This is a genomic window from Pseudomonas sp. MPR-R2A5, assembly GCF_058793055.1.
Genome location: NZ_JBXAFK010000002.1, coordinates 228,814 through 279,476 on the forward strand (window position 1 = coordinate 228,814; position 50,663 = coordinate 279,476).

Sequence of the window (50,663 nt, forward strand, 5' to 3'; positions counted from 1 at the left end):
ATTGCTGTGCCTGAGTTTGAGCCTGCCCGCGCTGGCGGACCTGGACTACGCCCTCAAGCCACGGTTGATCGCCGATGACACCTGGCTGCTCGAAGGCAGTACCGACAACTTCGCCAAGGCCAATGGCGGCAATATCGTCAACACCGCTTTTATCGTCACCGAGGCGGGCGTGGTGGTGATCGACACCGGCCCGTCGCGGCGCTACGGCGAAGCCATGCGCGAGGCCATCGCCCGCGTCACCCCCAAGCCGGTGATCCAGGTGCTGATTACCCACCATCACCCCGACCATGCGCTGGGCAACCAGGCGTTCAAGGACGTGCCCATCGGCGCCCTGGCCGACACCACGCGCCTGCTGCATGAGCAAGGCGACGGCATGGCGGAAAACCTCTACCGCATGGTCGGCGACTGGATGCGCGGCACCGAGGTGGTGTTGCCCACCCAGGTGTTGGAACCCGGTGTGCTGAGCGTTGGCCGCCACGACTTGCGTCTGCTCGCATTGACCGGCCACACCGGCGCCGACCTGGCCATTCTCGACCAGAACACTGGCGTACTGTTTACCGGCGACCTGGTGTTCTACCAACGCGCGCTTACCACGCCCAACAGCCCTGGGTTGACGGCGTGGCTGGCCGACCTCGACACCCTGCAAGCTTTGCCCTGGACGTTGATCGTGCCCGGCCACGGCCCGGTCGCCAGTGACGCGCAGCCCTTCGCCCAGATGCGCGACTACCTCACCTGGCTCGACCAGCTGCTGCGCGACGGTGCCGCCCAGGGCAGCGACATGGCCGAGATGATCCGCAGCCCCATTCCCGAGCGTTTCGCCGCCATCAGCCTGAGCCGCTACGAACTGATCCGCAGCGTCAGCCACTTGTATCCGCGTTATGAGCGCGAGCAGATGCAACGCGTCGACTCGGCGCACTGAGCGGCCATACCCGCTACTAAGGAACTAGCAATCTCGATACTGCGGTCAATTGTGACAACTGCCCCTGCGCCCAAGAATCGCTACCAGACCGGGAAAATTTCCCGGGTATAACAAAAAACCGCAGAGGTAGCCGTCATGACCCAACCCGCACGCCGCCAACCCTTCGCCTTGAGTGTGTTGCTCGGTGCCATTCTGTTATCCGGCCAAGCCATGGCCGCCGTGACCGACCAGGACATCCTCCAGGACCCGAAAAACCCTGGGCAGATCGTCACCAACGGCCTGGGCGTGCAGGGCCAGCGCTACAGCCCGCTCGACACCCTCAATGTGGACAACGTCAAGGACCTGCGCCCGGTCTGGGCCTTCTCCTTTGGCGGCGAGAAACAGCGCGGCCAGCAGGCGCAGCCGATGATCAAGGACGGGGTGATGTACCTCACCGGTTCCTACTCCCGGGTGTTCGCGGTGGATGCGCGCACCGGCAAGAAGCTCTGGCAGTACGATGCGCGCCTGCCCGATGACATCCGCCCCTGCTGCGACGTGATCAACCGTGGTGTGGCGCTGTACGGCGACCTGGTGTTCTTCGGCACCCTCGATGCCAAGCTGGTAGCGCTGAATAAAGACACCGGCAAAGTGGTGTGGAGCAAGCAGGTTGCCGACCACAAGGAAGGTTACTCGATCAGCGCCGCGCCCCTGGTGGTCAACGGCAAGCTGATTACCGGCGTGGCCGGTGGCGAATTCGGCGTGGTGGGCAAGATCCAGGCCTACGATCCGAAAAACGGCGACCTGCTGTGGATGCGTCCAACCGTCGAAGGCCATATGGGCTATGTCTACAAGGACGGCAAGGCCGTGGAGAACGGCATTTCCGGCGGCGAGGCGGGCAAGACCTGGCCTGGCGACCTGTGGAAGACCGGCGGCGCGGCGCCATGGCTGGGCGGCTACTACGACCCGGAAACCAACCTGCTGCTGTTCGGCACCGGCAACCCGGCGCCGTGGAACTCGCACCTGCGCCCCGGCGACAACCTCTATTCATCCTCGCGCCTGGCGCTGAACCCGGATGACGGCACCATCAAGTGGCACTTCCAGAGCACGCCCCACGACGGTTGGGACTATGACGGCGTGAACGAGCTGGTCTCCTTCAACTACACCGAAGGCGGCAAGGAAATCAAAGCGGCGGCCACCGCCGACCGTAACGGCTTCTTCTACGTGCTCGATCGCACCAACGGCAAGTTCATCCGTGGCTTCCCGTTTGTCGACAAGATCACCTGGGCCAGCGGCCTGGATAAGGACGGCCGGCCGATCTACAACGAAGCCAGTCGCCCAGGCGCACCGGGCGGTGAAACCAAAGGCACCTCGGTGTTCGTCGCGCCGGCGTTCCTCGGCGCGAAAAACTGGATGCCGATGGCCTACAACCGTGACACCGGGCTGTTCTATGTGCCGTCCAACGAATGGGGCATGGACATCTGGAACGAAGACATCGCCTACAAAAAAGGCGCGGCGTTCCTCGGGGCGGGCTTCACCATCAAGCCGTTGAACGAAGACTACATCGGCGTGCTGCGCGCCATCGACCCGAAGAGCGGCAAGGAAGTCTGGCGCCACAAGAACTTCGCGCCGCTGTGGGGCGGGGTGCTGACCACCAAGGGCAACCTGGTGTTCACCGGCACGCCGGAAGGTTTCCTGCAGGCGTTCAACGCCAAGACCGGCGAGAAGGTCTGGGAATTCCAGACCGGTTCCGGCGTACTCGGTTCGCCTGTGACCTGGGAAATGGACGGCGAACAGTACGTCTCGGTGCTCTCCGGCTGGGGCGGCGCGGTGCCGTTGTGGGGCGGTGAAGTGGCCAAGCGCATCAAGGACTTCAACCAGGGCGGCATGCTCTGGACCTTCAAGCTGCCCAAAGAACTGGTCGCCAAACACTGAATCTACGACCAAATGACAAGAGCCCCCCTGCCAACGGCGCATTCGCCCGGCAACGGGGGCTCTTTACTATCGGGTCATCGCCTGTTGACCGACAGGCCCGGACCCAGACAGAGGCCTTAACATGATCTACGCACAACCTGGCACCCCTGGCGCCATCGTCAGCTTCAAGTCGCGCTACGGTAACTACATCGGCGGCGAATTCGTCGCGCCGCAGAGCGGCCAGTACTTCACCAACACCTCGCCGGTGACCGGTGAGCAGATCGCCGAATTCCCGCGCTCCAACGCCGCCGACATCGACAAGGCCCTCGACGCCGCCCACGCCGCCGCTGACGCCTGGGGCAAGACCTCGGCCCAGGATCGCGCCTTGGTGCTGCTGAAAATCGCCGACCGCATCGAACAGAACCTCGAAGTGCTGGCCGTGACCGAAAGCTGGGACAACGGCAAGGCCGTGCGCGAGACGCTCAACGCCGACGTGCCCCTGGCCGCTGACCACTTCCGCTATTTCGCCGGGTGCATCCGTGCCCAGGAAGGCGGCGCCGCCGAGATCAACGAACACACCGCTGCCTATCACTTCCACGAGCCATTGGGTGTGGTCGGGCAGATCATTCCGTGGAACTTCCCGCTGCTGATGGCGGCCTGGAAACTCGCCCCGGCCCTGGCCGCCGGTAACTGCATCGTGCTCAAGCCGGCAGAGCAGACGCCGCTGTCGATCATGGTGTTTGCCGAGTTGATCAATGACCTGCTGCCACCGGGCGTGCTGAATATCGTCCAGGGCTTTGGCCGCGAAGCCGGCGAAGCGCTGGCCACCAGCAAGCGCATCGCCAAGATCGCCTTTACCGGCTCGACGCCCATCGGCGCGCACATCATGCATGCGGCCGCCGAGAACATCATCCCGTCGACCGTGGAACTGGGCGGCAAGTCGCCGAACATCTTCTTCGAAGACATCATGAACGCCGAGCCACAGTTCATCGAAAAGGCCGCCGAAGGCCTGGTGCTGGCGTTCTTCAACCAAGGTGAAGTGTGCACCTGCCCGTCGCGGGCGCTGGTGCAGGAGTCGATCTACGACGACTTCATGAAAGTGGTGATGAAGAAGATCGTCAAGATCAAGCGCGGCAACCCGCTGGACACCGAAACCATGGTCGGCGCCCAGGCGTCCGAGCAGCAATACGACAAGATCCTGTCCTACCTGAAAATCGCCCAGGAAGAGGGCGCCGAGTTGCTCACCGGCGGCGCGGCCGAGCGCCTGGAGGGGGACCTGTCCAGCGGTTACTACATCCAGCCGACCCTGCTCAAGGGCCACAACAAGATGCGCGTGTTCCAGGAAGAAATCTTCGGCCCGGTGGTGGGCATCACCACCTTCAAGGACGAAGCCGAAGCGCTGGCGATCGCCAACGACAGCGAATTCGGCCTGGGTGCCGGGCTGTGGACCCGTGATATCAACCGTGCCTACCGCATGGGCCGGGCGATCAAGGCCGGTCGCGTGTGGACCAACTGCTACCACCTGTACCCGGCGCATGCCGCGTTTGGCGGCTACAAGAAGTCCGGCGTGGGGCGTGAGAACCACAAGATGATGTTGGATCACTACCAGCAGACCAAGAACCTGCTGGTGAGCTACGACATCAATCCGTTGGGGTTCTTCTAACCCTCCGATGCAACGCGGTCCCCTGTGGGAGGGGGCTTGCCCCCGATAGCGGTGTGTCAGTCACAGCTGTTTCAGCTGACACGCCCTCATCGGGGGCAAGTCGAATCGTCGCACCGCCCCTCCCACATGTTGCTCCCTGTACGTTCGCGACTAATGCAGTGCCCTCACTCGTTCGAAAGTAGCATTCGCACCCCCATCCCTCCATGCATTAATGCCTTCACCGGAATCTTCCGGCACAACAAGAGGATCGCCCCATGTGGACTAAACCCGCGTTTACCGACCTGCGTATCGGCTTTGAAGTGACCATGTACTTCGCCAGCCGCTGATCCACCCCCGGCCAGCCACGCGCTGGCCGGGCTCGTTTTGGGAATGACCCTTTGGTCTGATTGCATTCGTCCGCGAATGGGTTAGTGTGAAGTGCATCTCCCAAAAATAATAACAACAGGCTTTCCAATGAGCCCAAATCTGAGCCTCCTGCGTAAATTCGTCTCGCCTGAAATCATCTTTGGTGCCGGCTGCCGGCACAACGTCGGTAATTACGCCAAGACCTTTGGTGCGCGCAAGGTCCTGGTGGTCAGCGACCCTGGTGTGATCGCCGCGGGTTGGGTGGCCGATGTGGAAGCCAGCCTGCAAGCCATCGGCATCGACTATTGCCTGTACAGCGACGTGTCACCCAACCCGCGCGTCGAAGAAGTGATGCTGGGCGCCGAGGTGTACCGCGACAACCATTGCGACGTGATCGTCGCCATCGGTGGCGGCAGCCCCATGGACTGCGGCAAGGCCATCGGCATTGTGGTCGCCCATGGGCGTAACATCCTCGAATTCGAAGGGGTGGACACCCTTCGCGTGCCCAGCCCGCCGTTGATCCTGATCCCCACCACCGCCGGCACGTCGGCGGATGTCTCGCAGTTCGTGATCATTTCCAACCAACAGGAACGCATGAAGTTCTCCATCGTCAGCAAGGCGGTGGTGCCGGATGTGTCGCTGATCGACCCGGAAACCACGGCCAGCATGGACCCGTTCCTGTCCGCCTGTACCGGTATCGACGCGCTGGTGCATGCCATCGAAGCGTTCGTGTCCACCGGTCACGGCCCGCTCACCGATCCCCATGCGCTGGAAGCCATGCGCTTGATCAACGGCAACCTGGTGCAGATGATCGCCAACCCTGGTGACATTGCCCTGCGCGAGAAGATCATGCTCGGCAGCATGCAGGCCGGCTTGGCGTTCTCCAATGCGATCCTCGGCGCGGTGCATGCCATGTCCCACAGCCTCGGCGGGTTTCTCGACCTGCCCCATGGCTTGTGCAACGCGGTGCTGGTGGAACACGTGGTGGCGTTCAACTACAACTCGGCGCCGGAGCGTTTCAAGGTGATTGCCGAGACGTTCGGCATCGACTGCCGGGGCCTCAACCATCGGCAGATTCGTGGGCGGCTGGTGGAGCATCTGATTGCCCTGAAACACGCGATCGGCTTTCACGAAACCCTCGGTTTGCACGGGGTGCGCGTGGCGGATATTCCGTTCCTGTCCCAGCATGCCATGCACGACCCGTGCATCCTCACCAACCCCCGTGAGTCGAGCCAGCGTGACGTCGAGGTCGTCTATGGCGAAGCTCTCTGACGACCAGCAGCGCGCCCTGGCCGGGTTGCTGGGGCTGGGCGACCAGTCGGCGCGCAAGAGCCATTACCCGGAACTGACCGCGCGGCTCGATGAGCTGGAGGCCGAACGCAAGCGCTACATCCGCCTTAACGATGAGCTGGAGCAACGGGTGGCGGCGCGCACCGATGAGTTGCTGGAAGCCAACCGCAACCTGCAACAGCAGATCGCCCAGCGCGAACAGGTCGAACAGGAACTGCGCGATGCCCGCGATGCCGCCGAGGCCGCCAACCGCAGCAAGGACAAATACCTCGCCGCCGCCAGCCATGACCTGTTGCAACCGCTCAACGCCGCGCGCCTGTTGATCGCCACCCTGCGCGAACGCAACTTGCCCAGCGTCGAGCAGGTGCTGGTCGAGCGCACCCACCAGGCCCTGGAAGGCGCCGAGGATTTGCTCACAGACCTGCTGGATATCTCGCGGCTCGACCAGGCCGCGGTCAAGCCGGATGTGGCGGTGTATCGCCTGGATGAACTGTTTGCGCCGCTGGTCTCGGAATTCCAGTCAGTGGCCTTGGCCGCCGGGCTCAATCTGCGCGCGCATACCGGCCACTACGCGATTTGCACCGACTTGCGCCTGGTCACGCGCATCCTGCGCAATTTCCTCAGCAACGCCTGCCGTTACACCGACGACGGCTGCATCCTGCTCGGCGCGCGCCGCCGTGGCGACCGCCTGCGCCTGGAAGTGTGGGACACCGGGCGCGGCATCCCGGCCGATCGGCTCGACGCGATCTTCCTCGAATTCAACCAGCTGGACGTCGGCCGTGCCTCGGACCGCAAGGGCGTGGGCCTGGGCTTGGCGATTGTCGAGCGCATCGCCGAGATCCTCGGCTACCCGGTGGCGGTGCGCTCGTGGCCGGGGCGCGGGTCGATGTTCAGCATCGAAGTGCCCATCAGCGAGGACATGCCGTTGGCCATCAGCCAGCTGCCGGTGCAAGCGACGACGGGCAACCCCTTGCCGGGGCGGCGTTTGCTGGTGCTGGATAACGAACTCAGCATCCTGGAAAGCATGAGCGCGCTGCTCGGCCAGTGGGGCTGCGAGGTGGTTACCGCCACCGACCAGGCCGGCGCCTTGCTGGCGTTGCAGGGCAGGGCGCCGGAGTTGATCCTGGCGGACTACCACCTCGACCACGGCGTGGTGGGTTGCGAGGTGGTCAAGTACCTGCGCGAGCACTTCGACCAGCCGATTCCCGCGGTGATCATCACGGCTGACCGCACCGACCAATGCCGGCGCATGCTGCGGCGGCTGGACGCGCCATTGTTGAACAAACCGGTCAAGCCCGGGAAGTTGCGGGCGGTATTGAGCCAGTTATTGGCCTAGGGTCTTGATACCTGTCAACACCGCCTGCGGCATTTTGCGCCATGCTCCCTGCCTGATTTGACGGCCGACGGAGAACCCCATGAGCGCCCCCGCAACAACCGCTGCATCCTTCAAGTTGCCCCTGGGCCTGGTCGTCGCCGTGCTGGTGATGGTCGGGGTGCTGCTGTTGCCGATGCCCGCCGACTTGCCGGTGGCGGGGCATCGCATGCTGGCGATCCTCGCGTTTGCCGTGGTGGTGTGGATCACCGAGGCGGTGTCGTATGAAGCCAGCGCGATCATGATCACTTCGCTGATGGCGTTCCTGCTCGGCACCGCGCCGTCGCTGCAGGACCCCACGCACCTGATCGGTTCCAGCCCGGCCATCAGCATGGCGCTCACCGGCTTTTCCAACCCCGCGCTCGCGCTGGTGGCGGGCGCGTTGTTCATCGCCGCCGCCATGACTCACACCGGCCTCGACCGGCGTATCGCCCTGGTCACCCTGACGCGGGTGGGCACCAGCACGCGCGGCATTCTGCTGGGGGCGATCGCGGTGACTATCCTGCTCAGCCTTGTTGTTCCCAGCGCTACCGCGCGCAGTGCCTGTGTGGTGCCGATCATGATGGGCGTGGTCGCTGCGTTTGGCGTCGACAAACGCTCCAACATCGCTGCGGGCTTGATGATCGTGGTGGCCCAGGGCACCAGCGTCTGGAACGTCGGCATCCAGACCGCCGCCGCACAAAACCTGCTGACCGTGGGCTTTATGGACAAGATGCTCGGCCAGCGCGTGTCGTGGATCGACTGGCTGATCGCGGGGGCGCCATGGGCGCTGATCATGTCGGCGGTGCTGTTGTTCCTGGTGATCAAGCTGCTGCCGCCGGAAAGCGACAGCATCCCTGGCGGCAAAGAGGCGGTGGCGCAGTCGCTGGTGGATATCGGCCCGATGACCGGGCCGCAGAAGCGCCTGCTGGCTGTGTCGGTGCTGCTTCTGCTGGCCTGGGCCACGGAAGGGCGCCTGCACAACTTCGACACCACCTCGACGACCTATGCCGGCCTGGTATTCCTGTTGTTGCCGGGCATCGGCGTGATGACCTGGAAGGACGTGCAATCGCGTATCCCGTGGGGCACGGTGATCGTGTTTGGCGTGGGCATCAGCCTGGGCACGGCGCTGCTGACCACCCAGGCCGGGCAGTGGCTGGGTTCCCAGGTGGTGGCGCACACCGGCTTGGACCACGTGGGGCCGCTGGGGGTGTTTGCGATTCTTGGGGCATTCTTGATCGTGATCCACTTGGGGTTTGCCAGCGCCACGGCATTGACCTCGGCGTTGCTGCCGATCCTGATTGCGGTGTTGCAGACCCTGCCGGGGGAATTCAACCGGTTGGGGGTGACGATGCTGTTGGGGTTTGTCGTCAGCTACGGGTTTATCCTGCCGATCAACGCGCCGCAGAACATGGTGTGTTTGGGGACTGGGACGTTTACGGCACGGCAGTTTGCCAAGGTGGGGATTTTGGTCACGTTGATCGGCTACCTGCTGATGCTGGTGTTTGCGGCGACTTACTGGAGCTGGCTCGGCTGGATCTGATAGGGCGTGTGGTCTCCAATACAAAGGAGATCCAATGTGGGAGGGGGCAAGCCCCTCCCACATTTTGATCTCCATGGACCAGATAGACCTTGCTCTGTACCCAACCCAGAAAGCTGGTCAGCCCAGACGCCGCCATCACCGCCAACCCCCATACTTGACCTTGCCCACGCCAGGCATCAATTGCCCCTTCAACATGGCAAGATGAACTCCTCTCAGGTTTACTACTCCCTGAGTAATGGAGTCACCGACCTTGCGTGTCGGCTCATCAAGGTCACCGAATGGACAAATACACCCCCCGCACCTGGCAGCCTCACGAGCGCCCGAGCCTGCCGGGCTCGCCGTCGACGCCGTTGCACCCCACCCACAAGCGCTGGCTGTATGCCTTGGTCGGCGTACTCGTAGCCATCACCGGCGGCCTGGGCAACTCGCTGGTGATCGCCAACCTGCAATACCTGCAAGGCGCCTTGGGCGCGACCACCGCGGAAATGGCCTGGTTGCCCGCCGCCTATGTGATGACCAACGTGTGCATGAACCTGCTGCTGGTGAAGTTTCGCCAGCAATTCGGCCTGCGTGCGTTTACCGAGGTGTTCCTGGTGCTCTATGCACTGGTGACCTTCGGCCACTTGTTCGTCAACGACCTCAACTCGGCCATCGCCGTGCGGGCAGCCCACGGGATGGTGGGGGCGGCGCTCAGTTCCCTGGGTTTGTACTACATGATCCAGGCGTTCCCCGCCAAATGGCGCTTGAAGGCGCTGGTGCTGGGGTTGGGGACCGCGCAGCTGGCCTTGCCCCTGGCGCGGTTGTTCTCCGAAGACCTGCTGCAAATCGCCGAATGGCGCGGCTTGTACCTGTTCGAACTGGGCATGGCACTGATCTGCCTGGGCTGCGTGTTCCTGCTCAAGTTGCCGCCCGGCGACCGTTTCAAGACCTTTGAAAAACTCGACTTCCTCACCTTCGCCATTCTCGCCAGCGGTGTGGCGCTGCTCTGCGCGGTGCTGTCGCTGGGGCGTATCGATTGGTGGCTGGAAGCGCCGTGGATCGGCGTGGCCTCGGCCTGTTCCCTGGTGTTGATCATGACTGGCCTGGCCATTGAGCATAATCGCGCCAACCCGCTGCTGATGACCCGTTGGCTGGGCAGCGGCACCATGATTCGCCTGGCGCTGGCGGTGATCCTGATTCGCATGGTGTTGTCCGAGCAGTCCACCGGCGCGGTGGGGTTCATGCAGATGTTGAACATGAGCTACGAGCAGATGCACACGCTGTACGTGGTGATGCTGGCTGGGGCGATCAGCGGGCTGGTGGTCAGTGCGCTGACGATCAACCCGGCGCACTTGCTGATGCCGCTGGTGATTGCCCTGGCGCTGATGGCCACCGGCTCGGTGATGGACAGTTTCTCCAGTAACCTGACCCGCCCGCAGAACCTGTATATCAGCCAGTTCCTGCTAGGCTTTGGCGGCACCTTCTTTTTGGGGCCGACCATGGTGCTGGGGACTAAAAACGTGCTGACCAACCCACGCAACCTGGTGAGTTTCTCGGTGATGTTCGGGATCTGCCAGAACCTCGGCGGCCTGATCGGCGCGGCGTTGCTCGGCACGTTCCAGGTGGTGCGCGAGAAGTTTCACTCCAGCATGATCGTCGAGCACCTGACCTTGCTCGACCCTCGCGTGGCCGCCCGCGTGCAGGGCGGCGGCTCGGCCTATGGCGGCATCGTCGCTGACCCGGAGTTGCGCAACCTCATGGGGATTCGCAGCCTGGCCACCGCGGCAACCCGTGAGGCCAATGTCATGGCCTACAACGATGTGTTCATGCTGATCGCGATCATCGCGATCCTGACCATGATCTGGATCTTTATCCGCAGTCTGTGGCTGATGAGCACCACTAAAGCAGCCACTCCCGTTCAACCCAGCGGCGCCTCTTCATGACCGAACCGACCACGACCACCACCAATGCCATCGCCGCCACCCCGGAAGGCACCACGCCACCGGGGGCCACCGTCACCGAACCGCGCTCCCTGTGGGTACGCATCCTTTCGTCCCTGGGCTTTGCCGCGATTGCCCTGGTGGGCGTGCTGGTCGTGCTGTACGCCTGGCAGCTGCCGCCGTTCAGCAGCGCGGTGGAAACCACCGAGAACGCCCTGGTGCGCGGCCAGGTGACCATTATCGGCCCGCAGCTCAGCGGCTATGTGTTCGAGGTGCCGGTGCAGGACTTCCAGTACGTCAAGGCCGGCGACTTGCTGGTGCGCCTGGATGACCGCATCTACCAGCAGCGCCTCGACCAGGCCCTGGCCCAACTGGCGGTGCAGAAGGCTTCACTGGCCAATGTGGTGCAGCAACGCAACAGTGCCGAAGCAACCATCAAACTGCGCCAGGCCGCATTGGTGGACAGCCAGGCGCAGGCGCGCAAAAGCACCGCCGACTTGCGGCGCAATGAAGCGTTGATCAGCGACGGTTCGGTGTCCAAGCGCGAGCTGGACGTGACCCGCGCCGCCCATGCACAGACTATTGCGGCGGTCGCGCAAGCCCAGGCCAGCCTGGAAATCGCGCGGCAGGATTTGCAGACGGTCATCGTCAATCGCGGTTCCCTGGAAGCGGCGGTGGCCAGTGCCGAGGCGGCGTTGGAATTGGCGCGTATCGACCTGTCCAACACCCGCATTACTGCACCCCGTGACGGTCAATTGGGGCAGATTGGCGTGAGGCTGGGTGCCTACGTCAACTCTGGCGCGCAGTTGATGGCGCTGGTGCCGAAGCACCTGTGGGTGATCGCGAATATGAAGGAAACCCAGATGAACAACGTGCAGGTGGGCCAACCGGTGACCTTCACCGTGGATGCGCTGAACCACCGCAAGTTTCGCGGCACAGTGCAGCATATATCCCCAGCCACCGGCTCGGAGTTCAGCCTGTTGCAGGCGGATAACGCCACGGGCAACTTTGTGAAGATTGCCCAGCGCGTGCCGGTAAGGATTACCGTGGACCCGGATCAGGCTGAGAGTGAACGGCTGCGGCCGGGGTTGTCGGTGGTCGTGAGTATCGATACCGCCGGCCGCCTCAAAAACTCCCCACCTTGAGCATGGCGCTGATCCCTGTAGGAGCGAGCTTGCTCGCGAAGATCGTCAACGATAACGCGGGGGGCCTGATGACCCGCGTTGCCCTGAGGTTTTTCGCGAGCAAGCTCGCTCCTACAGGGGGGTGTATTTCAGGTTGAAATTGAGTTGGACCGACTGGTTGTGTTCCAGCAGTGTCAGGCCCGGCCGCCCTGGCAGGTGATGAGCATTCACCGGATGGCTCACCGGCTCGATGCAAAAGAACCCCAACCCCGGCGGGCAGTACAGCAGGAAGTAATCGGCCCCGCTGGCCTGGCATTCCAGCGCATAGCCCAGTTCCGGCTGTTCGATCCGGCAGTCCCCGTCCCACTGGCAAAAGCCATTGTCCACCGCGCCTTCGGGCAGGTTTTTCAATGCCTGGAAATCCCACTCTCCCGGCACCGCCGCCAACCCGGTCGGCAGCTTGGACGCATCACTCATCCACACCTGTGCGGCCTTGGCCTGCAACCGGGTGCCCGGTCGGCGTGGAAAGTACGGATGCAAGCCCACGCCATGCCACGCCGCTGTTGCAGCCAGGTGCGTCACCCGCAGTTCGATACCTAGAACCCCGTCGCTCAAGCGAACACGCTGCTCGGCGCGGTAGGCAAACGGCGTGGCGCATTCGAGCGCCAGCACCACCTCATCCGCCGCCTGGCTGACCACTTGCCACTCGTGCTGCCAGGCAGAGCCATGAATCGGCAGCGGATCGGTCAGGCTGTTGGGCGTGAGTGCCAGCCAACCGTCGGGGTTGTCGAAACCGCCATGGGCAATGCGGTTGGACCAGGGCACCAACGGATAGCACCCCAGCTTGCCCGGCAAACCGGTATGGATCGCCTGCTCATCGTTGTGTCGCAGCAACGGCTGCCCGGTGGCACGCACTGTCCAGTTGACGATGCTGCCGCCCACGGCCGGGTTCAAGGTCAGGTGGGTGAGGTTATCTTCAAGTTCAATCATCATCACAGCACCACACTGGGCAGCCACAACGACAGCGCCGGAACGTAGGTCACCGCCATCAACACCAGGAACAGCACCGCATAGAACGGCAGCAACGCCTTCACGGTCCGCTCGATACTGACCTTGCCCACGGCCGCCCCCACAAACAGCACCGCGCCCACCGGCGGCGTAATCAAACCGATGCCCAGATTCACCAGCATGATCATGCCGAAGTGCACCGGGTCGACACCGATGCCGAGCACCACGGGCAGCAAAATCGGGGTAAGGATCAGGATCAGCGGCGCCATGTCCATCACCGTGCCGAGCAACAGCAGCATGGCGTTGATGCACATCAGGATCACGTAGCGGTTGTCCGACAGGGTCAGGAACAGCGTGGTGATCTTCGCCGGGATCTGCATCAGGGTCATGATGTAGCCGAAGCTGGCGGCGAAGGCGATGAGGATCATCACGATGGAAATGGTGCGTACCGTGCGGTGCATCAGCTTGGGCAGTTCGCTCCATTTGTAGTCGCGGTAGATGAACATGGTCACGAAGAACGCCCACAGCACCGCGATCGCGGCGGATTCGGTGGCGGTAAAGATGCCGGAGAGGATGCCGCCGAGGATGATCACCATGGCCATCAGGCCCCACAGCGCGTCGGCGCAGATTTTCAGCGCTTGCCTCAAGGGAATGACTTCGCCCTTGGGGTAATTGCGCTTTTTGGCGAAGATCAGGCACAGCACCATCAGGCACGCGCTCATCAACAGGCCGGGGACCACACCGGCCATGAACAACGAGGCGATCGACACCGTGCCGCCCGCTGCCAGGGAGTAGAGCACCGAGTTATGGCTGGGTGGCGTCAACAGTGCCTGCACCGAACCGCTGATGGTCACCGCGGTGGCGAATTCTCGGGGATAGCCACGGCGTTCCATCTCCGGGATCAGCACCGAGCCGACCGATGCCGTGTCGGCCACCGACGAACCGGAGATCGCGCCGAAAAACGTCGAGGCCATGATGTTGACCAAGGACAGGCCGCCGCGCACAAAGCCCACCAGCACGCCGGCAAACGCCACCAGGCGGCGCGACATGCCGCCCTCGGCCATGATCGCCCCGGCCAGCACGAAGAACGGAATCGCCATCAGCGAAAATTTATTTACCCCGCCGGCCACCTGGATCATCAGGGCCTGGAACGGGATGTCGATCCACCACGCGCCAATCAATGCCGACAAACCCAGGGCGTAGGCCACCGGCATGCCGATCAGGATCAAGGCAATAAAGCTGCCCAACAGAATCAATGCGTCCATATCAGGCGGCCCCTTCGCTTTCTTCCACTAGGTCGAGGCGCACCACGCGCCGGTTGCTCTGGTCACCGAGCAGGAGTTTTTCCACCACAAAGATCAGGGTCAGCAGCCCGCCAATCGGGATCGGCATATAGGTGATGCCCACGCGCAGGGTCGGGATGGCGCTCATGAACTGGTTCCAGGTGGACAGGCACAGCTTGGTGCCCCAAATGGCCATGAACAGGCAGATGGTGCCCATCAGCAGCTGCGAGACGATGCCGATGACCTGGCGTTGGCGGGGGGGCAGGCGGTCGGTGATCATCGCCACCGACATGTGTGCGCCAGCGCGATAGCTGGCGGCGGCGCCGATAAAGGTGAACACCAGCATCAGCAGGATGGCGGTAGGCTCCGGCCAGCTGGAGCCGGTGCCGAGGATGTAGCGGGCGAAGATGCCCCAGGGAATGATCAGTGCCACCCCGAGAACCGAGAGGCCGGCGACCCAGACGCAGGTCATGTAGAGGCGGTCGTTGATGCGCAGCAGTAGATTCTTCATGGCGTTCACCGTAACCGGGCGCGTCGATGCCGACCGCGCCGGGCCTTTTGCGAGAGGCAGGGAAGGTTATTGAACGGCGTCGATGCGCGCGATGATGTCGGCGTAGGGCGCGCCGTACTTGGCGCGAACCGCTGCGGTGGCGTCGTAGAAGGGTTTTTTGTCGACGCTGATGAACTCGACACCGGCGGCCTTGAGCTTGGTTTCGCTGCTGGCGGACTTGGCATCCCACAGCGCGCGCTCATCGGCCTGGGCGGCCTTGGCGGCGTTTTTCACCATGACTTGCTGCGCCGGGGTGAGCTTGTTCCAGGTGATCTTCGACATCACGATGGGCTCGGGCAGGATCAAGTGTTCGGTGAGGGTGTAGTACTTGGCGTTCTGGAAGTGGTTGTGTTCCAGCAGGGTGGGCGGGTTGTTTTCCGCGCCGTCGATCACTCCGGTCTGCAGGGCACTGAAGATCTCGCCGGTGTCCATGGCGATGCCGTTGGCGCCCATGGCATTAAAGGCGTCGATGAACAGCGGGTTGCCTTGCACGCGGATCTTCATGCCCTTGAGGTCTTCGATCTTGCGCACCGGTTTCTTGGTGTAGAGGTTGCGCGTGCCGCCGTCCATCCAGGCCAGGGCCACCAGGCCGAACTCGGAGTCGGTGATCTTGGCCAGGATCTCATCGCCGATCTCGCCGTCGATGACCTTGCGCATATGCGCCTGGTCACGAAACACGAACGGCAGGTTGAATACGTTCACGTCCGGCACCACGGGCCCGACGATGCCAAGGCTGACGCGGGTCATCTGCACCGCGCCGACCTGGGCCTGCTCGACCACTTCTTTCTCGGAGCCCAGGACCCCGCCGGGGAAGTACTTGAAGGTCAGTTCGCCGTTGCTTTGTTTGGTCAGGGCCTTGCCCATGTTCTCTTCGGCTACGACAGTGGGATAGCCGGCGGGGTGAACGTCGGCGAATTTTATTTCCAGCGCGTGGGCGGCGCCGGTGAACAGGACACTCAGGGGAAGTGCAGCGGCCAGCAAGGTGCGTTTGAAGTCCATGGGAGGTCACTCCTGTGTTGTTATTGTTGTATTCAAGGCACAGCGATGCAGCTAGAGGGTAAACGTTGGCTCAGGCAGTCCTTGGACGCCGGGGTTGAGGGCGAACACGCCGCCGGACAGTGACTGCTCGCTCTGGTCGTCTCGTATCGAGGTGACGAACAGCGTGTCCAGGCGACTGCCGCCAAAGGCGCACATCGTGGGTTTTTTCACCGGTACGCTCAGGGAGCGGTCCAGGCGGCCATCGGGGGTAAAACGGTGGATCAGGCCGGCGTCGTTGGCGCAGATCCAGTAGCCACCGTCGGCGTCCACGGCGGCGCCGTCGGGACGACCTGGGTGCTGGTGCATGTCGACGAACACGCGGCGGTTGGACGGCGTGCCGGTCTCGGTGTCGTAGTCGAAGGCCCAGATCTGCTGGACCAGCGGGTGTGAATCCGAGGCGTACATCGTGCGGCCATCGGGGCTGAAGGCCAGGCCGTTGAGGGTGATAAAACCGCCCAGCTGGGCATGGGGCGCTGAACCCGATGCATAGCGATAGAGGATGCCTTCGGCCGCATTCGCGCCCATGTTCAGCACCATGCTGCCGGACCAGAAACGGCCCTGGCGATCACAGCGGCCGTCGTTCAGACGCATGTCCGGGCGAGGGTGCTCGACGCTGGCCAATGGCGTGGTGTCGAGGCTGCCGTCGTTATGCGGCGTGAGTTGGAAGAAGCCGCTTTGCATCCCCGCAACCCAGTTGCCGGCGTCGGTGCGAGCGATGCAGGCCAGCATCTGCGGGGCTTTCCACGCAGCGAGATGGCCGGTGGCGGCGCTCCAGCGTTGCAGGCCACCGTTGGGTATGTCCACCCAGTACAGGGCGTTTTCCTCGGGCACCCATACCGGGCACTCGCCCACGGCATTGCGGGCGTCGACAATCAATTCTGCAGTCATGGCCACTCATTCCCTTGGGTTGGTCTGGCGTCAGTCACCGAACGGTCCAGCGGCGCAGAATGCCCCGCCTTGATACAGCTTGGCCGGGTCATCGGCCGCTACGGGGGGCTGGGTTTCGACCTGGGCGCGGAAGACTTCGGAGGTGTCTTTCGGGGCATAGCCCAGGTGCGCGGCGTAGCGGTTGTCCCACCAGGTGTCGAGGTTAGCCGACATGCCGTAGACCACGGTGTGGCCGACGTTCGGCGTATACAGCGCGCGTTCGAGCAGTTGGGTCAGGTCGTCGAAGCTCAGCCAGGTGTGCATCATCCGGCGGTTCTGCGGTTCCGGGAACGAAGAGCCGATACGGATACTGACGGTCTCGATGCCGTAGCGGTCGAAGTAGAAACTGGCCATGTCTTCGCCATAGGACTTGGACAAGCCGTAGTAGCTGTCTGGGCGGCGCGGGGAGTGGGCGTCGAGCTTCTCGCCCTGCTTGTAGAAGCCGATCACATGATTGGAGCTGGCGAAGACCACGCGCTTGACGCCATGGCGGCGCGCGGCTTCGTAGATGTGGAAGATGCCGCTGATATTGGCGCCTAGCACTTCTTCGAAGGAGCGTTCGACCGAGACACCGCCAAAATGCAGGATGGCGTCGACGCCTTCCACCAGGTGATGCACCGCTTGTTTGTCGGCGAGGTCGCAGGGTTGCACTTCTTCGCTGGCGTCGGCCGCCGGGGCCATGTTGGCAATGTCCGACAGGCGCAGTACTTGGGCGTAAGGGCGCAGGCGTTCGCGCAGGACTTTACCGAGGCCGCCGGCGGCACCGGTGAGCAGCAGGCGGTTGAAGGGAGTGGGGGTAGTCGTGGTCATGGATATTCCAAATTTTTGTTGTAGGTTGTCGTATGACTATGCCGAAGTATTGTTAGGGATCCCCTGGGTTGTCAACGCGCCATTGGACAAAAGGTGTAACGAGGCTGTGGCGAGCGGGCTTGCCCTAATGTCGTTCAGTTAAGCGTACATCGCCTTCTGTAGGAGCGAGGGGGACGCCTAGTTCTTGCTCGCGAAAAACGTCAACGATAACGCGTGTTTCCTGAATGAACGCGGCGCCTGTAAGTTCTTCGCGAGCAAGCTCGCTCCTACAAAAAAGCCTTAACTGAACGGCATTAGGGCAAGCCCGCTTGCCACAGGGGTTACAGCAACGAGATCGGATAGCTGATAAAGATCCGGTTCTCATCGAACTCGTTATTGCTGAAATCCCGACGCAGGGTCGAGTTGCGCCACTTGACGTTCAAATCCTTCAGCGCACCGCTCTGCACGGTGTAGGCCAGTTCCGATTCACGCCCCCATTCCTTGCCGTCGGTGATCGCCCCGGTGTGTACGTTACTGCCGCTGATATAGCGGTTCATCATGGTCAGCCCGGGAATGCCAAGCACCACGAAATTGAAGTCATGGCGCACCTGCCAGGATTTTTCCTTGGCGTTGTCGTAACTGGAGTTGTAGCTGTCGTTGGCCAGGGTGCCGCCGCTGGTGCCGTTGACCCGCATCCACACGCTGTCGCCGGTGAGCTTTTGCAGGCCGACATAGAAGGTGTTGCCCTGGTACTTGGCCGAAAGCAGGGCGAACACGGTCTTGTTGTCCAGGTCGCCGGCCAGGGCGCTGCCGTCTTCCTTGCCGTTGAAGAAGCCGAGGTTGGCGCCCAGGGTCCAGTCGCCCAGCGGTTGGCTGTGGGTCAGGTTGAGGTATTGCTGCTGGTAGATATCGCTCAGTTCGGCGTACCACAGGCCGATCTGGGTGCGCTTGTCATTGAAGCTGTATTCACCGCCACCGAAGTTGAAGCGGTCGGAGGTGAATGCGGCTTTGCCGTTCATGAACATGTCTTCCATGCTCGCGTCGTTGCGCGGGCTATTGCCGCGAAACTGCCCGCCGTAGAGGGTCAGGCCGGCGATTTCGCTGGACGTCACCTGACCGCCGCGGAAGGTCTGTGGCAGCGAGCGGCCGTCGTCGGAACGCAGGATCGGCAGCACCGGCATCCATTCGCCCACCTTCAATTCGGTCTTCGACAGCTTGGTCTTCAACGCCACGCCCAGGCGCCCGAAGTTGTCGGCGGGGCGGCCGTCATCGTGGATCGGCAGCAACTGGGTGCCGCCGGTACCTTTGCCGCCGTCGAGCTTTTGTGAGTACAGGCCCAGCACATCGATCCCGAAGCCGACAGTGCCTTGGGTGAAGCCGGACTTGGCGTCGAGGATAAAGCTCTGCGTCCACTCTTCGGCCTTGCCCTGAGGGTTGCTCGGGTTGGTGAAATTGCGGTTGAAGTAGGCGTTACGCAGGTTGAGCGTGGCCTTGGCGTCGTCGACAAAACCTTCGGCGTGGGCGATGAGGGGCAGGGTGAAGGCCAGGCTGCCGAGACCGATAACACTGAGACGCGCGGAAGAATAGCGGGCGAATTGACTCACAGTGATGCTCCCTTTCATTTGTTGTTTTTATTATTTGTTATACGTCGTCGTACAACATTGGGGCGGATATTTGCGGGGTTTTTGCGGGGTGTCAAGCAGAAGTTATACGATGACTGTGTGTGGGTTGATCCAGAGCGGGCAGTGTCAATGTGGGAGGGGGCAAGTCGAATCGTCGCACCGCCCCTCCCACATTCAGCCCGCCAGGACCATGGGAGGCAGGGTGCCAAGGAGTGAAACGGCGGCGACGGCGCAAACACCGAGCAGCCATTCCAGCATCACGCTGGCCTTCAAGCTGCCCAGCCGCTGTTCGCAGCGATCAAGGCGCAGCCGGTTCAGCAGTGCCAGCGCCAACATACCCAGCACCAGCATCACCTTGATCAATAGAATCAACGCAAAACCACTGAACAACGGCGTGGGCCACAGCTGCCCGGTGAGGACGCGCACATTGATCAGGCCGGTCACCAGCAAGCCCGCGACCAGGCCATAACCGACGCCGCTGAAACGACGCAGGACCGGCGCCAGCTCAACACCGTGTGGCTGCCTGAGGATCAATACCAGCAGCAATAACCCCCCCAACCATGCGCCGACGCACATCAGGTGCACCACCTGGTTGAGGATCAACAGCTGCCCGCTCAGCCCATCGAGCATGGCGCCATGGCCGACCGGGGCCAGGGTCATCAGCAGCAGCGTGATCAACGGCAGGCGCGGGGCCTTCCACGCGGTCATCAGGGCGATGACCAGCAGCCCATTCAACAGCAGGTGCCAGGTCCACACCTGGCCAAAAAAGGTCTTGCCCAGCACCAACTGCACGGTCGACAGTTCCAGCGCCGCCGGCCATGAACCGGCCATGCTGGCGGTAATCAACAGTAACCAGATCACCCCCGACGCGAGGGCCGTCCAGGCCAGCCCACGAGTGATGCGCAACACTTGTCGGTCCAGCACCGCCTGCGGTTCAGCGCCCAGGAGCCAGGGCCTGAATACACAGGCCCCGAACATCAGCAGCACGACGATGAAATGCACAAAGCGGCACAGCACCAGCAGGGTTGCCATGGGTTATTGGCCGACCTGGAAGCTGTATTCGCCATTGCTCTTGTGGGTATCGACCGAGACTGCGTTCCACACCACTTTGTAGTGACCGTCCGCCAGCGGGGCGGCGGGCGTCACCACCAGGGTTTTCTTGTCGGCGTCTGGCGTTTCCAGGCGCTTGATTGCCACTTCGGTGCCGTCCTTGCTCAGGGACACCTTGGTGAAGGTGGCTTCGACGCCTTCGCTGAAGGTCAGGCGCAAGTCCTTCGGTGCGGCGACGGTGCTGTCGGCGGCCGGCTCCGAGCTTTTGAGGTGGGCGTGGGCAAACGCCGCCGAGGCGCCGAGCAGGGAGGCGAGCAGGGCGACGGCGGTTAGGGTTTTCTTGATCAGCATTGTTCCGTACCTTCAGTGGGAGGAGTCGGTAAAGCCATGTGCAGCAAGGGAAACGGTTTGCCTTCGCCATCCAGCGGCGAGCGCGCGACCTGGACAAAACCGTAGTGCAGGTAGAAACCCACAGCCTGGGGGTTCTGCTCGTTGACGTCGACGGTCAAGGTGTCGTGGCGCGCACGGGCGTGGTCCAGCAACTGGCGGCCGATCCCCTGGCCCCGGCGCGTGGGGTCGATAAACAGCATTTCCACATTGTTCCTGCCGGTGGCGATGTAACCGGCAATACCCTGTTCATCTTCATACACCCAGACGTCAAGGGCAGGCATCGGCAGGTAAGTGTCGCGTACCAGGGGCAGTAAACGCTGGATATCGTCCTCGGGGAGGAAGTCATGGGTGGCGCGTACCGAGCGCTCCCACAGGGCGCCCAGCAACGGGTCGTCGGCGGGTACGCGAGGTCGAATAGGCATGGGAATGATCCTGGATAGGGACCGCGATCCTAACCAATCCAATATCCGTGGGGAAGGTGAAGGTAAGAACTTTCATTGCGGCCTGTCGCCGCGGTCTAGAGCCGATGGTAGTCTTTAGCCCATGTTGTTGTCAGGGAGCCCTTATGGGCAATCACAAGATCGGAATTCGCCGGGTCAACGTCGAAAAAATCCTGCTGGCGGCGGAGAAGGTCTTCGCCGAAAAGGGCTATGGCAGCACCGCCATGGCCGATATCGCTGAAGAAGTGCAGCTGCCACGTTCCAACCTGCATTATTACTTCACCACCAAGAGCGAGCTGTACAGCGCCGTGCTGTTCGATCTGCTGGAGGTGTGGAAGCAGGACGCCTTGAGCTTCGAGACCTTCGATGACCCGAGGGTGGTGCTCAGCAGCTACATCCGCGCCAAGATGCAGCGCTCGCGCACGCGGCCCTATGGCTCGAAAGTCTGGGCCAACGAGATCATCCACGGCGCGCCGACCCTCGGTGAGGCGCTGGATGAAAGCCTGTACGACTGGGCCAAGATGAAGGAGGCGAAGATTCGCCAGTGGGTGGAAGACAAACGCATCCTGCCGGTGGAGCCGTCGAGCCTGCTGTATATGATCTGGGCATCGACCCAGCACTATGCCGACTTTGATCACCAGGTGAAGATTTTGAATGATCACCAGCCGTTGTCGGATATGCAGTTCGAGAAGGCGATCCAGACGGTGACCAGTGTGATTTTGCGCGGGATTGGGTTGGAGCCTTGAGTCTTGTGGTGAGGCTGAGGGCCTCATCGGGGGCAAGCCCCCTCCCACAGTGGATCGCATTCTTTCAGACATAATGCGCTCAATGTGGGAGGGGGCTTGCCCCCGATAGCGGTCTACAGGACTACACCGCCTCCCGGTAGGGATTACGCGGATCCTGCGTCCAATTCAAGAACGGCTTGCCGGTGTCCACCGGTACCATCTCGATGCAATCCGCCACCGGGCAGGTGATCTGGCACAGGTTGCAACCCACGCACTCGTCGTCGATCACCTCGTACTGATGGGTGCCGTCCGCCTGTTTCAAACTGGCGATGGCCTGGTGCGACGTATCTTCACAGGCAATATGGCAACGCCCGCAGCCAATGCACGTTTCCTGATCGATCTTGGCAATGACCTGATAGTTGATGTCCAGGTACTTCCAATCCGTGGTGTTGCCCACCGCCCGCCCGGAAAATTCTTGCAGGCTGGTGTAACCCTGACTGTCCATCCAGCGTGACAATCCATCCTTCATCTCTTCCACAATGCGAAACCCATGCAGCATCGCCGCCGTGCACACCTGCACCGCGCCGCAGCCGAGGGCGACGAATTCCGCCGCGTCGCGCCAGTTGCCGATGCCACCAATGCCGCAGATCGGCAGGCCTTGGGTCTGCGGGTCGCGGGCGATTTCGGCGACCATGTTCAGGGCAATCGGCTTGACCGCCGAGCCGCAGTAACCGCCGTGGGTGCTCTGGGTGCCGACCATCGGCAGGGCGACCATGCGTTCCAGGTCCACGCTGGTGATGGAGTTGATGGTGTTGATCAGCGACACCGCGTCCGCACCGCCGCGATAGGCCGCCCGCGCCGCCACACGGATGTCGGTGATATTCGGCGTGAGCTTGACGATCACCGGCAGTGAGCAATAGGTCTTGCACCAGCGCGTCACCTGTTCCACATACTCTGGCACCTGGCCCACAGCCGCGCCCATGCCGCGCTCGGGCATGCCGTGGGGGCAACCGAAGTTCAGCTCGATGCCGTCGCAGCCGGTGGCTTCTACCAGGGGCAGGATGTTTTTCCAGGATGCTTCAACGCACGGCACCATCAGCGACACGATCAGCGCGCGGTCCGGCCAATCCTTTTTCACCTGGGTGATTTCCCTGAGGTTGATCTCCAGGGAGCGGTCGGTGATCAGCTCGATATTGTTGATGCCCAGCACTTCGCGGTTGGCGCCGTAGTGCGCCGAGTAACGCGACGACACGTTGACCGCCGCCGGATCTTCACCCAGGGTTTTCCAGACCACGCCGCCCCAGCCTGCTTCAAACGCGCGGACCACGTTATAGGCTTTGTCGGTGGGCGGCGCGGAGGCCAGCCAGAACGGGTTGGGGGCCTTGATTCCGGCGAATACAATCGAGAGATCGGCCATTACGCAGCCTCCACGTTAAGCATGAGTTGGGCGTGCATGGCTTCGGCGGCCAGCTTGCCGTGTTGTACCGCTTGCACGGTGAGGTCCTGGCCGAGGCTGACGCAGTCGCCACCGGCATATACGCCGGGGATGCTGGTGCGCAGCTGTTCATCGACGAAGATACGCGCGCCGACGCGCTGCAGTTGTTGGGCCAGGGGGTCGTGCAGCGCCTCGTTATCGAAGCCCTGGCCAATGGCCTTGAAGATCGCATCGGCGGCCAATTCGAAGGTCTCTCCGGTGGGTTGCAGGCAGCCGTTTTCCAGGCGAGTGCGGGCGAAGCGCATACCGCGGACGTGGCCCTGGTCATCCAGCAGCACTTTTTCGGGTTGGGCCCAGGTCAGCAGGCGCACCTGATTGGCCTTGGCGATGTCCTGCTCATGCTGGGTCGCGCCCATGTCCGCCAGGCCTCGGCGGTAGACCAGGTTGACGTCGCGCGCACCGAGGCGGGCCATTTGCACGGCCATGTCGATGGCGGTATTGCCGGCACCGAGCACGATGCAACGGTCGGCCAGGGGCAGTTGGGTCAGGTCGTCAGCCTGGCGCAGCTCGCGGATATAGTCGGTGGCAGCGAGCAGGCCGGGGGCGTCTTCGTGGGGCAGGCCGAGGTGTTTGCTGGCGGCCAGGCCCAGGCCAAGGAACACCGCATCGAATTGCTGGTGCAGTTCGCTCAAGGTGAGGTTGTCGCCCAGGCGCTGGCCGTGGCGAATCTCGATGCCGCCGATTTGCAGGAGGAACTCCAGTTCCTTCTGGGCGAAGTCATCCACCAACTTGTACTTGGCGATCCCGTATTCATTCAGGCCGCCGGCCTTTTCCCGCGCTTCGAAAATCACCACGTCATGCCCGTGCAGGGCGGCGCGATGGGCGCAGGCCAGCCCTGCGGGACCTGCGCCGACCACGGCGATGCGCTTGCCGGTGGGCGCGGCACGCTGGAACGGGTGTTCGCTGAAGTGCGCGTTGTCGATGGCGTAGCGCTGCAACAGGCCGATCAGCACCGGCGCGCATTCTTCGGCGTTGTTACGCACGCAGGCTTGCTGGCACAGGATCTCGGTGGGGCAGACGCGTGCGCAACTGCCGCCAAGGATGTTGGCCGAGAGGATTTTCTGCGCTGCGCCTTGGACGTTGTCGGTGTGGATATTGCGGATGAACGAGGGGATATCGATCTCGCTGGGGCACGCATTCACGCACGGCGCGTCGTAGCAATACAGGCAGCGCGAGGCTTCCAGTTGCGCTTGCCGGGCGGTGAGGGGCGGTGCCAGGTCGGTGAAATGGCTGGCGAGGGTGGCCCCGTCTTCAGGGGGATGGGGGAGGTGGCTCAGGGTCTGGATCACGGTGTTGGCCTCACGGTTATTTTGCCTCTGACGGGCATTTGCTGACGCAATGTGTAGGAGCGAGCTTGCTCGCGAAAAACCTGAGAGCGCCGTTGAGTATCAGGCTTCCCGCGTTTTCGTTAACGTTTTTCGCGAGCAAGCTCGCTCCTACATGGGGGGCTCAGCGTTTCACAGCCACCGGCCTGGAATACTCCGCCCGCTTGCTCAACTGCTCAAACACCGACGGATACGCCGGCCGTTCCACATAGCGCCCGGCACCGCGCTCGGCGCGCAGGTCGCCATCGGCCCAGACCAGCTTGCCCTGGCTGATGGTGTGGCTCGGCACGCCGCGCACGGTCTTGCCTTCGAAGATGTTGAAGTCCACTTGCTGGTGGTGGGTCTTGGCTGAAAGGGTGCGGGTGCCCTCGGGGTCCCACAGCACCAGGTCGGCATCGGCGCCGACGCGGATCGCGCCTTTGCGTGGGTAGAGGTTGAAGATCTTCGCGGTGTTGGTGGAGGTCAGCGCGACGTACTCCTGCATCGACAGGCGCCCGGTGTTGACCCCTTCGTGCCACAGCAGCGCCATGCGGTCTTCGATTCCCGCGGTGCCGTTGGGGATCTTGCTGAAGTCGTCGCGGCCGGCGGCTTTCTGTTCGGCGCAGAAGCAGCAATGGTCGGTGGCGGTGGTGTGCAGGTTGCCCGATTGCAGGCCATGCCACAGCGCTTCCTGGTGCCCGCGTGGGCGGAACGGCGGGCTCATCACATAGCCGGCCGCGGTGTGCCAGTCGGGATGCTGGTAGACGCTGTCATCCAGTAACAGGTGGCCGGCGAGCACTTCGCCGTACACCGCCTGGCCCTTGCCCCGGGCGTAAGTGATTTCGTCCAGGGCTTCCCGGGTTGAAACGTGCACCAGGTACAACGGCGTGCCGAGGGTCTCGGCGATACGAATCGCGCGGCTGGCCGCTTCGCCTTCCACCTGGGAGGGACGCGACAGCGGATGGGCCTCCGGCCCGGTGATGCCCTGGGCCATCAGCTTGCGTTGCAGGTGATACACCAGCTCGCCGTTCTCCGCATGCACGGTGGGCACCGCGCCCAGTTCCAGGCAGCGTTCGAAGCTGGCCACCAGGGTGTCATCGGCGGCCATGATCGCGTTCTTGTAGGCCATGAAGTGCTTGAAACTATTGATGCCGTGGTGGCTGACCAGCTCGGCCATTTCTTCGCGCACCTGCTCGCTCCACCAGGTGATCGCCACGTGAAAGCCGTAGTCGGATGCGGACTTTTCCGCCCAGCCGCGCCACTGGTGAAAGGCTTCCAGCAAGGACTGCTGCGGGTTGGGGATCACAAAGTCGATGATCGAGGTGGTGCCCCCCGCCAGGCCTGCTGCGGTGCCACTGAAAAAGTCTTCACTGGCCACGGTGCCCATGAAGGGCAATTGCATGTGGGTATGCGGGTCAATGCCGCCGGGCATCAGGTATTGGCCGCTGCCGTCGAGTATCTCAGTGCCGGCGGGAATATCCAGGTCCGTGCCAATGGCGCGAATTAGACCGCCTGCGCATAAAACATCGGCGCGGTAACTTTCATCATGGGTAATAACGGTGGCGCCACGGATCAACAGCGACATGTCGAGTTCCTCACAAGGCTTGACCGGCTTGTGCCAGTTCTAAGTGTTGTCATGCTGTTCACCGTGGGGTGCATAAAACCTGTCATCGGTGACAGGAATAGAAACTAGCCCGAGTTTTTAGAATGAGCAAGAATATTTTTTATAAGCTTATATCGATATTAACTTATTGATTTATATGGATAAAAATTGAAAATCACCAAAATGTAGCGAACGCTCACCATTTTGACGCACTTGACAGGTTCTCAATATGAGCAACATTTCTTATTGCAAATCAGACGCTTGAGATATGCCGCTTGACGGGCGCGGTAAATAAAAATAATTGTGATGCACCAGATTGAGCCCTGAGGGTTCGGACAACTTTCGCGTTATTTAGCCTGAGTAGCGCGGCAAGTACCGCAGGCTCAATTGGAAAGCTGATTAACATCAGCACGTTATATAAGCGGTGCGGGTTGAAGGTCAGTGGTCGGCACGATTATTGAGTGCAGTGGCGGCTGGCCGGGCCCGTGATGTCGTGTTGTCAACGAGGTACTCCGGCCATCCTGCGTAAAGCGTGGGATGAGCAACAATAATTCGAAAAAACCGTGGAGCGGCCATGCAACAGAACAGATCGCAAGTCATAGAACGCAACGGCCTGTACGAACTCGACGCCGGCCCCGACGTCCTCGACAGCCCTCGCTACAACCACGACATGGCACCGACCAAGGTGCATGAACGCACTTGGAACAAGTGGCACATCACCGCGCTGTGGGTCGGTATGTCGATCTGTGTGCCCACGTACACCCTGGGCGGGGTACTCACGGCGTACTTCGGTTTGTCGGTGGGCGAGGCGCTGATGGCGATCCTGCTGGCCAATATCGTGGTGCTGATTCCGCTGACCCTCAACGCCTTCCCCGGCACGAAGTACGGGATTCCGTTCCCGGTGTTGCTGCGCTCGTCGTTCGGCATCCTCGGCTCCAACGTGCCGTGTCTGATACGCGCGCTGGTAGCCTGTGGCTGGTTCGGTATCCAGACGATGTTCGGCGGGTTGGCGATTCACCTGTTCCTGGGCTCGATTTTCGACGGTTGGAAGTCCCTCGGCGGCACCGGTGAAGTGATCGGCTTCATGATTTTCTGGACCCTGAATTTGTGGGTGGTGCTGCGCGGCGCCGAGTCGATCAAGCGCCTGGAAACCCTGTCGGCGCCGCTGCTGGTGGCGGTGGGCATTGGTTTGCTGGTGTGGGCGATGCCCAATGTCTCCCTTAGCGAGCTCATGGCCATTCCACCGAAACGCCCCGAAGGTGCCAGCCTCACCGGTTACTTCATGGCCGGCCTTACCGCGATGGTGGGCTTCTGGGCCACTTTGTCGTTGAACATTCCTGACTTCAGTCGTTATGCCAAAAGCCAGAAGGACCAGATCCTCGGGCAGATTTTCGGCCTGCCGCTGACCATGTTCCTGTTCGCGGCCCTGGGCGTGATCATGACCGCCGCCTCGGTGAAATTAGTGGGCGTCAGCGTGTCCGACCCCGTCACCTTGATCGGCCATATCCAGAGCCCGGTGTGGGTCGCCGTGGCCATGGCGTTGATCATCGTCGCCACCTTGTCCACCAACACGGCAGCGAACATCGTCTCGCCCACCAACGACTTCCAGAACATCGCGCCCAAGCTGATCAACCGCACCACGGCGGTGATCCTCACCGGCCTGGTCGGGCTGGCGTTGATGGCCCATGAGCTGCTGAAAAAGCTCGGGCTGATCGTCTCGGACTTGAGCCTGGAGACGGTGTATTCCAACTGGTTGCTGGGCTATTCGAGCTTGCTGGGGCCAATCGCCGGGATCATGGTGGTGGACTACTTCATCACTCGCAAACAGCAACTGGACCTGGCCGGTTTGTACCGCGACGACGTGTACCCGGCGTGGAACTGGAGTGGCTTTGTCGCCTTTGGCGTGCCGGTGGTGTTGACCTTGCTGTCGTTGGGCAGCGATGCGTTCAGCTGGTTCTACAGCTACGGCTGGTTTACCGGTTCGGCGTTGGGCGGGTTGTTGTATTACGGCTTGAATGCCAAGCGCGGAATCAGCCCGGTAGTCGTCAAAGTCAATTCATAAGAAATACAGCCTGAGGAGATCCCCATGAACGCTGCCCTCGACGTTCTGCAATCGACCCATCAGCACATCAACCGCGACCGTTTGTGGCAGTCGCTGATGGACCTGGCCAAACTCGGCGCCACGCCCAAGGGCGGCGTGTGCCGCCTGGCCCTCACCGACCTCGATCGCAAGGCCCGCGATCTGTTCGTGCAATGGTGCGAAGACGCCGGCTGTACCGTGACCATTGATGGCATCGGCAATATTTTCGCGCGCCGCCCTGGGCGCAATCCCAACTTGCCGCCGGTGATGACCGGCAGCCATATCGACACCCAGCCTACAGGCGGCAAATTCGATGGCTGCTTTGGCGTGCTGGCGGGGGTGGAGGTGCTGCGCACGCTCAATGACCTCAAGCTCGAAACCGAAGCGCCCTTGGAAGTGGTGGTGTGGACCAACGAGGAAGGCTCGCGCTTCCCGCCGTGCATGATGGGGTCTGGGGTGTTTGCCGAAAAATTCACCCTGGCCGATACCTTGGCCAAGGTCGATGTGGACGGCGTCAGCGTGGGCGATGCGCTGAATGCGATTGGCTACGCAGGTACGCGTCCCGTCAGCGGGCACAAGGTCGGTGCGTATTTCGAAGCCCATATCGAACAGGGGCCGATTCTTGAGGATGAGAAGAAAACCATCGGCGTGGTGCTCGGCGCCCTCGGGCAGAAGTGGTTCGACCTGAAACTGCGCGGCGTTGAAGCGCATGCGGGGCCGACGCCGATGCACCTGCGCAAGGACGCCCTGGTAGGCGCGGCGGCGGTGGTGGCGGCGGTCAATGCGGCGGCGCTGGGGCATCAGCCGCATGCTTGCGGGACCGTCGGTTGCCTGCAGGCCTATCCTGGCTCACGCAACGTCATTCCCGGTGAAGTGCGCATGACCCTGGATTTCCGTCATCTGGAACCGGCGCGGTTGGATTCGATGATTGCCCAGGTGCGCAAGGTGATTGAGGACACCAGCGCCAAACACGGCTTGAGCTTTGAGATGGAACCCACCGCCGACTTCCCGCCGCTGTACTTCGATAAAGGTTGCGTGGACGCTGTGCGCGATGCGGCGAATGGCCTGGGCCTGTCGAACATGGACATCGTCAGCGGGGCAGGGCACGACGCGATTTTCGTCGCCGAACTGGGCCCGGCGGGGATGATCTTCGTGCCGTGCGAAGGCGGCATCAGCCATAACGAAATCGAGAATGCGGCACCGGATGACCTGGCGGCAGGCTGTGCAGTGCTGTTACGCGCGATGGTGGCCGCTTCAGCCGCCATCGCCAGCGGCAAACTCGCCGCCTGAAAGGCACTAAAAAATGTGGGAGGGGGCTTGCCCCCGATAGCTGTGGGTCAGTCACTGCATGCGTTGACTGACACCCTGCTATCGGGGGCAAGCCCCCTCCCACATTTTGAACTGCGTTTGACGTTAGACCCAGATGGCATCCCACAATGGGTAGTCGCCAATCCGCTCCACCAACCCCGCCCGCAATGGATTCGCCACCACCTACCTGGCCATTTTTACCAGGTCATCTTCCTTGCGCAGTGCCCGGTCATGGAAGCTCTCTTGCCAGAGCCGCCCCTTGCGACCACTTACGCCATTGACGGATCGCGTGCTCTTGGATTTCACCTGCCGCATCAAATCCGCCAGCGAGCCTTTCTGTAGCTCGACAATCCAATGAAAGTGGTCCGGCATGACCACCCAAGCCAGGGAGTTCGCCAGCCCTTGGTACTGGGCTAACCGAAATTGCCAGACCACCAAGCGACCGAGATGGAAATTGTTGAATATCGGTATGCGTTCGTGGGTGTTGGTGGTGATGAGGTAGATGCGGTTGGGTTCGCTGACGCGGCCGATGCGCAGGCGGTGTGAAGCGGGTAAATCTGCCATTCCCTGGCCCTCTCAAGATGTGCCTGGAGAGGCTAGATTGGAGGGCAAGAGGCTGATGGGCAGGCTGTTGGCAGGATGTGTCTGGAAGGGCGCTATCGGGGGCAAGCCCCCTCCCACAGGGGCTCAGCGGCGTTTATACATTATGTGTCTGACACAGGATCAGTGTGGGAGGGGGCTTGCCCCCGATAGCGGTGGCTCAGCTACGGATGAACTGGCTGTCCTCCTGCATTTAGCCTGAACGGTGCCTGAGGGCGGTGTCAGGCCTCAGGCTGCCAACCGCCGCCCAGGGCTGTGACCAAGCCGATACTCGCCTGCAACTGCCGCGTCTGCACCGCCTGCAATGTCCGCTGGGCTTGCAATGCCGCCGTCTGCGCCGTCACCACATCCAGATAACTCACCGCGCCCGCCTGATAGCTGTTCATCGCCAGGGACTGGGTGTGCTGCGCCGCATCTGCCGCGGCTTGTTCATCCTGCGCTTCCTGCTGCAAGTCCCGCAGTTGCGCAAGGTTATCTTCCACCTCACGCACGGCCTTGAGCACCTGGCTGCGGTACTGCGCCGACGCTTCTTCAAACTCGGCCTTTGCCTGGCGTTCATTGGCGCTCAGGCGTCCCCCATCGAAGATCGGCAAGTTCATCATCGGCCCCAATGCCCAATAGCGGTTGCTGGCGGACAGCAGGTTGCCCACCCCTTGCGTCTGCCCCCCGATCAACCCGGTCAAACTGAAATCCGGATACCACGCCGCCTTGGCCACGCCGATATTCGCATTGGCGGCAAACACCCGGCGTTCCGCCGCGGCAATATCCGGGCGGCGTTGCAGCAGGTGGCTTGGCAACTGCGAGGGAATCCCGGGCAGGGTCATCAGGTGTTGGCTCTGCGGCAGCGTAAAGTCACTGGCCGCCACGCCCACCAGTTCACCGATCGCATGTTCGGTGAGGTTGCGCTGGCCGGTGACTTCATCCAGTTGTGCCTTGGCTTCGGCCAGTTGATTTTGCGCGCGAGTCAGGTCCAGTTCGGAGGCGATCTGGCCTTCATAACGGCTGCGCGTCAGTTGCAGGGCCTGGCTGTAATCCTCCAGCGAACGGTTGAGAATCCGACGCTGTGCATCCAGCCCATTGAGCTGCACATACAGCGTCGCCAGCTGACGTTGCAGGCTCAGGCGCGCCACGGCCAAGTCATCGCCGGACGCTTGCGCCTGGGCATCACCGGCCGCGACCTGGTTGCGGATTTTGCCCCACAGGTCCAGGTCGTAGCTCAGGGAAAAACCGGCTGTGTTGCTGTTGTATACCGATGGCTGCGTATCCCCGCGCAGCGGCCGTGAATCCGATTGGCGCTGGCGCAACGGCTGCGCGCTGGCGGTGATTTGCGGGAACAGCCCGGCATGCAATTGGCTGGCATACGCCTGGGACGCATCGAAGTGCGCCAGCGCTGCCGCCAGGTCCGGGTTGGCCTCGATCAGTTGCTGTTGCAGCTGATTCAGGCGCGGCTCGTGGTAGAGCGTCCACCACTGCGGCGCCAGTTGGTCGGACGGCTGCGCGCTGTGCCATGGACCGTCGCTGGTCTGTTCGCGGTAGTTCGCCGGCAGGTCGATCGACGGCACGTGGTAGGTCGGCGCCATCGAGCAGCCTTGCAATGCCAGCAGCATCAACGCCGCGAGGGGCTTAAGCCTTGGGCGCATGCGCACCTCCGGAGGCGTCGGCCAGTTGCACCGGGTCGCCTTCGCGCAGGGCGTCGGGCGGGTTGTCGACGATGCGGTCAGCGGGTTTCAGGCCCTGGTCGATGACCAGGCGTTCGCCGAGGTCGAGGCCGATATGGATGTCTTGCAGGTGCACATGGTTCCGCGCATCGAGCACCGCGACCTGAGTGCCTTGGGCACGGAAGATCAGCGCACTGGCCGGGATGCTGACGCCATGAGTATCCGCCGGAATCGGCAGGGTGGCTTCGGCGTAATCACCGGGCAGCAGTTCGCCGTGGGGGTTGTCGGCGACGAACTGCGCGAGCAGGGTGCCGGAGCGACGGTCGATGGCGGTGGAGTCGCCGATCAGGCGCGCCTTGAAGTGTTTGCCGGGATGCTCAGGCACCGTCAGTTCGGCTTCCAACCCTGGGTGAATCACCGCCGCATAGTTCTGCGGTACCGGCACATAGAGGCGCAATTGGTGGGTGTCGGCGATGTTGAACAGTTCCGGATCGCTGTCGGTATCGGCCTTGATCAACTGGCCGATATCGGTGTTGCGCGCGGTGATGGTGCCGGCGAAGGGGGCCCGGATGGTCTTGTAGCTTTCCAGCGCCGATAGCCGTGCATAGTCGGCCGCGGCCGCCTCGGCGTTGGCCTTTGCGGCCGCGGCGTTGGAGGTTTTTTCATCGGCTTCCTGGCGCGACACCGAGTGGCTGCCCAGCAGGTTTTGCCAGCGTGTGGCGGTGGTTTCGGCCAAGCGTGCATTGGCCTGTTGCTGCACCAGGCGCGCATGGGTTTGCGCCAGTTGCTGGTCGAGGTCGGGGCTGTCGATCTCGGCGAGGATTTGCCCGGCCTTGACCTGGCTGCCGATATCAACTTTCCAGTCCTTCAGGTAACCGCTGACCCGCGCATGGATCGGCGCCTTGCTCCAGGCCTCGAGGTGCGCGGGCAGGCGCAGGGTGTCGCCGGCCACGTTCTGTTGTGGCTGGAACACCATGACTTGGGGGATGGCGGCGGTTTCGGTCCAGGCGGTGACCGATTGTTCGTGCATCGTGCGGGCATGCAGGCCGTTGGCGACCAACAGGGCGGCCAGGGTCAGGCCGCCGACACCCATGAGCATCAGACGCTTGCGCGAGGGGTTGTGATCAGACGACATGTGGGTTTTCTCCAGCAACTGCGCGAGTAGAGTGACGACCGTGGACCAGGCTGAAGACCACGGGAACAAATAACAGGGTGGCGACGGTGGCGCAGATCAAGCCGCCGATCACCGCTCGGCCAAGGGGCGCGTTCTGTTCTTCGGAAAGGGCCAGGGGCAACATGCCGATGATCATCGCCAGGGCCGTCATGCACACCGGGCGAAAGCGCGTATAGCCGGCTTCCAGCGCGGCCTTCAGAGCATCGCCATGCTCGGCCAGGCGTTCGCGGCAGAAGCTCACCACCAGGATCGAGTTGGCGGTGGCCACGCCCATGCACAGGATCGCGCCGGTCAATGCCGGCACCGACAACGACGTCCCGGTGAGGAACAGCATCCACACGATCCCTGCGAGCGCCGCCGGCAATGCGGTGATGATCACGAACGGATCGACCCACGACTGGAAGTTGACCACGATCAGCAGGTAGATCAGCACCACCGCGCCGAGCAGGCCAAAGCTCAAGCCGCTGAAGGCTTCGTGCAGCGCATCGATCTGGCCATGCAGGCTGATCACCGCGCCCTTGGGACGCATCGATGCGGTGTCGTCCAGCACTTTTTGCACGTCGCGGGCCACGCCGCCGAGGTCACGGCCTTGCACGTTGGCGTACAGGTCCAGGGTCGGTTCGATGTTGTAGTGCGTGACCACTGCCGGGCTTTGCACGCGGGAGATGGTCGCCACACCGCCGAGGATCTGCGACTGGCCGTCGGCACCGGTCACCGGCAGCGCTTCCAGCGATGGCAGGCTGTCGAGACGATATTGCGGGGTGGCGGCGACGATGGAATAGGACACGCCATTGGCCGGGTTAAGCCAGAAGGTCGGTGCGGTTTGCGAGCTGCCGGCGAGGGAGGCGACCATGCTGTTGGTCACGTCCCGTTCGGTAATGCCCAGGCCGTTGGCGCGCATACGGTCGACATTCACTTGCAGCGACGGGTAGCCGGTGGACTGCTGGATACGCAGGTCGGCGATGCCGGGTACGTGTTGCAGTCGACGCTCAAGCTCCACGGCATAGGCGCGGTTTTCTTCATCACTGCGCCCGGAGATTTTCACGTCCAGCGGGGCCGGCGCGCCGAAGTTGAGGATCTGGCTGCTGATGTCCGCTGGCAGGAAGGCGAAGTGGCTGCCGGGGAAACTCTGCGGCAGCGCCTCACGCAGTTTTTTCACGTAGTCGGCGGTGGGCGCGTGGCCCTTTTTCAGGCTGACCTGGATATCACCGTCCTGCGGACCGATGGTGCCGCTGCTGCTGTAGGCCATGTCGATGCCGCTCAGCGGAATGCCGATATTGTCGACGATGGTGTCCAGCTCTTCGGCGGGGATCACTTCGCGAATCCGCGCTTCAATCCGGTCGAAGGCCGCAGCGCTTTCTTCGATACGCGTGCCCAGCGGCAGGCGCACATGCAGCGCCAACGCGCCGGCATCGGTGGCGGGAAAGAAGTCCTGGCCGAGGCTCGGCAGCAGCAGGAACGACGCCAGCACACAGGCCAGGAAGCCGACGATAAAGCCCTTGCGCGTGCCCAGCGCGAGGGTCAGCAGGCCATGGTAGGTGTCGCGGATATTCGAGAAGTGACGCTCGAACCCCTGCTGGAAATTCAGCACCGATTGCAGCAGGGCATTGCGCGGTTGGCGGTGCTGCTCGCCTTCGTGGTGGTTGATGAAGTCATCTTCCGGATGATGCCCCGCACCGGGCTCCGGCGTGTGCGGCTTGAGCAGGAACATTGCCAGCGTGGGCACCAGGGTGCGCGAAAGGATGAACGAACTGGCCATGGCGAAGATCACCGCCAGGGCCATCGGCCGGAACAGGTAACCGGCGATGCCTTGCAGCAAAAACATCGGCACAAACACGATGCAGATGCACAGCAGGGAGACGAATGCCGGGCCGACGATCTGCGCGGCGCCGTCGAGGATCGCGGTCTTCACCGCCTTGCCTTGTTCCAGGTGCCAGTTGATGTTTTCGATGGTCACCGTGGCGTCGTCCACCAGGATCCCCACCGCCAGCGCCAGCCCGCCGAGGGTCATCACGTTAAGGGTTTGCCCGCTGACCGCCAGCAGCGCGATGGCCGACAGCACGGCCAGGGGAATCGATGCGGCGATGATCAGCGTGGAGCGCCAGCTGCCGAGGAACAACAGGATCATTGCGCTGGTCAGCAGCGCGGCGATGATGCCTTCCTGGGCCACGCTGCCCACCGATTGCTTGACGAATACCGAGGCGTCGCCCAACAGCGAAGTCTTCAGCGACGGCGGCAGGGTTTCGTTGATGCGCGGCAGCATCTGGCGGATGCCGTCGATGATCGACAGGGTCGAGATGCTGCCGTTTTTCAACGCCGGCATCAGCACCGCGCGATGGCCGTCGACGCGCACGATATTGGTCTGCGGCGGCGAGCCATCGCGCACGTGGGCCACCTGGCCGATGGTGATCAGTGCGCCATCAACCGTTTTGATCGGCAGGTCGTTGAGCTCATCGATGGCCTTCGGGCTGTTGTTGAGCAGGATCGTGTATTCGTTGGGGCCGAGCTTGGCGGTGCCCACCGGGATGATCTGGTTTTGCAGCGCCAGGGCGTTGCCCACGTCCTGTGCCGACAAGCCCTTGGCGGCCAGCGCCTGCGGGTCGAGGTCGAGGGTGATCTGGCGCTGTTTGCCGCCCATCGGCGTGGGCATGGCCAGGCCGGGCAGGGCGCTCAAGGGCAGGCGGATATTGTTCTGCACCAGGTCGCGGATCCTGGCTTCAGACAGCGTCGGGCTGGAGAACGCCATTTGCAGGATCGGCACCGTCGAGGCGCTGTAGTTGAGGATCAGCGGCGGCGTGATGCCCGGCGGCATTTGCTTGAGTACGGTTTGTGACACCGCCGTGACTTGGGCATTGGCGGTGCGGATATCCACGCCGGGTTGGAAGAAGATCTTGACGATGCCCATGCCGGGCAGCGATTGCGATTCGATATGTTCGATGTCGTTGACGGTGGTGCTCAAGGAGCGTTCATAGGTGTAGATCACCCGACCGGCCATGGCGTCCGGCGACAGGCCGTTGTATTGCCACACCACGGCGACGACGGGGATGCCAATATCGGGAAAAACATCGGTGGGGGTGCGCAGGGCCGCCATGGGCCCGACGATGCAGATAAATATGGCCAGCACGATAAACGTGTATGGCTTTTGCAGTGCGGTCTTTACCAGCCCGAGCATGCGTGAACCTCCGGAGGGAGCAGGATTGCAAACCCCGGCAGTCTTGACCGACCCACCTAACACGCACCTTTCAGCCAGGTGAAGGAAGTTTTAGTTATGCGCTGAAGATCGTTTCATGTGTATTCATTTGTTCTACAAAGGCGAGCTCCTCAAGCTTGTACCCCATCGGACGCGAGTCACTTTTCTGCGTCCAGCGCCTTGATCGATGTCCTTTGGAGCCCTGCCATGAACTTGAAAAACCTGTCACTTAAACCACTCCTGCTGATTCCCGCCCTGGGCGCGGTCTTGTTGTTGTCGGCCTGTGCCGGCCCGATTCCCAAGGCTGACCCGAGCGAAGCCTGGATCGGCTTGAAGGAAGAAGCCCCGAATGACTTGATGGCCGAGCGCGTGGATGGCAAACGCGTGGATGACGGGCGCTTTTTTGAAGTGCCACCGGGGGACCACCGCCTGGATGTGACGCTCTATGAGGAGGAACCGGGCGACGATAACCAGCAGGATTGCCAGGGCCGCGTGGAGTACAAGCACTTCAAGGCGGGTGAACACTACACTCTGGTGGAATCCAGCCTGGGCACCACCGTGCGCGCATCCCTGATGGATGGTCACGGCAAGGAAGTCGCCGCGACGCAGGACTTCAATTGCATGCCTGGCTAGGCGTGGTGCACCGCGCGCTTATGCGGCTTGGCGGGCGCAGTGGGTCTGGCGTGGGGGTGATGGTGCCGGCGGGTAATGCGCAACACCCCCCACAACATGGCGCCGGCTACCGCCAGCCAACCGCAGATCAACAGGACAATCGTTGTTGCAAGGCTCATTCGGGCCTCCTTCGCCCCGTAGGGGGCACACACAGTCTTCTCAATGGACAGTCTAGCTACCCGGCGGTTGCCTGCTATTGACCAATGGTCGTGTCCATCCAACTTGTTTGCTCTATCACCGCGTGTTTACTGGGGTTCTCGGCTATAGAGAACGCCATTGCCCGCGGTTTACTGTCGGCGCGATTGGGCTATGATCAGGCCCCTCACCGACAGTTGATCAAGAGAGTAAAAAAATTGCGGTTACGGTCGAACGTTAAAACATCCTGGTTGCTGGCCTGTGCCCTCGGGCTGGCGGCCTGTTCCGGTCATCCGTCGAAGCTTGCGGGCTTGCCGGAGCGCGTTGAACTCAATGGCGTCCCGACGTTTCGCAGCGATGCCTATCAGAGCGGTCCTACGGCATTAGCCAGCATGCTGTCGCAACAAGGCATTGTGATGACACCGGGCTTGCTCGATAAACCGCTGCGCTTGCCCGCTGCGCAGGCTGATCTGGAGCGCAACATGCAGGTGCTGGCGCGTGAGTACGGGCTGATGGTGTACCCGCTGGATGCCAAGCTGACCGCGGTGCTGGCGCAGGTGGCGGCGGGCTACCCGGTGATGGCGCGCATCAGTGGCCGGTTCTGGTCTGAACCACACTACGTGGTGGTCGTCGGCTTTAACCAGCAGAAGAGCACCGTGTTGTTGCGTTCAGGCATGGACCGGCGACTGTTGATGGGCTTCAGTGATTTTGAATCGGCGTGGAAGAGCGCCGGACACTGGGCCATCCTGACCCAGCGCCCGAGCCAGTTGCCGGCCAACGTGGACGCACAACGCTGGCGTGAAGCCGCCAACGCCACTGCCCAGGCCGGGCAGGAGCAGGCAGCGGCGCAGGCGCTCAAGGTGTTGGCTGAGAAAAAGTAAGCGCCACCTACACCACCGCGCCAAACAGCGCTCCTACGGTCGCCGTAACGCCCATGGCGAGTGCCCCCCACAGGGTCACTCGCCAAGCGCCGGTGATGATGCTTGCTCCGCCGGCCTTGGCCGCGACGCCGCCCAGGCTGGCCAGAAACAGCAGGGACATGCCGGATATCCACGGCACCACGCTGTGGGGCGGCGCGATCACCGTTACCGCGAGCGGCAATGCGGCACCGACCACAAAACTGGCGGCCGAGGCGAGTGCCGCTTGCAGCGGTTTGGCCGTGAGTGCCTCGCTGATGCCCAACTCGTCACGCGCATGTGCGCCCAGGGCGTCGTGTGCCATTAATTGATCGGCGACCTGGTGGGCCAGTTCGGGTGACACCCCGCGGTGCATGTAGATGTGGGCAAGCTCGCTATGTTCGGCCTTCGGGTTGCTCGCCAGCTCCGCCCGTTCCCGTGACAGGTCGGCCCGCTCGGTATCGGCTTGGGAATGCACGGAAACGTATTCGCCGGCCGCCATGGACATTGCGCCCGCCACCAACCCGGCCATGCCGGTGACGAGCAGCGAAGCGTGGGTAGCGTTGGCGGCAGCGACGCCGATCAGCAGGCTGGCGGTGGAGACGATACCGTCGTTGGCCCCCAGGACTGCGGCGCGCAGCCAGCCGATACGATCACTGCGATGGGACTCGGTGTGCCGGTGCATGAATTTCATGGTTGAGCGGGACTCGTGTTCGTGGGCGGTGTTTGGATCGGACGGTTCTCAATCTGCGCCTGCAGAATGCCGTCGACAATCGATATTTCCTTGAGTTGGTCACCCTCGCGCAGCACGAACAGCGCGTCCATGCCGCGCGCCTGCGCCAGGCGTGGGCCTTCGATCTCGCCGAGCACCATCAACGCCGTGGCCCAGGCATCGGCAAGCATGCACGAGGCGGCTACCACCGTGACGGCGGCGATCGTATTGCACAAGGGCTCGCCAGTGGCCGGGTCAAGGGTGTGAGCATACTGTCGCCCCTCGAGGTCAACCCAGTGCCGGTAGTCGCCAGAGGTGGCGATGGCGGCATCGCAGAGCTCCATCACGCCCATGACTTCCCGCCGGCCCCGGCACGGCTTTTCAATGGCCACGACCCAAGGTTGGGCATCCGGCTTCACGCCTCGGGCCCGCATTTCGCCGTCGATACCGACCAGGTAGCGGGTCAGCCCGAAACCGTCCAGGCAGCGTGCCAGTTCATCGACGCCAAAGCCTTTGGCGATCGCGTTGAGGTTCAGGTGCAGCGGCGCGTGTTTGCGTACTTGATGTCGTTGCAGGTCCACCGTCAACCCCCCATGGGCGCTCAGGCGGGGGCGTGGCGCCAGGGTGTCGACGTTGTGTGCGGTGATCGTGGGTGCGCCGGGGCCAAAGCCCCAGGCCTCGACCCGGTCACCGACCGCGATGTCGAAGGCGCCGGCGGATTGCTGGCTGACCCGCAGTGCTGTCGCCAACACGCTGGCCAGTTCCTTGGGCACCGGCAGCCAGGTCTGCTCGGGGGCGGCGTTGAGGCGATTGAGGTCGGAATCGGCTTTCCAGAGGGACATTTGCTGGTCCACCCGCTCCACGGCCTGGGCCAGGCTGCGGCTGATCGCCTCGATGTCGAGGCCCGCCTCGGCATAGAACACGGCGCTGTAGCGCGTGCCCATGGTCTCGCCATTGAGGCTGTAGCGTTGGCTATCAGTAGACATCTTCACGGTAGCGTCCTTGTGCCTTGAGGGCTTGCACACTCAAGTTGAGTGGCACCAGTACTTCATCCAGGGCCTGCATCACGCCTTTGGCCATCTCGCGACTGCCACACACCAGCACCTGGGCGCCTTTTTCAATCAGCCGCCGCAACGCCAGGGCATCGTTGATCAACCGGTCTTGCACATAGCTGCGGTCCTGCACTTGGGAAAACGCGGCGCGTAACGTGGTCAGGCGGTGGTCGGCCAGGTAACGGTTGAGCTCCGGTTCATAGAGGAAATCCGACGCCGGGTTACGCCCGCCCCAATACAGGTGCATCGGGTGCCTGGCCTTGTTGTTGCGAATAAAACCGGCCAGGGGGCCAATGCCGGTACCCGCGCCAATCAGGATCACCGGGTGTGCACCCGACGCCGGGCGAAATTGCGGGTTGGGTTGGATAAAGGCTTCGATCGACGCGCCGATTGCCAGGCCATGCAGGAAACCTGAGCACAGCCCACCTTCGTGTTTGCGCACGCAAATCTCCAGTACGCCATCGTCACGGCTGCTGGCCAGCGAATAAAAACGTGGCAACGGGCTGCCCGGCGGGTAGATGCCGACCAGATCGCCGGCCTGGAAACGCGGCAGCCCGCCGGGTGCCTTGAACCGCAGGACGTGGGTCGGTGCCTGTACTTGCTCGCCATAGACAGTGCATTCGGCCAGTACCAGTTGATGGGTACGTGGTCGCTCGGGGTTGTGGACCAGTTTCAACGCCTGCCCGAGGACTTCACCCAGGTCCAGGCCCCAGCGCATGAACTCCTGGGAGGACTGGCGGTTGATGCTCTCCAGTGGCAATAACGCCACGCCGCCGGCCTGCTCCATGGCGGCCTGCACGACGTGGGCGTATTGGCAGAACTGCGCAAACTGTCGATCGCCAAAACCCAGTACGGCAAAAGGCAGGCCGGGTTTGATCGCGCATTGCTCCAGCCGTTTGAGGAACTGTGTGGCCGAGGCGGGCGCGTCGCCGTCGCCATGAGTGGCCGTCAGGATCAATACCCGCTGCGCGCTGCGGTAATCCCCTGTCCATTCATTCATCGCTGCGCTATGCACCCGATGGCCGGCCTGGTGCAGCGCGTCATGCAAGGTGCTGGCAAAGCCCCAGGTGGTGTTGTTTTCACTGCCCACCAGAATCACGCTGTCGGCGGCGTGGGCAGGGCTGTTATGACGAATACGCGGGCCGGCCTTGCGGCGGCGCCACCAGAGCAGCATGCCGGTCACGCTCATCAGGGGCACGCTGAGGGCGCAGAGGCCAAGGAACAAGCCCAGCCACCAGAGGCCTTCACCGGTGTGCAATTGATAGATCAATTGGTAAAGGTCATGCAGCGAATCATGGGCCTGATAAGACACCAACGCGCCGCTGACCGGGTCCACGTAGCCATCGCCCTGAGCGGTACGCAGGGAAAACACGTCCTGCGGGTGACCGGGGCTCGGGTACACCAGTTCGCGCAGGTCATTCAGGTCGGTGGCCTGCAAGGCTTGCAGGTTGGCCACCGGTTGCGCCACGCCGGCGCTGATGGCGGTCGGGAAGGCCGGCTCGCTCTGGCTGCCGTCGGCGACCAGGCCAAAGGTGGTGGCGCACAGGTAGAGCCCCGTCAGGGCCGAGAGCAGCAGGCCAAGCACGGCCAGGCGCCCGACTTCGGCATGCCAGCGTTGGCTGAACGTGCCCCGCAGCGGTCGCAGCAGGTTGCGCAGGCCGCCCAGGCGGCGCGCCAGCAACAGCGCGCCAGACACGCAAAGGATCAGCATGAAAAACGCGCCGATACCCGCGACCCCATGCCCTGCGGTGCCCATGAACAGCGAGCGATGCAGGTCTTTGACCCAGCGCGAAACGGCCGACGGTTCGTAGGGGCCAAGGCCCTCGCCCGTCAGTGGATCGACCGTTTGCGCAGCGGCCTGGCCGTCCTGGGTGTAGTAGATGATCAACGTCCCGGACGCGGTGCGCTGAATCTGCTCCACCCCCGGAAAATGCTGGGCGATGCGCCCGGCCAACTGGCCGACATTGAGCTGCCCGGCCTCGATTGACGTGCTGTGCAGGCGTTCCAGCGCTGGGTTGACGGACAACACTGCGCCGCTGATGGCCATGATCATGACCAGCAGGGCGGCGATCAGTCCGGGCAGTGAGTGGAACTGGCGAAGCATGTTCAGCCTCCAGAAGTGGCGAGTACTACAGGGCGTAGGTAAACGACTCGACGTAAGTGTTGCCGCTGACCGGCTTGCTCGACCCGCTCGATGTCAGGGCAACGCTGACGTCGGCGCGGCTGTCGCGTTTGTCTTCCACGGCGCTGTCGATACGGATCTGATACCCGGCATCGATCAAGGTGTCGGCCAGTTCAACGCTGACGGTGAGGGTGTCGCCGCTGCCGACGCTGGCGCCGCTGAGCCCGTCAAACTCGCTCGGGTTCATGCCGCTGCCACGGGCCCAGTCGCTCAGGTGGCGGTAGTACTTGGCTTTCTTGCCGGCCACCCAGAGGGTTTTCTGGTACTGGCCGTTGGCGTCAGTGACATAGATCGCCAGGTACGCACCGTTGCCGCTGTAGGGCTTGAGCTGGGTGGTCAGGGTGACTTCTCGGGCCTGGGCCAGGCTCGGGAGAGCAAGGGCGCCGGCGAGGCAGGTTGCAGCGAAGAGTGTTTTCATGGGGATGTCCTGGTTGAGCGTTGTGGCGAAAGCCTGGACCTGCTGGCTGACAGCAACCTGAAAGCCTTGGAAAGCGTCAGGCTCATTGAGCACCAGGGCGGTCGAGGTAATCCCGTGCGTCGCCGTTGTCGCCGAAATGGATTTCCAGTTTGCGCAGGCGAAGCGAGGCGGGTGCGTAGCTGGCTTCGATCGCATTGCCCTTGCGGTCGGTGGCCTTGAGCGTGTAGCAACCGTCGTCGACCTTGATGCGCTGCACACTCCAGCCGTATTGCTGCTCGACCTGCTGGCGCAAGGTTTCGCGCGGTTGCCAGTCGTTGACCGGCTCGCGGCAGTCATCATCGGCCAGGGCGTACCCGCCGAGCAGGACGCTCAGCAGGGCGGTGCTGGCAATAAAAGCGGGTTTCATGATCTATCTCCGATTCGATGGGCCTGTGCGGCATACCCTAGGGGGCATTCCTGACAACCGGCTGAATCTTCAGATTCACGTCAGGTAAGGCCGCTAGGGTGCTGCACGACAACCATCAGAGGAGGTGCCAGATGCGCGTTTTATTGGTCGAGGACGCACCTGGGCTGGGCGAGGCGGTACGCGAACAGATTGCCGATGACGGCCACGCCGTCGATTGGGTGCAGCGACTGGAGCATGCGAGCGCCAGTGTGCGCACCACGCCGTATGACCTGATTCTGTTGGACCTGATGTTGCCTGACGGTCGCGGGCTGGACTTTTTGCGCCAGCAGCGTTCGGCTGGCAACGTGACCCCGGTGATCATCCTCACCGCCCAGGACCAGATTTCCGACCGCATCGCCGGCCTGAATGCCGGCGCCGACGACTACTTGGTCAAACCGTTCGACCTGTTTGAACTCTCGGCCCGTGTGGCCGCGGTGGCCCGCCGCTACAGCGGCAACCCGAACCCGCTGATCAGGCTCGGTGAATTACAGGTCGACATGAACGCGCGCACCGTGCAGCGCGCCGGCGTCACCATTGACCTCACGGCACGCGAGTGGGCGCTGTTCGAGGCGTTTGTGCAGCGCCCTACGGCGTTGCTGTCGAAGTCGCAGCTCGAAGAGCGCTTGTATGCCTTTGGCGCCGAAATCGAGAGCAACACCATCGAGGTCTACATCAGCCGCCTGCGTAAAAAACTGGGGCGTGAGCTGGTGGAAACCGTGCGCGGCATGGGCTATCGGTTGATGACCGTATGAAGTCGCCGATCAGCCTGCAAAGGCGCCTTGGCCTGGGACTGACCCTGGGCATGACCTTGCTCTGGCTGGGCGCGACCGTCGGCGCCTGGCTGGTGGTGCAACATGAGTTGAACGAAGCGTTCGACAGTGCCCTGGAAGAGACCGCGCAACGCATCCTGCCCCTGGCCGTGCTGGAAATCAGCAACCGCGAAGAACCGCGCACCGCCCAGCACATCGCAACCTTGAAGATGCACAAGGAGTATCTGACCTACCTGGTGCGTGATGCCCAGGGCCAGATCCTGATGCAGTCCCATGACGCCAACCCGAAGATATTCAACGACTCGCCGCGCGAAGGGTTCTCTACCACGAAAAAGTACCGGCTGTATGGTGCGAGTGCGCTGCGCAATACGTTGTTCATTGAGATCGCCGAGCCGCTGGGGCATCGCCGCGAGGCGGCGCGGGAAGCCTTGTTTGCTTTGTTGCTGCCGCTATTGGCGTTGATCCCCATCAGCTTGTTGGGCACTTGGCTGTTTGTGCGCGTCAGCCTGCGTAGCGTGTTGGCCTATCGCCGTGCCGTGGAAGCCCGAGGGGTGGGGGATTTGTCGCCGATCAGCGTGGCGCGGTTGCCGGCAGAAATCGACCCGTTGGCCGACGCGGTCAACCACCTGTTGGAGCGCCTGCGCAAGGCATTGGAGGCCGAGCGTAGCTTCACCGCCAACAGTGCCCATGAATTGCGCACCCCGTTGGCCGCGACGTTGGCGCAGATCCAGCGCCTGCGCCAGGAAGCGCCGGAAGGTCCATTACGCATGCGTGCGACGAAGATCGAAAACTCATTGCGCGAGCTGGCACGGCTGTCGGAAAAGCTCATGCAGTTGGCCAAGGCCGAGGGCGGCGGGCTGTTGTCCGAGGCGCCCCAGGACCTGATCCCCTTGCTGGCCCATGGGGTCGATGAATGGAATCGCAGCAGCGGTCAGCGCATCCGCTTGCAGCTTCCTACCCAGGGCAGTGTGTATGCGGCGATTGACCCGGACGCGTTCGGTATTCTGCTGCGCAACCTGATCGAGAATGCATTGAAGTATGGGGCGGTGGACCAACCGGTTGAAGTCAGCCTGACGGACCAGGCGCTGCTGCGGGTGGTCAATGGCGGGCCGGCTGTGCCTGCGCCAGTGTTACAGCGCCTGACCGAGCGTTTTGTGCGCGGTAGCAGCGAAGCCAGCGGCACAGGGCTCGGCCTGGCCATTGCCAAGACCATCGTCCAAGGGGTCAAGGCGCGTATGACCCTGGCTTCGCCCGCAGCCGGCAGGGATGACGGGTTCGAAGTCAACGTTCAGTTTTTGCGCCTGCCGACCTGAACGTTGACTGAGCCCCAGCGACTGCTTGCCTCAGAAATCCACACTGACGCCGGTATACAACGCTCGCCCGTCACCGGGTGAATGCAGCGAAGCCTGGGCACCGTCCGGGTCGTACCAGACGTATTCATAGTAGCGATTGGTAAGGTTCTTCAGCTGCAGATCGACACTGACCGACTCGGTCACCCGGTAACTGGCGCCGAGGTTCATCAGGACGTAGCCACCGTAAGTCCCCCGGGTATTTTCGCGTTCAAGGTAGTAATTCGTCTGGCCATTCATCCACGCCGTCAATTGCAGGGCGGGGGTCGCCTTGTAGCTGACCCCGGCGTTGTACAGGTGATGAGGGATGTGGTCGATCTCCTGGCCTTTGCTGTTGGGCAAGGTTGAACTGGGCTGGAGTATTTTCGAGTACTGCCAGGCGTAGGCCATCCAGAGATCGGTACGCTCGTTCGGGTGCAGGTTCACCTGCGCGTCGTAACCCCAGCGCCGGGTTTGGCCGACGTTATCCGACTCACCACTCGGGTCGTTGAGTCGACGACTGACTTCGCCACTGGCCTTTTGTTGCCAATAAGCCACGCGGCCGTCGATCCAATCGGCGGGCGTGAACTTGATGCCGGTTTCCCAGCCTTCGTTGATGGACGGCGCGAGATCCGTATCCCTTGGCGGAATCTTGTAGGCCGCGGCACCGGTACCCATCTGAAATGTACGGCCCCAGTTGGCATAGACGCTGGCAACGTCCCACGGTGAATACACCACGCTGAGCTTGGGTTGTTTGATCAGCCCATAGTCATTGATGGCGTAGTCCAGGCCGGTCATTTCGTTGGTGAAGTCGCCTTGGATCTTATCGACGCGATAGGCCGGGATGATCTTCAGCGACTCGAACGGTTTGATCTCGGCCTGCACGTAGGCGCCGTAGGTATCGAAGTCGAATTGCTGGTCACGGGTTTGGGCCTGCCGGACCCGGTCCTTGGTGCGGTAGCGCTCGCTTTTGTTGTGTTGCTGCTGCATGTCCGCGCCGCCTTCCAGGGCGAAGTCATACAGCCAGCTGACTTCAGGGCGCCAGGTCAGGGAGGTGAGGGCGCCGTATTGGGTTTCGTACGCATCGCGCTCTTGCTGGGCGCTGGTGCGCCAATATTGCGTCCAGCGCCGGTCGTCGAAGGTGTTGACGTAGGTTTTCGCCGCCCAGGCCAAGGTGTCGGACAGCTCAGTGTCGAAGTGCACGCTGAGCTGGTTCATCCGCCGCGTGCCTTTGTCGGTGGCGTTGTAGCTGTTGGTCATGGTCGGGTGCTGGTGGGCGTCCTCTTCACTCAGGTAGCCGGGTTCCTGCGCCTCGGTTTCGTAGTGACGGGCGATCAGGCCGATACGGTAGCGGTTGTCGTCCGGGGTATAGAACCATTTGCCGGCCATGGAAAACTTGTCTGCCTGGGCGTGATCGCGGTAGCCGTCGGATTTCTGGTAGGCGAAGAAGTAATTCTGCGTCCAGTTGCTGGTTTCGATGCCCTTGGCGAGCTGGGTCTCCTGCGTGTTGTAGCTGCCATAGCGAATACGTGCCTTGGTGTAGTCGCCACCGGTGCGGGTCAGCATGTTCACATTACCGGCGATGTTGTTCAGGCCGTAGCGCGCATCGCTGGTACCGCGTACCACTTCTATGCTGTCCAGCTCCATGGGGAAGATCATGTCCATGAACGGCATATTGCCGTCGTTGCTGTTGCTCGGAATGCCGTCGATCAGCAACTTCACCGCGTTGACTTCACCTTCGCCGTTAAAACCGCGAAAGGAAATCTTGCCGGAGGTGGTGCCTTGGTTGAATTCGGTGAGCATCACCCCCGGCGCACGGCTGAACAACTCCCAGCTGTAGTTGACCGGCATTTTTTCGAGGATATCGGCGCCGAGCACATCCACTGAGCTGAGCACACTGCTGGTACTCAGCGGGCCATTGCTGTCGGTGGCGCCCTGGACCGTGACGGTGCCGAGGGTGAGGGTTGAGTCTTCGGTTCTACTGGCTTCGGCTAAAGCCAGGAGCAGCGGGTTGATGGCGAACAAACCGACCGACAAGAGCGGCCATAGGGATCGGGACACGCAAACGCGCTTTGCGCACGGCAAAGTCAATGGAGCAGGCATAACGCACACTTCCTGATAAACAAGACACTTCAAAGGGGTTCAACCACCTCAGTGGGCGGTGAAAAAGAAGAGCGCACCTCACCTAGGTGGGTGCAGGTGTCGATCAGGCGGTGGGGGAGGCGCGTGGGCTCAGGCTGGGCCAGCGAATCCTGGGGTGCAGCGTCGGCAGCTCAGGGTTGACGAGGGCGATGGCAAGCGCGTAGCGCGGCAGGAAATGTCGATAGTAGTCGGAGGGCAGTGCCGCCAGCCCGGCATGGCCGCAACAGCAATCGCTGTGTTTCATGGGGCTGCTGGACGGGGCTGACTGGAGTGGGTCGATCAGCTTGCTCAAGCTGGGAGGTAATGCCTGCGAGGTGCCCCCCGAGCAGAATCCGCCCCATAGCAACAGCCCCATATCCGGTGGCTGCAGGGCACGGCCGAGCGGCATGGCCAGCATGTTGAGCAGCACGGCAAGGCAGGCGATCCAGGGGCTTATGCGTTTGAAGCTAGCCATGAAAGACGTCGACTGAAAGGGATGAACATTTAGCGGCAGTTCCTGCGCAAAGTAAAAGCGCATTCGTGCGCTATTTTGCCGCAGATCAGGCAGAGGCCTGGGGCTACCGACTCCCCCGCAAAAGTCTGTTTTGTGTGTCTATCGGACAAAAAAATGCCCCGAGCGAGTCGGGGCATCCGCCAAGGTGACACCTTGTCCTGGCGGGTTGGTTCAGCGCCGAACCTCTGCCGCGTTGGCGCGGTTCTTCAGGTTCTTATCGGCTTTGTAGCGCAATGCCACATCCGGCACCGAACCGCTCTTGCCGGTTTCGACCCAGTTGCGAATGCGGCTGGCATCGGCGAAGTGGGTGAATTTGCCGAAGGCGTCGAGGATCACCAGCGACACTGGGCGGTTACCCATGCTGGTTACCAGCACCAGGCAGTGACCGGCCTGGTTGGTGAAGCCGGTCTTCGTCAGCTTGATGTCCCAGTTGGCGCGGTTGATCAGGTGGTCGGTGTTGGAGAAGCCCAGGGTGTAGTTGGGCTTGCGGAACGCCACGGTTTTTTCCTTGGTGGTGCTCAGCTGGCTCAGCATCGGGTATTTGCGCGCATAGGCCAGCAGCTTGCTCAGGTCCCTGGCGGTCGACACGTTGTGGATCGACAGGCCGGTGGGCTCGACGTAATGGGTACTGGTCATGCCCAGCGCCTTGGCCTTGGCGTTCATCGCTGCAATAAAGGCCGGGTAGCCGCCTGGGTAATGGTGGGCCAGGCTGGCGGCGGCGCGGTTCTCCGAGGACATCAGGGCGATCAGCAGCATTTCTTTGCGGGGCATTTCGCTGCCGATTTTCACCCGGGAGAACACACCCTTCATTTCCGGGGTGTCCTTGATGTTGATGTCGATGTACTCGTCCATGTTTTGCTTGGCTTCGAGCACGATCAACCCGGTCATCAGCTTGCTCACGGAAGCGATGGGTACCACCACGTCCGGGTTGCTGGAATAAATCACCTTGTTGGTCTGCAGGTCGACCAGCATGGCGCTGCCGGAGGCAATTTGCAGTTTGGAGGTGTCACGCGGCGCCAGAGTGGTTTCGGCGGCTTGCGCGAAGGTGCCTGTGAAAGCAAACAATAGGCTGACGAGAGAGAGACGAATTTTCACGCGGATGAACTCGCTAAAAAGTAAGGAAATACCGTTCTGCAACGGGTTATATGAAAAATGACGTTACATTTTAAGAGTATGGATCAGAAAACGATAGAGAGCCTTTAAATAAAGGCTGTAAGCCGATGATTGGTTGGGTTTGTATCCACCCGCGGAAAAAAAAGGCCCGCTTGCGGGCGGGCCTGATGGAGTTCTTCAAAGGAGTGGGGGTAAGTTGCGCCCGTTCCCGTCGATGGCGGGTGAAAAGGATGTCGAAGAATCGAGAAACCCGGCATTGCGGCTAGCTGTTGAGCAGGATGCCCGGGCGAGTCCTTTATGTGGCTGACTTCAACAGTCCGTGGCGTTTTGGGCGGGGGTAGGAGAGCAGCTTTATTGACGGGTGATCAAAAAAACAAAAGCCCTGCGATCAGGCAGGGCTTTTGTTCAGCGCGCCGGAGGGTCAGGCGTGCAGGGTTTCCGCCGCATACAGCGTATTTTCCAGCAGGCAGGCACGGGTCATCGGACCAACGCCGCCTGGCACCGGGGTAATCCAGCCGGCGCGGGGCAGGGCGGTTTCGTACACCACGTCGCCGACCAACTTGCCGTCTTCCTGGCGGTTGATGCCGACGTCGATAACGATGGCGCCTGGCTTGATCCATTCACCTTTCACCAGCCCCGGCTTGCCGGCGGCGACCACGACCAGATCGGCGCGGCCGACATGGCCGGCCAGGTCTTTGGTGAAGCGGTGGGTCACGGTCACGGTGCAGCCGGCCAGCAGCAGCTCCATGGCCATCGGGCGACCGACGATGTTGGAAGCACCGACGATGACGGCGTCGAGGCCGTAGAGGTCGACACCGGTGCTTTCGAGCAGGGTCATGATGCCTTTGGGCGTGCACGGGCGCAGCAGCGGGATACGCTGGGCGAGGCGGCCGACGTTATACGGGTGGAAGCCATCGACGTCCTTGTCCGGGCGGATGCGCTCCAGCAGCTTGGAGGCGTCCAGGTGCTCAGGCAGTGGCAATTGCAGCAGGACGCCGTCGATGCTCGGGTCGTCGTTGAGGCTGTCAATCAGGTCGGTCAGGGCCTGTTGAGTCGTGTTGGCAGGCAGGTCGTAGGCTTTGGAGATAAAGCCGACCTCTTCACAGTCTTTACGCTTGTGCGAGACATAAACCTGAGAGGCAGGATCGCTGCCGACCAGGATCACCGCGAGACCCGGCGTGCGCAGACCTTGCTGGCGACGCTCGGTGACGCGTTTGGCGATCTGCTGGCGCAGGCTGGCGGCGATTGATTTGCCGTCGATAAGTTGTGCAGTCATTACGCGTGATTAACCATCGAGAGGGGGAAGAAAAGTGCGCGCATTCTCGCACGCCAAGGCGTGAGGGCAAAGGCGCTTGGTCTGCAAATTGGCCTAACCCCTTAAATAAAATGAATTTTTTTTAAAAAAGATTTGACGGGTTTCCGGGGCCTCTATACTATTCGTCGCACTTGTCGGGCACAGCCTAGCACTGGTTAAGAAGGTCGAGCAGAATTGCTGTTCTGCAAGGCTGGAAGCATTTAGTTTGTAATCCTCCAAGAGTACAGATTAATCAGGCGCCCGTAGCTCAGCTGGATAGAGCATCCGCCTTCTAAGCGGATGGTCGCAGGTTCGAGTCCTGCCGGGTGCGCCATTAGGCAGCTTTGGCACAAGTAGCGCTATATGGTGGGCGTAGCTCAGTTGGTAGAGCACGGGATTGTGACTCCCGTTGTCGAGGGTTCGATCCCCTTCGTCCACCCCATATTTAGAAAGGCGCCAGATTAATCATCTGGCGCCTTTGCTTTAAGAGCTTCAAGCGCGGATGTGGTGGAATTGGTAGACACACTGGATTTAGGTTCCAGCGCCGCGAGGCGTAAGAGTTCGAGTCTCTTCATCCGCACCAATTAAAGCCATGCGCAGCCGACAGGCTGGGTAGGGCTCAACAAAGAAGTGGTTTGGTTTCTTTGTTAACGCAATATGGTGGGCGTAGCTCAGTTGGTAGAGCACGGGATTGTGACTCCCGTTGTCGAGGGTTCGATCCCCTTCGTCCACC

At 62.2% G+C, this 50,663-nt stretch carries 42 protein-coding genes, 4 tRNA genes and 1 pseudogene (1 of these 47 running past the window's edge); 20 read left to right on the forward strand and 27 right to left on the reverse strand.

The window, feature by feature from the left end; all coding sequences use genetic code 11:
- From AC1Q6I_RS02470 to AC1Q6I_RS02510, 9 genes are all read left to right on the forward strand, one after another.
- A protein-coding gene (locus tag AC1Q6I_RS02470) for a quinoprotein relay system zinc metallohydrolase 1 (protein WP_102624302.1) crosses the window boundary here: on the forward strand, positions 1-919 show its 3' portion. Its footprint begins 14 nt before the window's first position; only the last 919 of its 933 coding nucleotides appear in the window; its start codon lies off the left edge, out of view; the stop codon is at positions 917-919.
- 135 nt (positions 920-1,054) lie between these two features.
- The gene (locus tag AC1Q6I_RS02475) at positions 1,055-2,830 is read left to right on the forward strand and encodes a PQQ-dependent methanol/ethanol family dehydrogenase (protein WP_102624301.1); all 1,776 of its coding nucleotides are present in this window, start codon (positions 1,055-1,057) and stop codon (positions 2,828-2,830) included.
- A 121-nt stretch (positions 2,831-2,951) separates the two neighbouring features.
- Positions 2,952-4,472 (forward strand): acetaldehyde dehydrogenase ExaC, encoded by a 1,521-nt coding sequence (gene exaC, locus AC1Q6I_RS02480; protein WP_024076311.1) that lies wholly within the window; start codon positions 2,952-2,954, stop codon positions 4,470-4,472.
- A 254-nt stretch (positions 4,473-4,726) separates the two neighbouring features.
- Positions 4,727-4,798 carry a pyrroloquinoline quinone precursor peptide PqqA gene (gene pqqA, locus AC1Q6I_RS02485; protein WP_010209364.1) on the forward strand — a complete coding sequence of 24 codons (72 nt, stop codon included), beginning with the start codon at positions 4,727-4,729 and terminating at the stop codon, positions 4,796-4,798.
- A gap of 127 nt (positions 4,799-4,925) precedes the next feature.
- A complete protein-coding gene (gene ercA / locus AC1Q6I_RS02490; protein ID WP_024076310.1) occupies positions 4,926-6,089 on the forward strand; it encodes an alcohol dehydrogenase-like regulatory protein ErcA in 1,164 nt (387 codons plus the stop codon).
- On the forward strand, positions 6,073-7,443 hold the full coding sequence (locus AC1Q6I_RS02495) for an ATP-binding response regulator (protein WP_024076309.1): 1,371 nt from the start codon (positions 6,073-6,075) through the stop codon (positions 7,441-7,443). Before ercA ends, AC1Q6I_RS02495 begins: the two co-directional genes overlap by 17 nt.
- A 79-nt stretch (positions 7,444-7,522) precedes the next feature.
- Positions 7,523-9,001 (forward strand): DASS family sodium-coupled anion symporter, encoded by a 1,479-nt coding sequence (locus AC1Q6I_RS02500; protein WP_102624300.1) that lies wholly within the window; start codon positions 7,523-7,525, stop codon positions 8,999-9,001.
- A 278-nt stretch (positions 9,002-9,279) separates the two neighbouring features.
- Positions 9,280-10,923: an MFS transporter gene (locus AC1Q6I_RS02505; RefSeq protein WP_024076307.1), complete on the forward strand. Its 1,644-nt coding sequence runs from the start codon at positions 9,280-9,282 to the stop codon at positions 10,921-10,923.
- Positions 10,920-12,065, forward strand: a complete 1,146-nt coding sequence (locus tag AC1Q6I_RS02510) for an HlyD family secretion protein (protein ID WP_024076306.1) — start codon at positions 10,920-10,922, stop codon at positions 12,063-12,065. Before AC1Q6I_RS02505 ends, AC1Q6I_RS02510 begins: the two co-directional genes overlap by 4 nt.
- Positions 12,066-12,176: 111 nt before the next feature.
- Here the strand turns inward: AC1Q6I_RS02510 and AC1Q6I_RS02515 are convergent, their stop codons facing one another.
- The 10 genes from AC1Q6I_RS02515 to AC1Q6I_RS02560 all read right to left on the reverse strand — a co-directional run bounded on the left by AC1Q6I_RS02515 (position 12,177) and on the right by AC1Q6I_RS02560 (position 21,123).
- Positions 12,177-13,034, reverse strand: coding sequence for an aldose 1-epimerase (locus AC1Q6I_RS02515; RefSeq protein WP_102624304.1), 858 nt, complete (start codon positions 13,032-13,034; stop codon positions 12,177-12,179).
- A 2-nt stretch (positions 13,035-13,036) separates the two neighbouring features.
- Positions 13,037-14,317 carry a TRAP transporter large permease gene (locus AC1Q6I_RS02520; RefSeq protein WP_102624299.1) on the reverse strand — a complete coding sequence of 427 codons (1,281 nt, stop codon included), beginning with the start codon at positions 14,315-14,317 and terminating at the stop codon, positions 13,037-13,039.
- 1 nt (position 14,318) lies between these two features.
- Positions 14,319-14,846 (reverse strand): TRAP transporter small permease, encoded by a 528-nt coding sequence (locus AC1Q6I_RS02525; RefSeq protein WP_024076303.1) that lies wholly within the window; start codon positions 14,844-14,846, stop codon positions 14,319-14,321.
- Positions 14,847-14,912: 66 nt separating this feature from the next.
- Positions 14,913-15,884 carry a TRAP transporter substrate-binding protein gene (locus tag AC1Q6I_RS02530; protein ID WP_069076582.1) on the reverse strand — a complete coding sequence of 324 codons (972 nt, stop codon included), beginning with the start codon at positions 15,882-15,884 and terminating at the stop codon, positions 14,913-14,915.
- A gap of 51 nt (positions 15,885-15,935) precedes the next feature.
- A complete protein-coding gene (locus tag AC1Q6I_RS02535) occupies positions 15,936-16,811 on the reverse strand; it encodes an SMP-30/gluconolactonase/LRE family protein (RefSeq protein WP_102624298.1) in 876 nt (291 codons plus the stop codon).
- 30 nt (positions 16,812-16,841) lie between these two features.
- Positions 16,842-17,660, reverse strand: coding sequence for an NAD-dependent epimerase/dehydratase family protein (locus AC1Q6I_RS02540; protein WP_102624297.1), 819 nt, complete (start codon positions 17,658-17,660; stop codon positions 16,842-16,844).
- Positions 17,661-17,980: 320 nt separating this feature from the next.
- The gene (locus AC1Q6I_RS02545) at positions 17,981-19,243 is read right to left on the reverse strand and encodes an OprD family porin (protein WP_069077431.1); all 1,263 of its coding nucleotides are present in this window, start codon (positions 19,241-19,243) and stop codon (positions 17,981-17,983) included.
- Positions 19,244-19,435: 192 nt separating this feature from the next.
- Positions 19,436-20,293, reverse strand: coding sequence for a copper homeostasis membrane protein CopD (gene copD, locus AC1Q6I_RS02550; RefSeq protein WP_069076568.1), 858 nt, complete (start codon positions 20,291-20,293; stop codon positions 19,436-19,438).
- 3 nt (positions 20,294-20,296) lie between these two features.
- The gene (gene copC / locus AC1Q6I_RS02555; protein ID WP_102624296.1) at positions 20,297-20,662 is read right to left on the reverse strand and encodes a copper homeostasis periplasmic binding protein CopC; all 366 of its coding nucleotides are present in this window, start codon (positions 20,660-20,662) and stop codon (positions 20,297-20,299) included.
- Positions 20,656-21,123, reverse strand: coding sequence for a GNAT family N-acetyltransferase (locus AC1Q6I_RS02560; protein ID WP_069076566.1), 468 nt, complete (start codon positions 21,121-21,123; stop codon positions 20,656-20,658). Before AC1Q6I_RS02560 ends, copC begins: the two co-directional genes overlap by 7 nt.
- Positions 21,124-21,266: 143 nt before the next feature.
- On the opposite strand from AC1Q6I_RS02560, the gene AC1Q6I_RS02565 reads away from it, so the two are divergent.
- A complete protein-coding gene (locus AC1Q6I_RS02565; protein ID WP_069076565.1) occupies positions 21,267-21,887 on the forward strand; it encodes a TetR/AcrR family transcriptional regulator in 621 nt (206 codons plus the stop codon).
- A gap of 121 nt (positions 21,888-22,008) precedes the next feature.
- On the opposite strand, the gene preA is transcribed toward AC1Q6I_RS02565, so the two are convergent.
- From preA to hydA, 3 genes are all read right to left on the reverse strand, one after another.
- Positions 22,009-23,283 carry an NAD-dependent dihydropyrimidine dehydrogenase subunit PreA gene (gene preA, locus AC1Q6I_RS02570; protein WP_024076294.1) on the reverse strand — a complete coding sequence of 425 codons (1,275 nt, stop codon included), beginning with the start codon at positions 23,281-23,283 and terminating at the stop codon, positions 22,009-22,011.
- Positions 23,283-24,650, reverse strand: coding sequence for an NAD(P)-dependent oxidoreductase (locus AC1Q6I_RS02575; RefSeq protein ID WP_024076293.1), 1,368 nt, complete (start codon positions 24,648-24,650; stop codon positions 23,283-23,285). Before AC1Q6I_RS02575 ends, preA begins: the two co-directional genes overlap by 1 nt.
- A 160-nt stretch (positions 24,651-24,810) precedes the next feature.
- Positions 24,811-26,250 carry a dihydropyrimidinase gene (gene hydA / locus AC1Q6I_RS02580; protein WP_102624294.1) on the reverse strand — a complete coding sequence of 480 codons (1,440 nt, stop codon included), beginning with the start codon at positions 26,248-26,250 and terminating at the stop codon, positions 24,811-24,813.
- Between the two features lie 592 nt (positions 26,251-26,842).
- Here hydA and AC1Q6I_RS02585 point away from each other — a divergent pair.
- Positions 26,843-28,330, forward strand: coding sequence for an NCS1 family nucleobase:cation symporter-1 (locus AC1Q6I_RS02585; RefSeq protein ID WP_102624293.1), 1,488 nt, complete (start codon positions 26,843-26,845; stop codon positions 28,328-28,330).
- A 24-nt stretch (positions 28,331-28,354) separates the two neighbouring features.
- Entirely contained in the window at positions 28,355-29,638 is a 1,284-nt protein-coding gene (locus AC1Q6I_RS02590) for a Zn-dependent hydrolase (protein ID WP_024076290.1), read from the forward strand.
- A 123-nt stretch (positions 29,639-29,761) separates the two neighbouring features.
- Here AC1Q6I_RS02590 and AC1Q6I_RS02595 read toward each other — a convergent pair.
- The 4 genes and pseudogenes from AC1Q6I_RS02595 to AC1Q6I_RS02610 form a co-directional block, all read right to left on the reverse strand.
- Positions 29,762-30,220: pseudogene (locus AC1Q6I_RS02595) on the reverse strand (REP-associated tyrosine transposase).
- Between the two features lie 257 nt (positions 30,221-30,477).
- Positions 30,478-31,896, reverse strand: a complete 1,419-nt coding sequence (locus tag AC1Q6I_RS02600; RefSeq protein WP_024076289.1) for an efflux transporter outer membrane subunit — start codon at positions 31,894-31,896, stop codon at positions 30,478-30,480.
- Positions 31,880-33,049 carry an efflux RND transporter periplasmic adaptor subunit gene (locus tag AC1Q6I_RS02605; RefSeq protein ID WP_024076288.1) on the reverse strand — a complete coding sequence of 390 codons (1,170 nt, stop codon included), beginning with the start codon at positions 33,047-33,049 and terminating at the stop codon, positions 31,880-31,882. The genes AC1Q6I_RS02600 and AC1Q6I_RS02605 overlap by 17 nt, the downstream gene beginning before the upstream one ends.
- The gene (locus AC1Q6I_RS02610; RefSeq protein ID WP_024076287.1) at positions 33,039-36,260 is read right to left on the reverse strand and encodes an efflux RND transporter permease subunit; all 3,222 of its coding nucleotides are present in this window, start codon (positions 36,258-36,260) and stop codon (positions 33,039-33,041) included. Before AC1Q6I_RS02610 ends, AC1Q6I_RS02605 begins: the two co-directional genes overlap by 11 nt.
- 240 nt (positions 36,261-36,500) lie before the next feature.
- Between AC1Q6I_RS02610 and AC1Q6I_RS02615 the strand changes: the two genes are divergently transcribed.
- On the forward strand, positions 36,501-36,911 hold the full coding sequence (locus AC1Q6I_RS02615; RefSeq protein ID WP_041161254.1) for a PA0061/PA0062 family lipoprotein: 411 nt from the start codon (positions 36,501-36,503) through the stop codon (positions 36,909-36,911).
- Here AC1Q6I_RS02615 and AC1Q6I_RS02620 read toward each other — a convergent pair.
- The gene (locus tag AC1Q6I_RS02620; RefSeq protein WP_168232119.1) at positions 36,908-37,069 is read right to left on the reverse strand and encodes a hypothetical protein; all 162 of its coding nucleotides are present in this window, start codon (positions 37,067-37,069) and stop codon (positions 36,908-36,910) included. The two genes, AC1Q6I_RS02615 and AC1Q6I_RS02620, sit on opposite strands and share 4 nt — an antisense overlap.
- A gap of 234 nt (positions 37,070-37,303) precedes the next feature.
- Between AC1Q6I_RS02620 and AC1Q6I_RS02625 the strand changes: the two genes are divergently transcribed.
- The gene (locus tag AC1Q6I_RS02625; RefSeq protein WP_102624292.1) at positions 37,304-37,966 is read left to right on the forward strand and encodes a C39 family peptidase; all 663 of its coding nucleotides are present in this window, start codon (positions 37,304-37,306) and stop codon (positions 37,964-37,966) included.
- 7 nt (positions 37,967-37,973) lie between these two features.
- Here AC1Q6I_RS02625 and AC1Q6I_RS02630 read toward each other — a convergent pair whose 3' ends face one another.
- The 5 genes from AC1Q6I_RS02630 to AC1Q6I_RS02650 all read right to left on the reverse strand — a co-directional run bounded on the left by AC1Q6I_RS02630 (position 37,974) and on the right by AC1Q6I_RS02650 (position 42,751).
- Positions 37,974-38,675, reverse strand: a complete 702-nt coding sequence (locus AC1Q6I_RS02630; protein ID WP_024076284.1) for a VIT1/CCC1 transporter family protein — start codon at positions 38,673-38,675, stop codon at positions 37,974-37,976.
- A complete protein-coding gene (locus AC1Q6I_RS02635; protein ID WP_102624291.1) occupies positions 38,672-39,679 on the reverse strand; it encodes an FAD:protein FMN transferase in 1,008 nt (335 codons plus the stop codon). The genes AC1Q6I_RS02630 and AC1Q6I_RS02635 overlap by 4 nt, the downstream gene beginning before the upstream one ends.
- The gene (locus AC1Q6I_RS02640) at positions 39,669-41,849 is read right to left on the reverse strand and encodes a PepSY domain-containing protein (protein ID WP_102624290.1); all 2,181 of its coding nucleotides are present in this window, start codon (positions 41,847-41,849) and stop codon (positions 39,669-39,671) included. The genes AC1Q6I_RS02635 and AC1Q6I_RS02640 overlap by 11 nt, the downstream gene beginning before the upstream one ends.
- 25 nt (positions 41,850-41,874) lie before the next feature.
- Positions 41,875-42,345: a DUF2271 domain-containing protein gene (locus AC1Q6I_RS02645; protein WP_024076281.1), complete on the reverse strand. Its 471-nt coding sequence runs from the start codon at positions 42,343-42,345 to the stop codon at positions 41,875-41,877.
- Positions 42,346-42,427: 82 nt separating this feature from the next.
- Positions 42,428-42,751, reverse strand: a complete 324-nt coding sequence (locus AC1Q6I_RS02650) for a PepSY domain-containing protein (protein WP_069076556.1) — start codon at positions 42,749-42,751, stop codon at positions 42,428-42,430.
- A 131-nt stretch (positions 42,752-42,882) separates the two neighbouring features.
- Between AC1Q6I_RS02650 and AC1Q6I_RS02655 the strand changes: the two genes are divergently transcribed.
- Both AC1Q6I_RS02655 and AC1Q6I_RS02660 read left to right on the forward strand, forming a co-directional pair.
- Entirely contained in the window at positions 42,883-43,542 is a 660-nt protein-coding gene (locus tag AC1Q6I_RS02655) for a response regulator transcription factor (protein ID WP_024076279.1), read from the forward strand.
- Entirely contained in the window at positions 43,539-44,873 is a 1,335-nt protein-coding gene (locus AC1Q6I_RS02660) for a sensor histidine kinase (protein ID WP_102624289.1), read from the forward strand. The genes AC1Q6I_RS02655 and AC1Q6I_RS02660 overlap by 4 nt, the downstream gene beginning before the upstream one ends.
- A 30-nt stretch (positions 44,874-44,903) precedes the next feature.
- Here AC1Q6I_RS02660 and AC1Q6I_RS02665 read toward each other — a convergent pair whose 3' ends face one another.
- From AC1Q6I_RS02665 to folD, 4 genes are all read right to left on the reverse strand, one after another.
- Positions 44,904-46,991 carry a TonB-dependent receptor gene (locus AC1Q6I_RS02665; RefSeq protein ID WP_102624288.1) on the reverse strand — a complete coding sequence of 696 codons (2,088 nt, stop codon included), beginning with the start codon at positions 46,989-46,991 and terminating at the stop codon, positions 44,904-44,906.
- 103 nt (positions 46,992-47,094) lie between these two features.
- Positions 47,095-47,484: a DUF2946 domain-containing protein gene (locus tag AC1Q6I_RS02670; protein ID WP_069077429.1), complete on the reverse strand. Its 390-nt coding sequence runs from the start codon at positions 47,482-47,484 to the stop codon at positions 47,095-47,097.
- Positions 47,485-47,694: 210 nt separating this feature from the next.
- Complete coding sequence (gene pbpG / locus AC1Q6I_RS02675) at positions 47,695-48,618, reverse strand: D-alanyl-D-alanine endopeptidase (protein ID WP_069076554.1); 924 nt, start codon at positions 48,616-48,618, stop codon at positions 47,695-47,697.
- 439 nt (positions 48,619-49,057) lie between these two features.
- Positions 49,058-49,912: a bifunctional methylenetetrahydrofolate dehydrogenase/methenyltetrahydrofolate cyclohydrolase FolD gene (gene folD / locus AC1Q6I_RS02680; protein WP_024076274.1), complete on the reverse strand. Its 855-nt coding sequence runs from the start codon at positions 49,910-49,912 to the stop codon at positions 49,058-49,060.
- Between the two features lie 275 nt (positions 49,913-50,187).
- Between folD and AC1Q6I_RS02685 the strand changes: the two genes are divergently transcribed.
- The 4 genes from AC1Q6I_RS02685 to AC1Q6I_RS02700 all read left to right on the forward strand — a co-directional run bounded on the left by AC1Q6I_RS02685 (position 50,188) and on the right by AC1Q6I_RS02700 (position 50,663).
- Positions 50,188-50,264, forward strand: a tRNA-Arg gene (locus AC1Q6I_RS02685).
- A gap of 32 nt (positions 50,265-50,296) precedes the next feature.
- Positions 50,297-50,372 (forward strand) — tRNA-His (locus AC1Q6I_RS02690).
- 56 nt (positions 50,373-50,428) lie between these two features.
- Positions 50,429-50,513: transfer RNA gene (locus AC1Q6I_RS02695), tRNA-Leu, on the forward strand.
- Positions 50,514-50,590: 77 nt separating this feature from the next.
- A tRNA-His gene (locus tag AC1Q6I_RS02700) sits at positions 50,591-50,663 on the forward strand.

Coding starts and splice junctions, on each gene's coding strand:
- AC1Q6I_RS02475 (WP_102624301.1), top strand. CDS start 1,055: ATGACCCAACCCGCACGCCGCCAACCCTTCGCCTTGAGTGTGTTGCTC.
- exaC (WP_024076311.1), top strand. CDS start 2,952: ATGATCTACGCACAACCTGGCACCCCTGGCGCCATCGTCAGCTTCAAG.
- ercA (WP_024076310.1), top strand. CDS start 4,926: ATGAGCCCAAATCTGAGCCTCCTGCGTAAATTCGTCTCGCCTGAAATC.
- AC1Q6I_RS02495 (WP_024076309.1), top strand. CDS start 6,073: ATGGCGAAGCTCTCTGACGACCAGCAGCGCGCCCTGGCCGGGTTGCTG.
- AC1Q6I_RS02500 (WP_102624300.1), top strand. CDS start 7,523: ATGAGCGCCCCCGCAACAACCGCTGCATCCTTCAAGTTGCCCCTGGGC.
- AC1Q6I_RS02505 (WP_024076307.1), top strand. CDS start 9,280: ATGGACAAATACACCCCCCGCACCTGGCAGCCTCACGAGCGCCCGAGC.
- AC1Q6I_RS02510 (WP_024076306.1), top strand. CDS start 10,920: ATGACCGAACCGACCACGACCACCACCAATGCCATCGCCGCCACCCCG.
- AC1Q6I_RS02515 (WP_102624304.1), bottom strand. CDS start 13,034: ATGATTGAACTTGAAGATAACCTCACCCACCTGACCTTGAACCCGGCC.
- AC1Q6I_RS02520 (WP_102624299.1), bottom strand. CDS start 14,317: ATGGACGCATTGATTCTGTTGGGCAGCTTTATTGCCTTGATCCTGATC.
- AC1Q6I_RS02525 (WP_024076303.1), bottom strand. CDS start 14,846: ATGAAGAATCTACTGCTGCGCATCAACGACCGCCTCTACATGACCTGC.
- AC1Q6I_RS02530 (WP_069076582.1), bottom strand. CDS start 15,884: ATGGACTTCAAACGCACCTTGCTGGCCGCTGCACTTCCCCTGAGTGTC.
- AC1Q6I_RS02535 (WP_102624298.1), bottom strand. CDS start 16,811: ATGACTGCAGAATTGATTGTCGACGCCCGCAATGCCGTGGGCGAGTGC.
- AC1Q6I_RS02540 (WP_102624297.1), bottom strand. CDS start 17,660: ATGACCACGACTACCCCCACTCCCTTCAACCGCCTGCTGCTCACCGGT.
- copD (WP_069076568.1), bottom strand. CDS start 20,293: ATGGCAACCCTGCTGGTGCTGTGCCGCTTTGTGCATTTCATCGTCGTG.
- copC (WP_102624296.1), bottom strand. CDS start 20,662: ATGCTGATCAAGAAAACCCTAACCGCCGTCGCCCTGCTCGCCTCCCTG.
- AC1Q6I_RS02560 (WP_069076566.1), bottom strand. CDS start 21,123: ATGCCTATTCGACCTCGCGTACCCGCCGACGACCCGTTGCTGGGCGCC.
- AC1Q6I_RS02565 (WP_069076565.1), top strand. CDS start 21,267: ATGGGCAATCACAAGATCGGAATTCGCCGGGTCAACGTCGAAAAAATC.
- preA (WP_024076294.1), bottom strand. CDS start 23,283: ATGGCCGATCTCTCGATTGTATTCGCCGGAATCAAGGCCCCCAACCCG.
- hydA (WP_102624294.1), bottom strand. CDS start 26,250: ATGTCGCTGTTGATCCGTGGCGCCACCGTTATTACCCATGATGAAAGT.
- AC1Q6I_RS02585 (WP_102624293.1), top strand. CDS start 26,843: ATGCAACAGAACAGATCGCAAGTCATAGAACGCAACGGCCTGTACGAA.
- AC1Q6I_RS02590 (WP_024076290.1), top strand. CDS start 28,355: ATGAACGCTGCCCTCGACGTTCTGCAATCGACCCATCAGCACATCAAC.
- AC1Q6I_RS02600 (WP_024076289.1), bottom strand. CDS start 31,896: ATGCGCCCAAGGCTTAAGCCCCTCGCGGCGTTGATGCTGCTGGCATTG.
- AC1Q6I_RS02605 (WP_024076288.1), bottom strand. CDS start 33,049: ATGTCGTCTGATCACAACCCCTCGCGCAAGCGTCTGATGCTCATGGGT.
- AC1Q6I_RS02610 (WP_024076287.1), bottom strand. CDS start 36,260: ATGCTCGGGCTGGTAAAGACCGCACTGCAAAAGCCATACACGTTTATC.
- AC1Q6I_RS02620 (WP_168232119.1), bottom strand. CDS start 37,069: ATGAGCCTTGCAACAACGATTGTCCTGTTGATCTGCGGTTGGCTGGCG.
- AC1Q6I_RS02630 (WP_024076284.1), bottom strand. CDS start 38,675: ATGAAATTCATGCACCGGCACACCGAGTCCCATCGCAGTGATCGTATC.
- AC1Q6I_RS02635 (WP_102624291.1), bottom strand. CDS start 39,679: ATGTCTACTGATAGCCAACGCTACAGCCTCAATGGCGAGACCATGGGC.
- AC1Q6I_RS02640 (WP_102624290.1), bottom strand. CDS start 41,849: ATGCTTCGCCAGTTCCACTCACTGCCCGGACTGATCGCCGCCCTGCTG.
- AC1Q6I_RS02645 (WP_024076281.1), bottom strand. CDS start 42,345: ATGAAAACACTCTTCGCTGCAACCTGCCTCGCCGGCGCCCTTGCTCTC.
- AC1Q6I_RS02650 (WP_069076556.1), bottom strand. CDS start 42,751: ATGAAACCCGCTTTTATTGCCAGCACCGCCCTGCTGAGCGTCCTGCTC.
- AC1Q6I_RS02655 (WP_024076279.1), top strand. CDS start 42,883: ATGCGCGTTTTATTGGTCGAGGACGCACCTGGGCTGGGCGAGGCGGTA.
- AC1Q6I_RS02660 (WP_102624289.1), top strand. CDS start 43,539: ATGAAGTCGCCGATCAGCCTGCAAAGGCGCCTTGGCCTGGGACTGACC.
- AC1Q6I_RS02665 (WP_102624288.1), bottom strand. CDS start 46,991: ATGCCTGCTCCATTGACTTTGCCGTGCGCAAAGCGCGTTTGCGTGTCC.
- AC1Q6I_RS02670 (WP_069077429.1), bottom strand. CDS start 47,484: ATGGCTAGCTTCAAACGCATAAGCCCCTGGATCGCCTGCCTTGCCGTG.
- folD (WP_024076274.1), bottom strand. CDS start 49,912: ATGACTGCACAACTTATCGACGGCAAATCAATCGCCGCCAGCCTGCGC.